The organism is Flavobacterium sp. RSSB_23, assembly GCF_051547145.1.
In the GTDB taxonomy this organism is placed as follows: domain Bacteria; phylum Bacteroidota; class Bacteroidia; order Flavobacteriales; family Flavobacteriaceae; genus Flavobacterium.
The window spans coordinates 1-57,671 of the sequence record NZ_JBPTTO010000009.1 but is presented as its reverse complement, the minus strand read 5'-3'; the positions used below and the strand labels follow the sequence as shown (position 1 = coordinate 57,671).

The window sequence follows — 57,671 nt, the reverse complement described above, 5'->3', positions numbered from 1 at the left end:
TTCTACTTTGGTTCCACCACCATTAGCATAATCACCTTCAGTTGCATTTCTTGACATTTCTAACCCAAGTCTTTTAAGCGTAAAGAAACGATCCATTTCAAAAGCTAACTCAAGTCTTCTTTCAAGCAATATTGCGTTTAACAATGCCTGACCTGTTTCATTTGGAGAAACGAAACCAGAATACCTTTGCGCCCTAACTGCATTCAATTCTGTTAAACCACCTCCGTTTAAACGATATTGCGCTTCAGCCATATTTAAATAAACTTCTTCAACACGTAAAACTTTAATATCAACGATATTAGGGTTACCCGTTAATCTACCATTGTATTTTATAATATGATTGTAAGTTTGCCCTGAATAAGCGCTAGTAACAAAATAAGCAGATTTTCTAATATCTGTAGTTTGGAATAAATCAAAAACATTTTTTTGTGCTACATATTCTGAACGAATTCCGGCAGTTGTAGTTTGTGAAAATGCTACTCCAGGAGTTGAACCATCAACTTGTTCGATTCTAAGTTTGAATAAAACACCTGCTGAATTAACATCATCCCACAATCCAACAAAACTTGATCTAGGACAAACAGTAGCTCCAGATACAGCTAAATTACCATATTGAATTACTTTTGCATAATCACCCATATACAAATAAACTCTTGACAACAAAGCATAAACAGCAGCACGTGAAGCTTTTCCAGATGCTAAAGTATTTGTTGTTCCAATTTTATTACTAGCAATCAATAAATCTTCAACAATCTTTTGATAAGATTCAGCAACTGTCAAACGAGTTGGCTTAGAAAATGGATCATATTTATCCAAATAAGGCATACCTAATGAAGCATTTGCATCTGTCGATTGCGTAGGGATCTTTGAATAAATTCTAACTAAATCAAATTGATTTAATGCACGTATAAAACGAGCTTGCCCTTCTACATTGTCTCTTTGTGCAGAAGGAGGAGCAACATCAATTTCATTAATTACTCTTGAAGCTAACAATGATGCTCTATTAGCACTATTAAAATAATCAAAGTGAGTACTACTAGGCACAGAAATCAATCTGAATCCATTGGCATTTGACTGTCTGCCTTGCTCTTTTAAAATAAGATTATCAGTCATAACCTCAGTGTCAATAATAAATTCTTGACCATAACCACCTGCACCACCATTCTTAATCATATAAGAATAGGCGCCTACAACCATATTTTCTAAATCAGTAAGATTTGTTAAGACAATTGACTCACTAACAGAATTATAGGGTCTAAAAGTAATATCGTCTTCTGAGCAAGAAAAAAATGCTACAGACATTGCTAATATATATATATACTTCTTCATAAGTTTTATTATAAATTAATTGTTGCACCAAAAAGGAACTGTTTAACATTTGGATAAGAATACAAAGCAAACTGACCAGGTACTAACAAAGTCGTTTGAGATTCCCCACTTCCAATACCAACTTCTGGATCACCATTAAATTTAGTCCAAGTTAAAAGATTCTGCATTTGTGTGTAAAATCTAATGCTCTCAACTGGGAATCCAGGGAAATTTTTTCTTGAGAAAGTATATCCAACATTAAGATTTCTAAGTCTTATATAACTTGCATTTTCTAAGAAACGGGTAGATGTCTGGTTTGAATTCACACCAGATTTCTGAAAAGGTGCTGGATATTTTGCATCTGTATTAGTTGGAGTCCAATAATCAAAAGCATCAACTGCTTGATTTCTTGCAGGCGCAGCACCATCAGCAACCATATTTTGCCACATGTAATTATAAGTATAATTACCATCTTTAAAAACAAAATCTGTTGATACGTCAAAACCTTTGTGAGAGAATTGGAAACCAAATCCACCTTCATACTTAGCGTATGGAGTTTTACCTGTTAAAACTCTATCATTTTCAGTATATGTACTTGTTATTGTGCCATCTAATTTTCTATATGTAGCAAGACCTGTAGCTGGATCTACCCCAGCATAAGGCACTAAGAAAAACTCATCCGGTTGGTATCCTACTTTGTTTACAGTTAAACCACGAATCAACTGATTGTTTGGATCTTGAGGTCTATTCAATGTATTGATTTCTCTATCAAAAGTAGCGGCATTTACATAAAATTGTAAACTTGTATTCTCATTTTTAATAACATATGCCTTTAATTCAATCTCAGCTCCTTTGGCTGTCCAATCACCAGCATTTATAAAAGTTGCAAATGATGAACCATCAGTAGTTTGGTCTTGATAAATAAAGTCTTCTCTTTTATCATTAAAATATGATGCTGATAACAATACCCAATTTTTAAATAAAGCACTTTCAATACCAACTTCGGTTTTAATAGCTTTCTCAAACCTAAGATTATCATTACCAATAGTAGAACCAGTAATGATTGTCCCTATATTTCCTCCATAGGGCGTAGTAGTAAATAATGATTGTGCTGAATAGCTACCAACACCATTTGTTGAATTTAGCTCACCATAAGAAGCTCTCAATTTAAGGTTATTTAACCAACTAATATCCGAAAGAAACTCTTCATTAGTAGCAACCCATCCTATAGAAGCACCTTTAGCAAACTCATATTTGTTATTGGAACCTAAAAGTGATGAACCATCACGTCTACCATATAAAGAAACTAAATACTTTCCTTTGTAATCATAATCTAAATTACCAAACATACTTAATGTAGCATTCTCAGTTCTACCCGTTGCAGGAAGACCAACAACAGCTGTACCAGCAGTAGGTAAATTACCATTCAAATAACCTTTTCTAGTAAGCGTGTAAGATCTAAAGTTCTGCTTAAAGTATTCATACAACACAGTTGCATCAAAATTATGATCTTCAGCAATTTTAAACTTATAGTTTAAACTATTTGTCCATTGGTATTGAAGATCATCATGACCGTTATCCGTTTTTTGACCTCTAGCAGCTGGATCACCTACAATTAAATCCAAAAATGAATTAGGCTTTGTAAATGACTCTCTTTGGTATCTTTCATAGTTAATACTCATTTGAGAATTTAAAGTAAGGTTTTTAATCAAACCAATTTCTACAAATGGACGGCCATAAACTCTAAAGAAACGCTGTTGTTCAGTATTATTTAAAATAGCTTCAGCAATTGGGAAACCAGCTGCTGGTGTATTAAAAATTGGCTTACCAAAAGAATCTAGAATAACTTGACCAGTAGCATCTCTTTGGTACAACGGCTCATATGGATTATAATCATACATAGCTCTAAAAGGGTTCTGAGCATTGTTTCTATCTCTAGGCTCGTTGAATTTTTCATAAGAACCACCAACATTAAAACCAAATTTTACTTTATCAGAAGCTTTGTATTCACTATTGTATCTTCCAGTAATTCTATTAAACCCTTTCAAATTATCAATAATACCAGTATTTTCAGTATATCCTAAAGACATATAATTGGTATACTTTTCATCACCACCTGAGTATGAAAACACATTATTTTGAACAAATCCATCCTTTAATAAAGTATCTTGCCAATCTTGATTGTATGACTTCAACAAATCAATTTCAGCTTGAGTCTTACCAAAACTTGGTCCTGCGCCAATTTCGCTTTCATAACGAATTTTTTCCTCAGCATTCATCATTCTCCATGTATCTTTAATCTTTTGAGTAAAACCAATAGAATTATCAAATGTGAATTTCGCTTTAGCATTCTTTCCTTTTTTTGTTGTTATAACAACAACCCCATTTGCTCCACGAACTCCATAAATTGCTGCAGATGCACCATCCTTTAGGATATTCACAGATTCTATATCTGAACTATTTAATGCAGAAGCTTCAGTACCACTAACAAATGCCCCGTCAACAACGTAAATAGCTGAAGCACTACCACCAGTAATACTTACTGCACCACGAACAGAAACAAATGCACCAGCACCTGGTTTACCATTATTATTGGTTACCTGAACACCCGCAGCCTGACCTTGCAATGCATTAACAATTGTAATTGCAGGTGATTGTCGAGTAATTTCTTCTGCTGAAACTGTAGAAACAGAAGAGGACATCTTTTTAGCGTCTTTTTTGAAATAACCTAAATTTTGAACTACCACTTCATTTAAGGCAACACCCATTTTCATTTTTACATCTACTGAATTGGAAGCCCCTACAGTCATTCTCATCGTGTCCATTCCTAAAAATGAAAACACAAGAACATCGCCTTGTTTTGCTTTAATGGAGTATTTCCCATCAAAACCAGTTTGTGTACCATTTTTAGTACCACTTACTACTACATTTACTCCTGGCAAAGCACCAGTTTCATCAGTAACAGTACCAGAAACTGTCTTCTCTTGTGCGAAGACAAATTGCATTGACAGCGCCAATAGCAAAGAAAAAATCCATTTGAATTTTGATCTCATATTATTATTGTTTGAATTAGTTATGCAACAAAAATCACAATAAATTCTTAATATACCAAACAAATAATAAAATAAATCCATTAACAAATGTTCAGAAAACAATAGCTAAATGTGAAAATTTTAAACATTTCTCAACAAAAAACTTCATAAACGAAAAATAACAATGAATAAAACAATATTTTTGCCAAAAAAAATTTAATGCTAAAACCTTTTTTTTTAACGGAAAATTTAGAATGTGGCTGTGATGAGGCCGGTAGAGGCTGTTTAGCGGGGCCAGTAACCGCTTCTTCTGTAATACTTCCCTTTCATTTCAACAATTCTTTACTTAATGATAGCAAACAATTAACAGAGAAAACGCGAGAAAAACTTAGAGTTGTAATAGAAAATGAGGCTATAACCTATAGTGTGACTCATATTGAGTCTCTTGAAATTGACGACATTAACATCTTAAATGCTTCTATAAAAGCAATGCAAGAATGCGTGATAAAATTGAACCCAAAACCATCAGCAGTGATAATCGATGGTAATGCCCCTTTTATACCCAAAAGAGGAATTATCAAAAAAGGGATTAAAATATTTACTGAGGAAGAAATTCGTTTTTTAAGCACACTACCCAATGCGAGTATTATAAAAGGAGATGGGAAATACCTAAGTATAGCTGCTGCATCTGTTTTGGCTAAAACATACCGAGACGAATATATGAACCGTATTCATGAAGAGTTTCCTATGTATAATTGGAAAAAAAATAAAGGCTACCCTACTCAAGAACATCGAGAAGCTATAAAAAAATATGGCGTAACCAAATACCACAGAATGAGCTTCAGATTATTGCCTGAACAACTCAGCTTGGATTTATAAACTTAGAATGATGCTTCTTTCTATTTGTTAGTGCTGTTCGGAAAACTCACATTCGAATAATGTAGCGAAGTGCTTTAGGATTTTTGCTTTCACTTCATTCTCATCTACAACTTCTACTCCAAGTTCTACATTCAAAGAGGTAACAGCCTTACCTCGAATACCACATGGAATGATGTTATCAAAATAACCTAAGTCAACATTGACATTTAAAGCAAAACCATGCATAGTCACCCAGCGGGAAGCACGAACACCCATAGCGCAAATTTTTCGTGCAAACGGCGTCCCAACTCCTAACCAAACCCCTGTTTCACCTTCGCTTCTACCACATTCTAAACCATACTCTTGTAACGTCAGAATAATAGCTTCTTCTAGAAAACGTAAATACTTATGTATATCCGAAAAAAAGTTTTCTAAATCTAAAATAGGATATCCCACAATTTGCCCAGGTCCATGATACGTAATATCTCCCCCACGATTGATTTTGTAAAAAGTAGCACCCTTTGCTTCTAACTGCTCTTGATTTAAAAGCAAATTAGTCATATCACCACTCTTCCCCAACGTATATACATGCGGATGCTCTACAAAAAGTAAATAGTTTGGAGTAGCAAGATGAGTATCTTCTCTCCTATTTTGAATTTTTAAATCGACAATTCCTTTAAACAATTCTTCTTGGTACTCCCAAGTTGCTTTATAGTCTTTACTGCCTAAATCTTGAAGCTGGATAGTTCTATTCATTCTGTCTTTTCTAAAATTCAACCTCTAAATTCAATTTTTCTGGATTCTCCATATATTCTGAAAAAGGATACTGGAGTGTAACTGTTTTTCTGTCCTCACTAAATAAGGCTGAAGTATTCGAAACTTTTTTTACTGGTTTAGCAAAATGATACTTTACAATATAATTGGATGAAGCAAAAATCATTTTATTCATTTCAGCAGCTTCCTCATTTAGCCTTTCCTTTTTGACTTTGTTCAAAACTGCAATTCTAGTAAATTTATTTCCTTTAAAAGAATAAGACAAAGTAGAATTGTTGTTTGCCAGCCCTTCTGAAGGAATAGCTGACCCAAATTCAGTTGCCTTATTAGCTTTATTTTGAAGTAAACTAATCGCATTGATTGCCGTCATAGCATCTTGTAATTCTGAGACGTTCTTGAAATTAGTTTGCAACGAAAATAAAAACTGCTTTTGCTCTTGATTCATTTGCATACGCATATTGAAATTTTCTAATTTTTTCAACAATTGCTGCTCGTCTATTGATAATTTGGCAATACTATCTTTATTATCCGCTAAAAGTTGCTTAAAAGTAAAAGTAGAATCAATGCTCTTCTCGTTTTTCAAAGAATCTTTAGGCATCATCGCCATCAAACTTGAACCATCCAAATCAACATTGAATTTTCCCGAGCCATCAGCTTCTATATAAATATTTTCTGTAACTGTACAACTCGTTAACAACAACGTCATACCTAAGATTAAAAACAATATCGATTTCATATGTACTATTTTTATGTGAAAATGGTAAAAAACATTCTACCTTAATATATAGTATGCATTTCCTACCAATCTTTTTATCTGTGCCAAAGATACTAAAACCCTAGCCATACTTTCATAGAAGAAAAAATCTTTATTAATCCATCCAATTATTCTTCAAAAACGATTACAACTGATGTGCTAATGGGGTCAAATAAACTTTCGAGCAAGCCAAAAGATATTTCAACAGACTTTTTATCAGCACTGATTTTGGCATTAGGGATTGAAACTGATTTTATTTTTTTTGTAAAATGATAACTAAGCGTTACTCTTTGATGTATTTTCTTGTCACCAAGTTGTTTCTTATAATTGTTGATTGTTGCTTGTTCTCTTTTCAAATGCTCTTCATCGATTATGGTTACCATTCTTTTGAACTCATTTGACGATAATTGAAAAGCAACTTTATAATAATGCTCTTCGGCACTTAACGCATAATTATGAACAATATCACTAACATATTCTTGTGTTTTATATAAATCGGCGATTTGATTTGCTTGAAGAAAATTTTGCGTAAAAGTGGTTCGGAATTCCTTTTCAAAAGAATTCTTCTTAGTGTGCACTTTCACGCCTTTGTATGCATTAAAAACCGCTTTATCTTCAGGCGTTAGCTTAGAAAAAGTTTCGGAATATTTCGAAATATAATCATCAAAAACATAAGTGGTATCTACAAAAACTTCCCCTTTATTGTATTCTTCACCAGCCAATTGCTGATAACTCTGCTCTATTCGAAGCATTTCTACAGTTATTATTCCACTACCGTTCTCATTAAAATGAATGGTTTCTGTCACTTGACAACTCAAAAAAAACAACCCGAAAATAAACAACAAAAAAAATCTTACTCGTTTCATATCTCAAATATAAAGAAAAACCTTATATAGGTAACGTAATCATTCATTCAAAATTATAGTTAATTAACAAGTCCAATAAGCATAAAATTCATTAATTAAAAAACTTTTTGATGGAGCAAATGATAAAAGAAAAAATAAATTTGTAAACCCTTAATCTTAAACCTAACCTATGAATCAAGTTCTAAAAAATGCAATGCATTGTTTTTTACTACTGGTTGTTTTGTCATTATTCACTAATTGCGAAACCGAAGTAAACTACAAAAACTACCAACCCAATTATTTATCAAGTATTGACGCTACCAATTTACCCGCTGGTAACAAACCTATGACTCTATTTGAAGACAATGAAGACCCAACCCTAATGTACAACAAAAAAGACCGTTGGTTTCGAGTTAACGAACCCCTTCAAGTCATACTAAAAGGAAAGGATTCTGTACAAGTTTCATTGTATTCGCCAGTTGCTTTGACAGACGTAAATATCTATGCTAAGCTCCCAAATTACGAAAAAAAATTCGTACTCTTTCACTTTAGCAAGATTCCTGCGTTTCATCGCTCAGTACATCAAATCCCTTTAGTAGTTAGCAAAAATGATTACTTATTAGAAAATGGAAAAACGGTAACTATCGATAAAATAGAAGGATTTTCATCCGGATCTATTGAATTTTCTGTCACTTCAACAGATCCTTTATTTGCCAAATTCAAAAAAATAAAATCCAATCATTTAGTACAATTTCACGATGGTTATCATGTCAATGAACCAGGAAAATTTCTTCCAATGAACCCAGTTTTAGCCAAAGAAGCCATAACAATGATCATAAATTATTCCTATGCTTTAAGTCACCCACTGTATTATCAAACCTTTTCCAATTTTGACAAATACAAACAAGACCAAGCCACATTAGCAGGAACTCCTATAAATGGCGCTTTAAATTGGCACGGCAACACTGATGATGTTAATGGAGTTTATGATTATTACACCAAGGAAGAAATAGAAAAAATTTACTGGAATTACTTAGATTCTAGAACCGTTTACCTAGCAATGGTAGGAGGCGGAAGTGCTTGGGGAGGAGGACCTTTGGCTTCTCAATGGGAATCTGGGTATATCACAGGTCATTGGTTAGGTGAAATGTCTGTTTGGTCTCACGAATATTCTCATCATATTGGATTTAGCCATAGTAGCAATTTAGCCAATAGTGGTGAAGGTGGAGGACAACAAGAAATGCTCACTCACTTTTATAAATATCTGATTTACCTAAATGATCTTCCCTTTATTGACCCTGAAATACTAAAAGGATGGACAAAAACAGACTACTTGAACAAAAAAGACTACAAAAAACCTGTTTTCAAAATCAGCCCTAACAACCCTTTCTTACTTAAATACAAAGGAGAAGGAAAATGGAATTAATACCACTTACCACTATGAAAAAAATTTTATTTATAGCTCTATTATTTGTTTTTACTTGTTGTAGTAAAGATTCTGATGCGGTTTACGAGCCTACCAATTATCAATATTATTACTTAAGTAACGAAACAACTATCAAAGCCAATCAAATTATTGGAGGAAAAGGCACTTTAGAAGCTAACGCCATCGCTATCGCAAACAATAAATTATACGTTTGCAACGGCGATGTTCTTGAAATATTTGACGCCACAACTTTATCTTATCTTTCAAGTCTCAAAAGCTATACAAAAGGAACTACCACAATTCCGTTCACAAAGTTATCCTCAATTTCTATTGACAATGACCGTATTTACCTCGGTAGCATTGACTCGAGGGTTTTTGTTTTGGACGAAAAAACATTATCTGGAATCAACACGATTGGAAATGGACAATGGTGGCAAACTTTTGTTCACGTATTTGGACTAAAAGCAAAAGATGGCTTCCTTTTTGTCAAAGAAAAAGAAAATTCAATTAAAGTATTCCAAACAGCACAAATTACCGAAACCAGCAATTGGAACTTAGCGCCAATCGCAAAATTAAATACGCTAAAAGGCTACACAGAAATATATTCGATGGATATCGCCAATGGAAATTTAATCGTTGCTGGACAAAACGCCAACGGTTTTTTACATTACAATCTAAAAGACATTGAGAAAAACGCAACCAACTCGTTGACTGTTCCTATTTTACCTAATACTAAAACACAAACTGATAACGTTCCATTATCTGTGGTCTTCAGCGATGAATGGGCTATAACAACTGAAAAAATAAAAAACACCAACTATATTCGCCTGTATCCAAAAAACGTTTTTTTTGATCAAAATTACACGCCGACCATCAACAATTCGGATATTATGGGAGAAAATGCATTTAACTCCATTACTAATTGTGTATTGCTAAAGGATCGTTTGTTTGTAGCTGATAACACCAATCAAGTGATAAGAGTTTTAAAAGTAAATAAAGCAACTATTGCGGAACAAAAATAAAATGTCTTGATTTTTTCAATATGTTTTATTTATAAAAACTCTTCGTTTTAAAATAACAGAAAGACAAATAGCTGTTCCAAAAAATCTAAAATCTAAAATCTGAAGTCTGCATTCTTTTCTTATCTTTGCGGACTTAAAATTCAGAACATAATGGCCTTATCAGAACAAGAAATAATCCGAAGAGAAAAACTACAAAGCCTACGTAATTTAGGAATTAACCCTTACCCTGCACAACTTTTTCCACTAAATCATACTTCAAAACAAATAAAAGAAAGCTTTGAAGAAGGCAAAAAGGTTATTGTGGCAGGACGTTTAATGAGCGTTAGAGACCAAGGAAAAGCTTGTTTTGCTGAATTACAAGATAGCGAAGGACGTATACAATTGTACGTAAATCGCGATGTTTTATGCCCAGAAGAAGACAAAACACTATACAATCAAGTTTTTAAAAAATTAACCGATTTAGGCGATTTTATTGGTATTGAAGGAGAATTGTTTACTACCAAAGTAGGTGCGCAATGTATTCGTGTAGATGAATTTACCTTTTTGAGCAAAACTTTACGCCCTTTACCATTACCAAAAATCGACGAAGACGGAAAAATTCACGATGCGTTCAACGATGCCGAGTTGCGTTATAGAATGCGTTATGTAGATTTGACCGTAAACCAACACGTTAAAGAAACCTTTATCAAAAGAACAAAATTGTTCACAGCAATGCGAACTTTCTTTAACGACGCTGGGTACTTAGAAGTAGAAACTCCTGTGTTGCAATCCATTCCTGGTGGTGCAGCGGCGAGACCATTTATAACGCACCACAACTCTTTGGATATTCCATTATATATGCGAATTGCCAATGAATTGTATTTGAAAAGACTAATCGTTGGTGGCTTTGATGGTGTGTACGAATTCTCAAAAAATTTCCGTAACGAAGGAATGGACAGAACCCATAATCCTGAATTTACCGCTATGGAAATTTATGTAGCCTACAAAGACTACAACTGGATGATGGAATTTACAGAGCAATTATTGGAATATTGTGCAACGGCTGTAAACGGAACTAGCGAAGTGACTTTTGGCGAACACACTATCAATTTCAAAGCGCCTTATGCTCGTGTGACAATGACCGATGCCATCAAGCATTTTACAGGTTTTGATATTTCTGGAAAAAGTGAAGCCGAATTGTTTGAAGCTGCTAAAGGTATGGGAATTGAAGTGGATGAAACTATGGGTAAAGGAAAATTGATTGACGAAATTTTTGGCGCAAAATGCGAAGGAAATTATATTCAGCCGACTTTCATCACTGATTATCCAAAAGAAATGTCGCCATTGTGTAAAGAACACCGCGACAATCCTGAATTAACAGAACGTTTCGAATTGATGGTTTGCGGAAAAGAAATCGCTAATGCCTACTCAGAATTGAACGACCCAATAGACCAAAGAGAGCGTTTTGAAGACCAAATGCGTTTGGCTGAAAAAGGAGATGATGAGGCGAACGGAACTATTGACGAAGATTTCTTGAGAGCATTAGAATACGGAATGCCACCAACCTCTGGATTAGGAATTGGAATGGACCGTTTGATGATGTTCTTGACTAATAATGCCTCTATTCAGGAAGTGCTTTTGTTCCCACAAATGCGACCAGAAAAGAAAAAAGCAACTATAGAATTAGAAGCTGACGAAAAAGTAATTGTTGCCATTTTACAAGCCAATGACAATCAAATGGAATTTAGTTTACTAAAAATTAAATCCGAATTGAGTGGTAAAAAATGGGACAAAGCGATGAAAAACCTTTCCGCACTTGGAATGACCGAAGTTGTGGTTGATGGTGATGTAAAAGCTTGTCGATTGAAAGAGTAATCTTTTCTTAATCATAAAAACAAACCCGATAATATGACCTATTATCGGGTTTTTAATTTCTATACAAATTACTTTTTTACTACTACTTCTTTAATATGCTTCGAGCGTAGCTTATTGTCTTTTGCATATTTTGCCAATTGTATGCCCGCCTCTTTACTTCTATCCGAGGATAAAACAGTAGCACCATTCGCAATTAATTGGTAATACAATCCATCGCCATTTGCAGCAGCGCTTTTATCAATATTGCCCATAGTTCCTAAAATACAAGCGATTGAACGACTATGCAAATAGGCATATACTTCTGGTTTAGGGTCCGAAGTTCCTACAAAAGCGACCATTTTTTCTGCTTTTACGCCCAAAGCTTCCATACGTTCTACGTCTTCTTTTCCTCTTGCTGAAACAGAAATCATCAAATCAGGAGCCAAACGAGCTACTTCTGCTGCTTGATTGGCATTGTAGGTTATAATTACAGAATACGCTTCTGCCTTATTGCGACGCACTGCATCGATTACTTTTTGCATAGGAACTCCTCGCTTTACATCCAAGGTATAAATTACTTTTCCCTTCCCCCATTGCAATACCTCATCCAAGGTTTCTATTTTGTAGGGAGTTGGGTTGCCTTGAGTATCTTCTAGATAAAATTCTTGCAATTCCTTGTACGTATAATTGCCAATCAATCCCGTTCCTGTCGTGGTTCTATCTAATTTATCATCGTGCATCATAACTAAAACCGAATCTTTGGATAATGCAATATCAGTTTCGATTATTGCTGGATTATACTGAATCGTATTAGCAAAAGTTGGAGTGCAATTTTCAGGAAAACCTACTGTTGGCCCTCCTCTATGCGCGCTTACCAAAGGATAGGATTTTTTAGAATACGTCAAAAACTTTTGCAATTCTTTTCCACTTTTAAATTCCATTCGGTATTCCTTAGTTTGAGCAAAAACTCCATTTAAGGATAGCAAAAACAAAAAAACTAGTATAACATTCTTCTTCATTGTATAGATTTTGAACCAACAAAAATACCTATTCTTATTCGTTGTCGCGGCTCTTTTTTTTAAACTTAATGAAAGAATAACAAAGTAACTTATCAACAATCGACCTCAAAAAACATCTAAAAATACAGCAAAACAAGGCTTCAGGACGGTTAATAAAAGAGCATAAAAAATCTTCAAATATGATAAATATCAGGTCGCTATTTTGCATTTAGACGTAAAATAGTACTACCAAATACAAATTCCACAACTCACATAAACCACTGATTTTAATTTATTTACAATAAAAATAAAATTGGTTTACTATCTCAGAATTAAACTTCTGAAATCTAACTGTTTATTAAAACACTTATTCATTTATAACAACAAACGCAAACTTAAACTTTCAAAAACTATGGAAAAATATGTAATCAAACGAAATGGAGAATACCGACCTTTTGAGGAATTCAAAATCAAAGATGCCATTGAAAAAAGTTTCAACAGTGTTCAATTGGCAATAGACGAGAAAGTAGTAAGCAGTGTTTTCGAACAACTTCATTTAAAAACTACTTGGGCCGTAGAAGAAATTCAGGATTGCATAGAAAAAACCCTTTTTGAAAAACAGTATTTTGATGTGATGCGTTCGTTTATGCTCTTTCGACATACCAGAAAGTTACAACGCGAACACATCAACGGACTCAACGAAGACACCACCTATGTAGACAGCACGCAAACTATTGAAGAATACATTGAACAAACCGATTGGAGAATCAATGCCAATGCCAACACCTCCTACTCCAATGCTGGCTTGGTAAACAACGTAGCTGGAAAAATAATTGCCAACTATTGGCTAGACAAAGTCTACAGCAAACAAGAAGGATATGCGCACCGAAATGGCGATATTCACATACACGATTTGGATTGCCTTACGGGATATTGCGCAGGTTGGAGTTTGAGAGTCCTACTCAACGAAGGATTCAATGGTGTTCGTGGGCGTGTAGAAAGCAGACCGCCCTCACATTTTAGAGAAGCTCTGGGACAAATGGCTAATTTTCTAGGGATACTTCAAAGCGAATGGGCTGGCGCACAAGCTTTCAGCTCCTTCGATACCTATTTGGCGCCTTATGTATTCAAAGACAATTTATCCTTTGATGATGTGCTGAAAGCCGTTCGCAGTTTTGTCTATAACTTAAATGTTCCAGCGCGTTGGGGACAATCGCCTTTTACCAATATTACCTTGGACTGGGTCGTTCCCGAAGATTTGAAAACTCAAATTCCAACCCGAAAAGACATTCATTTCTTTCAAAACATCAACAACGAAGACCTGTTACTTCGTGCTCAAGCGCGTGGAGTAAAAACGTTAACCGAGTTGCGCTATGAACATTTCCAACCCGAAATGAACCTCATCAATAAAGCCTATTATACCGTAATGACCGAAGGTGATGCCAATGGACAACCTTTCACTTTTCCAATTCCTACGGTAAACATCACCGAAGAATTTGACTGGAATGGAGAAAACACCGATTTGTTGTTCGAAAATACCGCCAAAATTGGGTCGTCGTACTTTCAAAATTTTATTGGAAGCCAATACGTTCTTGATGAAAATGGTAACAAAGAAGAAAACCCAAATGCCTACAAACCCAACGCCGTTCGTAGTATGTGCTGTCGCCTCCAACTCGATTTACGCGAATTACTAAAACGCGGTAATGGCCTTTTTGGAAGTGCCGAAATGACCGGAAGCATCGGAGTTGTTACTATCAATATGGCGCGATTGGGCTATTTGTATCAAGGGAATAAAACCGCTCTGCTAGAACAATTAGACCATCTTTTATACCTTTCAAAATCAACTTTAGAGAAAAAAAGAATCTTTATTCAAGAAATGTACGACCGCGGTTTGTACCCTTATACCAAACGTTATTTGTCGCATTTCAGAAATCATTTTTCTACCATTGGTGTCAACGGAATCAACGAAATGATTGTCAATTTCACTCAAAATCAAGACCAAATCACCTCTAGAACCGGAATCGAATTAGCCTCCGAAATTTTGGAACACATCCGAAACCGTATGAAAGAATTCCAAGAAAGCACCGGAAACCTTTATAATCTCGAAGCCACACCAGCCGAAGGAACCACGTATCGCTTTGCCAAAGAAGACAAAAAACGCTTCGCCGACATCTATCAAGCGGGCGAAGGAGACAATATTTATTACACGAATAGTTCTCAAATCCCAGCCGATTTCACCGAAGACCCATTCGAAGCACTTTGCCTACAAGACGAATTGCAATGCAAATACACCGGCGGCACCGTTTTACATCTTTACATGAGCGAAAAAATCAGCTCTTCCGAAGCCTGCAAACAATTTGTCAAAAAAGTAATTTCAAATTTCAAATTGCCCTATATCACCGTGACTCCCGTTTTCAGCGTTTGCCCCGTACACGGCTACCTAAACGGCGAACACGAATACTGCCCAAAATGCGATGAAGCACTAATTCTCGAAAAAGAAAAAGAAGCACAAGCTTCATAAATTTTAGGAGCAGCAACAAAAGGCTTTTTCAGGAAACACCGTCCCGCTCTCCGCTACACCCGAGCAATAGCGAACTGACGAAGTAATCTTTGCTGCCGAACCCCGGCAGCAAAGGATTTTCGCTGCAATCGGGGCTAAAGAGCCACAAAGTACCCTTTTGGAAACATCCAAAAACAACAAACAACAAACAATAAACAATAAATAATAAACAATCTAAAATCCTTAAAACAATGAAAACACATCCCATTCTAGAACAACATCCAGAACGCAGAACCAAATGTTTAGTTTACACCCGTGTAATGGGCTATCACCGTCCCGTAGAAAGCTTCAATATTGGCAAAAAAGGAGAACACAAACAACGCACCCATTTCAATGAATGTAAGTGCTAGCACACCCATTTACAGCATAACGCCGTTTACCTTACTAGATTACCCGCATCAGTCGGCCTGCATTCTTTGGTTTGCGGGCTGCAATATGCGGTGCTTGTATTGCTACAACCCCGAAATAGTTTTAGGAAAAGGAAAACTCACCTTCGAAAACGTCTTGGATTTTCTCCACACCCGAAAAAACCTCCTAGATGCGGTTGTTTTCAGCGGTGGCGAATGCTTATTGCATAAAAACTGCATTGAATTCATTACAACCGTCAAGAAAATGGGATTTCTAGTAAAAATAGACACCAACGGTTCAAAACCCAACGTACTTCAAACCCTAATCCATCAAAAAACAATCGACTATGTTGCCTTAGATTTTAAATCCCTACCCAACACTTTCGAAAAAATCACCCAATCCAATTTGTTCAATGCTTTCAAGCAATCCCTCGAATTGCTGCTCTCACATTCCATTGCTTTTGAAGTGCGCACCACCATCCACTCCGACTTAATTTCCAAAGAAGACCTCACATCAATGATTCACTTTTTGGAACAAAAAGGCTATCAAGGCCAATACTATATTCAGTATTTTGTAAATGAAGCTCCCACCCTAGAAAAAATGGGCTATTCCCACCGCGAATTAGATTCGGAATCCCTTTCCACAGCCAGCATTCAAATAGTGATTCGGAATTAAGTTAATGACTCCTTGCGGGAATGTTTCTTCAACATCAGATTGCTTCCATTTTACAAAACTCAGTTTCCAAAATAAATTATTATCTTTGAGTAGCACAAAAAAACCATTTAATTGCCACAAAAACAATTGTTTAGACAAAATCAATGTATAGATTTTCGCAACCCATTGCTTATTCCATTTTTCATTATAAAACTTGGATAACAAAGATGTAAACTGACAAAAAAAGAGAAGTTATTCGCCAAAGAAAAAATCTTTTAAACCTATAAATTGGTTTTCACATACTTCTCATTTATAGATAGAAAGAGTTTATCCAAAAACAAAACTTCTTTTATCACAACGCTATTTTTGAAACACTTCTAAACCTGACATTTATCATTGGCAGTCCAATAGGATTAAAATACTTTTACACGCCCTTTATAAAATGACATACTAAAAAAAGGTAAAATGGAAAATCTCAAAGCAAAGATACTAGCGCTGAAAAAAGAAAAAAATGCGGTCATTTTGGCGCATTATTATCAAGAACCAGACATACAAGATATTGCTGATTATGTTGGCGATAGCTTGGGTTTGTCACAAGAAGCAACCAAAGTTGATGCACCTATTATTCTTTTTGCGGGTGTTCATTTTATGGCCGAAACAGCCAAAATTCTCAATCCAAATAAGAAAGTAATTCTGCCAGACCTCAATGCAGGATGCTCCTTGGCCGACTCTTGTCCGCCAGACTTGTTTAGAGCATTCAAATCCCAAAATCCCAATCATATCGTGATTACTTATGTGAATTGTTCGGCCGAGATAAAAGCGTTGAGCGATATTGTATGTACTTCTGCTAATGCCTTAAAAATTGTTGAATCAGTTCCAAAAGAAACGCCGATTATCTTTGCTCCAGACAAAAACTTAGGCAAATATATCAGTCAAAAAACAGGACGAGAGCTATTGCTTTGGGACGGCTCCTGTGTGGTTCACGAAGCTTTTTCACTTGACAAGTTAGTTGAATTATACAAACAAAATCCAGATGCCGAAATTATTGCGCATCCAGAATCAGAAACGCATATCCTAAAAACAGCCCATTATATTGGCTCCACTGCTGGAATGATAACGTATGTAAAAAACAGTCCAAACAATAAGTTCATTGTTGCCACCGAAGCAGGTATTTTACACAAAATGCAGCAAGAAGTGCCGCATAAAATCTTGATTCCAGCTCCATCAGAAGAGGACAATACTTGTGCTTGCAGTGAATGTGGCTATATGAAAGTCAATACACTCCAAAAAGTGTACGATTGTTTGCTCAACGAAACCCCCGAAATTATCGTTCCTGAAGACATCAGAGAACGCGCTTTAGTACCTATAGAACGTATGCTTGAACTCTCCAACTAATGACACAAACCAACTATTTAATTATCGGTTCTGGTGTGGCAGGACTAACTTTTGCCCTAAAAATGGCCACTCGCTTTCCAGAAAAAAATATTACAATCGTTACCAAAGCCAATGCTGAAGAATCGAATACAAAATATGCCCAAGGAGGCATTGCTATTGTAACCAACAAAATAGAAGATTCGTACGAAAAACACATTCAGGACACCCTAATTTGCGGCGATGGCTTGTGCGACGAAGCCGTGGTTCGAAAAGTCATCACCGAAGGACCAAAACGCCTTCAAGAATTAATCAATTGGGGCGCACAATTTGATAAAAACGCACAAGGCAATTTCGACTTAGGAAAAGAAGGTGGCCATTCCCAAAGTCGAGTGGTACATCATAAAGACCAAACGGGTTTTGAAATTGAACGCGCTATCTTGCAACAAGTCTATTTAAAAGAAAACATCACGGTTCTTGACCATCATTTTGCTATCGATTTGATTGCAGAAGATAATTGTTGTTTGGGTGTTCAAGTTTTGAATCAAAAAGACAAAACTATTTTTCCTTGTTTTGCTGATTATACCCTGCTGGCCACTGGCGGCATTGGAAATGTATACGGACATACCACCAATCCCATTATTGCGACAGGTGACGGAATCGCAATGGCAAACCGTATTCACGCCACTATCACCGAAATGGAGTTCATTCAATTTCATCCCACCGCTTTATTTCATAATTCCAATGGAACTCAATTTTTGATTTCAGAGGCTGTACGCGGTTTTGGTGCCTATCTACGTACCAAAAGCGGACGCCGTTTTATGGAAGATTATGACGAAAGAAAAGAATTGGCTTCGAGAGATATTATTTCGCAAAGCATCGATTTTGAATTGAAAAAATCAGGAGATGCTTGTGTGTACCTAGATTGTACCCACTTGGATTTGGAAGCGTTTATCGCTCATTTCCCAATGATTTATAAACATTGCAAAAGCATTGGTATCGACATCACAAAAGATTGGATTCCTGTCGTGCCTGCTCAACATTATCTTTGTGGTGGAATTGTAGTCGATGCTAATGGTAAGACTTCCGTAGAGCGCCTTTTCGCTTGTGGTGAATGCTCTAGAACGGGTTTGCACGGAGCCAATAGACTAGCTTCTAACTCCCTACTAGAAGCCTTGGTTTATTCCAATGCGATTTACGATTATCTTTCGGAAAACCCTGACCTAGAAGTAACCAAAACACCCGTTTACTTCAAATCCTACAAAGACCGCTTACCTTTGATTACCAATTCTATTTTGAGTCAAATAAAAAGTGAATTACAACTTTTGATGCGAAGCCACGCAGGAATCGTGAGAAACAATCACGATTTGAAGAAAGCCAAAAAACAGTTAAAACATTGGCTAAAAGAACTTCAAGAACTCGAACAAAATTACCAAGGCAATACCGCTTTTTATGAATTGAAGAATCTGATTACTATAGGAATTCTAATTGTACAGCATTCAATGTTACGAGAGGAAAATCGCGGTGGCTTTTTCAAAATCAAGTACTTAAGACGCTAATTTTTTGTTAACATTAAACCTTTTTCTTTAAATAGCATCTTATCAGTATAAATCAAAAAAACGAAAGTAAGATGAAAAAAGTAATTGTGGCTGCCTTATTGGTAGTAAGCTTGAGCAGTGTCGCACAGCAAAGAAGAGAAAGACCCAATCGTGACGAAATGGAAAAATTGACTCCAGAACAACGTCAGGAGAAACATTTAAACAAATTGACTACGGATTTAAATCTAAATGCCAAACAACAAGAAGAAGTAAAAAAATTGTTGGCAGAGCAAAGCGCAAAAGCAGCTGATTTTAAAGCAAAAAAAGAAGCGAAAAAAGATGAACAATTGTTAGCCTCTGCCAAAGAAAGAAAAGAAATGGCTAAAAAAATGAAAGCCGAAAAAGAAGCAAATGATGCCAAAATGAAGTCGATTTTAACCCCAGAACAATACACAAAATGGGAAAACGACCGTGAAATCAAAAAAGAAAAAATGCTCGAGAAAAGAGAAGAAAGACGAAGACATAAAGGTGATTATTAATAAAAAAAGGGAGTTTCTACAGCAAGAAACTCCCTTTTTTGTTGTGCAACTATTTCTTAAAAAGTCTTCGATACTTTATCAATAGCTTGAATGGTCACATCTAAATCTTCATAAGTCAACGCATCGGTAATAAACCAAGTTTCATAAGCCGATGGAGCAATATAAATTCCTTCTTGCAACAAACCGTGGAAGAATTTTTTAAAGGTTGCATTATCTCCTTTAGCAGCCGATTGAAAATCGACTACAGGCTCTGCGTCAAAATGAACAGAAATCATAGAACCTACTCTATTGATGGTAAAAACCACACCATTTGCAGTAAGTACTTTACGAATTCCTGCTTCTAAATAAGAAGTTTTATCTTCCAATCGTTGAAATACTGTTCTGTCGTTGTTTAATGATTCTAACATTGCCAATCCAGCCGCCATCGCTAACGGATTTCCAGATAAGGTTCCAGCTTGATACACGGGGCCTAGTGGCGCTAGATAATTCATAATTTCTTCACGAGCAGCAAAAGCACCAACTGGCAATCCGCCACCAATTACTTTTCCAAAACAAACGATATCCGCTTGAATGCCATATAATTCTTGAACACCACCTGCTGCCAAACGGAAGCCTGTCATTACCTCATCAAAAATCAATAAAATTCCGTTAGCCGAACACAACTCGCGTAAGCCCTCTAGGAATCCGTTGAGTGGTGGTACGCAACCCATATTTCCCGCTACGGGCTCTACAATAATGGCTGCAATTTCATTTGGATTAGCAGCAATCAAAGCGCTAACATTTTCTAAATCATTGTAACGAGCCAGCAAAGTATCTTTTGCAGTTCCTTCGGTTACACCTGGACTATTCGGTACTCCAAAAGTACTTAAGCCACTACCTGCTGCAATCAAAAACGAATCGGAATGACCGTGATAGCAACCTGCAAACTTGATGATTTTATCTCTTTTGGTAAAGCCACGCGCCAAACGAATGGCACTCATACAAGCTTCTGTCCCCGAATTTACAAAACGAATTTTATCGATATTCGGTACCATCGAAACTGCCAAAGCAGCAATTTTAGTTTCTAACTCTGTAGGCATTCCAAAAGAAGTTCCTAATTTGGCACGCTCAGTTACAGCCTCCACAACGGGTTCGTAGGCGTGACCCAAAATCATTGGTCCCCAAGAATTAATGTAATCAATCAATCGGTTGCCATCTTCATCATATAAATACGCTCCTTGCGCTCTTTGTACAAAAATCGGAGTGCCACCTACTGCTTTAAAAGCTCGTACTGGTGAATTTACACCTCCTGGAATTACTTTTTCCGCTTCAGCAAAAAGCTGACTGCTTCTTTGGTATATCATATTTTTACTATTTATAAAGTATTTTTAATTCTAAAATATCAACGTTTATCTTACTTCACAATCAATTTTTGTCCAATCGAAATGGCGTTATCTGTTAAGTTGTTTTTGCGTTGTAAATCTTCGACTAAAACATTGAATTTTTTGGAAATGGAATATAACGTATCGCCTTTTTGGACTTCATACAATGTTCCATCAGCGTTTACCCCTTGGTTGTCTACTCGATTCGAAACGGGAGCATTCACCACACTTTTCCCCAAAACCTGACTATCGTACTGATGTAAATCATAGCGTTCAATATAGGCTATCAGTTTTTCAGGATACAGCGGGTCGGTGGCGTATCCAGCGGCTCGCAATCCCATAGCCCAAGCCACATAATCTCCTTTTGCCAATGAAAAAAGAGAGGCATATCGCTTTTTGGTTGTCAAAAATTTAGAGTGGTCTTTATAAGAACCCGCTGGGTCTTCGTACTTTCGGAAACATTCTTTTTCTGAATCATCATCTTGATGCACAAATTCTCCTTCCCAATCATTATGACATTTGATACCAAAATGATTGTTGGAATTGACTGCCAAACTGCTTTTCCCAGCACCTGATTCTAAGATTCCTTGTGCCAAAATTATACTCGCAGGAATACCGAAATTTTTCATATTGCTCATCGCAATTCCTTTGTATTGTTCTATGTATTGATTGACCACCTCTAATCTTTTAGTGGCAACACCATTAGCAGATGGCGTCTTAGTATAAACGATTGTTTTCTTAGTAGGAGTTGTGCTTTTTTTATAGGTTTGAGTAACCGGTTTAGTACTGTTACAGCTTACCAAAAACAGCAATACCATCAGGCAGAAAATTTGTTTTATCATAGTACTATAATCGGTTTGTTTTGGTTTCTTAATTTGGCATTCATCCCCGCAATTCCTTGGAGTCCACCCGTGTGAATCATCAGAATTTTAGAATTTGGTGGAAAATAGTTGCGCTGTATTAAATCCATAACGCCAAAAACCATTTTTCCAGTATAAATTGGGTCTAACGGAATACCCGTTTGCGCATAAAACCAATTCATCCATTCGATAAATTCGGTGGTTACTTTGCCATAACCTCCAAAATGATAGTCGGTTTGGAGCTCCCAATTTTTATTTTGGACAAAATTACGAATTTCATCTTGTAAAAAATCTCCTTTTAACGCTGGAAATCCCAAAACTTTTTGATGCGGCAAAGCACTGTTAATGAGTCCCGAAATGGTTCCTCCCGTTCCAACTGCGCTACAAACAAAATCAAAATCGGCATCGAGCTCCGTTAGAATTTCTTCACAGCCTTTGACGGCCAAATCGTTCGTGCCACCTTCGGGAACTAGATAAAAAGACCCGAATTGTGCTTTCAGTTGCTCAATAAAAGCAGTCTCTGTTTTATGACGATAGGCTTCACGGGTGACAAATTCAAAACGCATTCCGCATTCTTGGGCAAAAGACAAAGTAGGATTTTCCGAAATTTTATCGCGCAATTCATCCCCTCGAATCACACCGATAGTTTCAAAACCTTGCTCTTTTCCAGCATAGGCAACAGCAGCAATATGATTGGAAAAAGCGCCCCCAAAAGTGAGTAACACCGAATGATTTTCGGCTTTGGCTTGGAGTACATTGTATTTTAGTTTTCGGAATTTATTGCCTGAGACAAAAGGATGAAGTAAATCTTCCCTTTTTATTTCAAGAGTAATTCCATTGGGCAAGTCGTAGGTTATTTTTTGATTCAAAGTGTATAGATTTTATAAAATTAACCGCAAGGTTAGCAAAGATTTACGCAAAGTTCACTAAGCTTTGCGGTCATTGCGCTTTCTTTGCGAACCTTGCGGTTAAATAGGCTTTTAATTTCTTTTTGTGTGCAGATAGTTTAAAAAACTAAAATATTTTCTCGTTTCAAGATAACTCAAATTGGATTCGTTGGCATAAGCTTCACGTTCAAAACTAAGGTTGCGATACGCTACATTTTTATCTTGATAGTAACACCAACGGATTAAAAACTCTAGGCTGTACCAAAGAAAAAAAGGCACAATCAGCAATTCGAGTTGTTGTCGCAAATGTATTTTTTCGTGATTGAGAAAAATGAGATTCTCCTTGTATCCTGCTTTTTTAACTAGCACAAACGGAAAAGCAGCGAGACCGCTATATCCTTTTGGAATTAAATATTTAGCAACAATAAGAATCATTTCGCTTTAAAATTTATAGATTTGCAACTGTTGCAGCCTTTTATTTAAGGAAAACACCATTCGTTCTAGTTGTACGAACATCCCAAAAAACAAGTCGCTTATGTTAGAGCAAAGTAATGAAAATAAATTAATCGAGGGTGAAGATTTTTACTTTACTCCCGAAGGCTATAAATGTTTTACCGAAAAGCATCACCTAAAAAGAGGGTATTGCTGCAAAAGCGGTTGCCGCCATTGTCCGTATGGCTTTGATAAGAAAACGGGAGGGTTTAAGAAGACAAACAGAGGTTAGAGGTTAGAAAATTGAAGGCAGATTGAAGAAGGCAGAAGGTAGAAAGCAGAATTTAGATTGAAGAAACCAGAAATATAAAAGACAAAAGATTCGCGATTTAAATGCAGCTACTACTCCCCTCTTGAAATCGAAGATTCAACGACTCCAAAAAATAAAAAAGGGAGTTATAGGGGTCGGGGGTGTGTAACACTAGCGTAAAAATTACAAATCAAATGGCTGAAAGCAGATTGTAACAATAGCCTTGTTGAATTTATTACACTTAAAATACAAAAACTCATAGAAATGGATGTCCTTTCTTTACAATACAGAATTAAAATATACAAGTCCTACCACCGGTCGGATATTAGGTATCCTTAGTCGGTTTTGAACTAACTAAAGAGAGACGATAACTACCCAAGAGATTTTGAAAGCGAAAAGTCCTTGGTCTACGGGTCGCGAGAGGGATAGGAACTGGCTACCGAAGTAGCGTGGATAGCCCGACCGCAATACCACAAGTGGCCGTATCACGACAACACTGCATTGGCCACTTGGGGTATTGCGGTCTCGCCCAAATCTTACTAAAAAGTATCGCTATTATTTTATTTTCGATTGTAAAAACAAAAAAAAGATGACATTTAAAGAACAAATCCAACAAGGAATTCCAGATATTTTACCACAACCCAAGCCGTATGATGCTGCTATAAATCACGCGCCAAAACGTAAAGAGATTTTAACGGCAGAAGAGAAAAAATTGGCGTTGCGCAATGCGTTGCGTTATTTTGACCCGAAACATCATTCGGAATTAGTCCCTGAATTCTCGGAAGAATTAGAACAATACGGGCGCATTTATATGTACCGTTTTCGCCCTGATTACAAAATGTACGCACGTCCGATTGACGAATATCCGGGGAAAAGCGAGCAAGCGAAAGCCATTATGTTGATGATTCAAAACAATTTGGATTATGCCGTGGCGCAGCATCCGCACGAGTTGATTACGTATGGCGGAAATGGCGCGGTGTTTCAAAATTGGGCACAATACCTTTTGACGATGCAATACTTGTCGGAAATGACCGATGAGCAAACGTTGACGATGTATTCTGGCCACCCGATGGGATTGTTTCCGTCGCACAAAGAGGCGCCAAGAGTGGTGGTGACTAACGGGATGGTGATTCCGAATTATTCGGCACCAGACGATTGGGAAAAAATGAATGCCTTGGGCGTTTCGCAATACGGACAAATGACGGCTGGAAGTTATATGTACATTGGTCCACAAGGCATTGTGCACGGAACGACAATCACGGTTTTGAATGGTTTTAGAAAAATTAAAAAGAATCCAAAAGGTGGTTTATTTGTGACTTCTGGATTGGGTGGAATGAGTGGCGCGCAACCCAAAGCGGGAAATATTGCGGGTTGTATTACCGTTTGCGCCGAAGTAAATCCGAAAATTACCCATATTCGTCACAGCCAAGGTTGGATTAATGAAGTGATTGAAGATTTAGACGCTTTAGTGCAACGTGTTGCCTTGGCAAAAACCAATAACGAAACCGTTTCTATTGCGTATTTAGGTAATATCGTAGACGTTTGGGAACGTTTTGACCAAGAAAATATGCATATCGATTTGGGTTCTGACCAAACTTCTTTGCATAATCCGTGGGCTGGCGGGTATTATCCAGCAGGTATTTCGTTTGAAGAAGCCAATGAAATGATGGCCAACCAACCGGACCTTTTTAAAGAAAAAGTCCAAGAAACTTTGCGTCGTCACGCAGCGGCTATCAACAAACATACGGCAAAAGGCACCTATTTCTTTGATTACGGTAACGCCTTTTTGCTAGAAGCGTCAAGAGCGGGAGCCGATGTGATGGCTGAAAATCCAGCGCTTGGTAGAGAGTTCAAATATCCTTCGTACGTTCAAGATATTATGGGACCAATGTGTTTTGATTATGGATTTGGCCCTTTCCGTTGGGTATGTACTTCCGGAAAACCAGAAGACTTAGCCAAAACCGATGCTATTGCTTGTGCCGTTTTAGAAAAAATGATTAAAACCTCTCCTGAAGAAATTCAGCAACAAATGCAGGACAACATTCAGTGGATTAAAGGCGCGCAAGAAAATAAATTAGTGGTAGGTTCACAAGCGCGAATTTTATACGCTGATGCCGAAGGACGCACTAAAATTGCCGAAGCGTTTAACCAAGCGATTGCCAAAGGCGAAATTGGATATGTGGTTTTAGGTCGGGACCATCACGATGTTTCAGGAACCGATTCGCCTTATCGAGAAACGTCAAATATTTATGATGGTTCAAGATTTACCGCTGATATGGCCATTCATAATGTAATTGGTGATAGTTTCCGTGGCGCTACTTGGGTGTCTATCCACAACGGCGGCGGTGTGGGCTGGGGAGAAGTTATCAATGGTGGCTTTGGTATGGTTCTTGATGGTTCCAAAGAAGCTTCTAAACGTTTGGCATCAATGTTGTTTTGGGATGTCAACAACGGAATTTCTCGCAGAAGCTGGGCGCGTAACGAAGGAGCGATTTTTGCCATCAAACGCGCTATGGAAGTAGAACCTTTACTAAAAGTGACGCTTCCGAATGCTGTTGAAGACCATTTGCTATAACACAGGATTTCCTTTGAAATCTTAATAACAAATCCGTTTTTTGAAAGGTACTGGTGGTTTTAAACTAACATTTTGATAGTTATAATCTAATGTTAAAAAAACTATCTTGAACTCAAAATAGATTATTTTGCAGTAGAAAGCGAGAATCATAATTGATAATAACTTAAACAATATCCATATGAAACCTATATCATTATTTGCCTTAGTGCTAGTTGTTTTTTTTAGTTCTTGTAGTTCGGTTAGAGTGTATTCGGATTACGACAAAAATGTAGATTTTTCTCCTTACAAAACCTATGCGTATTATAAAGCGGGTATTGACAAAGTAGAGATTTCTGATTTGGACAAAAAACGTATTTTGAGAGCCATTGACCAACAAATGGCAGCCAAAGGATTTACCAAAAGCGAAACACCTGATTTGTTAATCAATATTTTTACCAAATCAAGAGAGCAAGTTAGCGTAAACCAATTCAACGCTGGTTGGGGTTACGGCTGGGGCTGGGGTTGGAATCCTTGGATGATGGGCGGTAACCAAACCACCGTTTCTACCTCTACCGAAGGCACCTTGTTTATCGACCTCATCGACGCCAAAAAGAAAGAAATGATTTGGCAAGGTGAAGGTGTTGGAACCTTAACTAAAAACGCGGACAAAAAAGACGAAGTAGTAGCTGAATTTGTTGGAAAAATTTTAGCACAATATCCGCCAGTGAAAAAATAAATCGTGGTGAATGCCTTATTTGTTTATATTTGCGGTATCCCATTTTTATATGAAAAACAATAACACAATTATTAGCAGCATTTCAATTATCATTCGATGAGAATGTGAGGCGCTGTATAGTATTAACAATAACAATATAGAACCTCCCAATTGGGAGGTTCTTTTTTTAGATATGACACAAAACACTAGTATTATTATTAACATCATTATTATTCGTCTTTGTTGACGAGTTAGGATGTTATGCATAACTATGAAACCTTTCTCGTCACTTGAGAAAGGTTTTTTTTTGAATAAAAATGAACCACAATTACAATGAAAGAAAAAATAACCCTTACGCTGTTTTGCGAAAAAGAAGCCACGCTAATCAGTAAAATTGCCTTGATATTCACTCGCAAAAAACTGCAAATCGACCATTTTTTGGTTGACTTTTGTGAAGACACTTCACTATACAAAATCAGCATTGGCTATTGGGATGACGAAACGAATAGCAAAACCATAGTGGCTATTTTGGAACGAATTATCGAGATTTTTTGTTGTTACACCCAAAATCAAAAGGAACTAGAAACTCATCAAATCTTACTTTTTAAAATCCCGATAATTCATAAAAAACAAATTACACGCTTTCCTATTTCTTACTTATTTCAAGAAAAGGAGCACTGGATTTGCTGTGGCAAAATAGCCAATGAGCACTTTTACACCTTACAAAACACCCTAACACAATCAACATTACAATTCAATTAAAATAAATAAAATGAACTTATTTCAATCCATACAACAAGCGCAACAAGAATTAGCCAATGTAGTTCCCGCTACTCCTTTAACAGAGAATTTCAATCTTTCAGAAGAATTTGGGGCTACTGTTTTACTTAAAAGAGAAGACCTTCAAGTTGTGCGTTCTTATAAAATCAGAGGCGCTTACAACAAAATGAAATCCTTAACCGAAAGCGAAAAAACAAACGGTATAGTGTGCGCCAGTGCTGGCAATCACGCACAAGGCGTGGTGTATTCTTGTCATCTTTTACAAATACAAGGCAAAATCTATATGCCCAAAACCACGCCCAATCAAAAAGTAAAGCAAGTACAACTCTTTGGCAAAAAATGGGTCGAAATTGTATTGACAGGAGATACTTTTGACGATGCCTATGCCAAAGCAATTGCCGACGCCAAGGACAACCAAAAAGCATTCATCCATCCTTTTGATGATGAAAAAGTCATTGCGGGTCAAGGTACCGTAGGACTCGAAATTGTCGAACAATACCAACAACCCATTGATTATGTATTCGTTCCAATTGGCGGTGGCGGATTAGCCTCTGGCCTATCCACGGTTTTTAAACACCTTAGCCCAAATACCAAAATTATTGGCGTTGAACCACAAGGTGCTCCTTCAATGAAAACATCGATTGCTAATCGAGCCAATACACCTTTAGACACTATAGACAAGTTTGTAGACGGCGCGGCAGTAAAACAAGTGGGCAACCAAACGTTTGCCATTTGCCAAAAAAACCTAGACGATATCATTCTAGTTCCTGAAGGTAAAGTTTGCACTACTATTCTGCGTTTGTACAACGAAGAAGCAATGGTGGTAGAACCCGCAGGTGCTTTGACCATCGCGGCCTTGGATTTTTACAAAGACCAAATCAAAGGAAAAACTGTGGTTTGTGTGGTAAGCGGCAGCAACAACGACATAGAGCGCACCGCCGAAATCAAGGAACGTTCCTTATTATATGAAGGATTGATGCATTATTTTATGATACAATTTCCGCAACGTCCCGGAGCACTCAAAGAATTTGTTAATGCCATTTTAGGACCAGACGATGACATCACCTACTTCCAATTTGCAAAAAAGAACAGTCGAGAAGTTGGCTCTGTGGTAGTAGGTTTAGAAGTGAAAAATCCAAACGACATTTTATCCATCAAAGACAATATGAAAAAAATGGGGTTTGTATACCAATACCTCAACGAAAAACAAGATTTATTCACACAATTAATTGGTTAAAAGAAACTAAAAAACAAAATCATTTTCCAGCAAAAAAGTACCTTTGAAACTAAATTTTAAAACTGTTATGACACCCACTCAAGACATACAAAACTTAGACGACATCAAAAAAATGGTCGATACGTTTTATACCAATGTGCGTCAAGACGAGGCAATCGGTCCCGTTTTCAACGAAAAAATAGGTGAACGTTGGCCAGAACATCTCGAAAAAATGTACCGCTTTTGGCAAACCATTTTGCTCGAAGTGCACACCTATTCCGGAAGTCCGTTTCCGCCGCACAAACAATTACCCGTAGACAAAACCCATTTCGACCGCTGGATGGCGATTTTCACCACCACTATCGACAGTTTGTTTGCTGGCCCACTCGCCGAAGAAGCTAAGCTAAGAGCCAAAAATATGGCCGAAATGTTCAACTATAAGATAGAGTATTTTAGGAAAGCCGAAAGAGAGCAATTGAAATAAAAGATAACTATCTGACAATGACAAACGGACAAAACGGATTCTAACAGCAAAAAATCCTTTTAAATCTGTGCCATCCGCGTGCAATTTTCAAAAGGAGTATAGCCAATACATAAAAATAGCTTTAAAATCAGGAGCGAAACAAAAGGCATTATCAGCCAGTATGGGTTCCCGCCATCCGCTCTAATCTTTGGTGCCGAACCCCGGCACCAAAGGATTTCCACTACTGTCGGGGCTAAAGGACTTTCAATGGGATAGTTTTTAAAAAGTAAACCATTGTTAAAATCCTATAAAAACACTTGGTTTACTAAAAATACCCAATAAAAACCTGTAAATAATCATTCGAAATTGTATTTTTACAAAAAACTATACCGATTTCGCTATGAATGCAAAAATAGAAAGTAATCCCCTAATCGAGCGATTACCGAAACATTTGAAACAGTTTATCAAACCGCAAGACTACGAAGACTACACGCCCATCAACCAAGCCGTTTGGCGCTATGTGATGCGCAAAAACGTAGACTACCTATCCAAAGTTGCTCACAGTTCGTACCTCGAAGGTTTACAAAAAACAGGTATCGAAATCGACTCCATTCCGAGTATGTACGGTATGAATCGCATATTGTCCGAAATTGGATGGGCTGCCGTTGCCGTAGACGGTTTTATTCCACCCAACGCTTTTATGGAATTCCAAGCCTATAATGTGCTGGTGATTGCCTCAGATATTCGTCAATTGGAACATATCGAATACACGCCTGCTCCAGATATCATTCACGAAGGTGCGGGACACGCTCCTATTATTGCCAATCCAGAATATGCGGAATACTTGCGACGTTTTGGCGAAATTGGTTGCAAAGCCATTTCTTCGCACAAAGATTACGAAATGTATGAAGCCATTCGTTTACTTTCGATTTTAAAAGAAGCCGAGGGAACGCCACAAAGCGAAATTGAAGCTGCTGAAAAAGCAGTAGAAAATTTGCAAAACAATATGGGTGAACTTTCTGAAATGGCTCAAATCCGAAACTTGCATTGGTGGACCGTGGAGTACGGTTTAATTGGCACATTAGAAAATCCAAAAATATACGGCGCTGGTTTGCTTTCCTCAATTGGAGAAAGTGCTTGGTGTATGACCGATAACGTCAAAAAAATACCGTACACGTTTAGTGCAGCGCAACAAAGTTTTGACATTACCAAAGTGCAACCTCAACTCTATGTAACTCCTGATTTTGCTTATTTGAGCTTAATCCTAGAAGAATTTGCCAATACGATGGCCTTGAGAACAGGTGGTTTATCTGGTATTAAAAAACTCATCGATTCCAAAGCTTTGGGAACTGTGGAATTGAGTACTGGTTTACAAATCTCAGGTGTTTTTACCAACGTGATTGAATATGAAGGCAAACCCATTTACCTACAAACGACTGGAAAAACAGCCTTGGCAAACCGAGAGAAAGAATTAGTAGGACACGGAACTGCTGCTCACCAAGAAGGTTTTGGTAGCCCCATCGGGAAACTCAAAGGCATCAACCTCGCAATTGAAGATATGAGTCCACGTGACTTAAAAGCATACGACATTTACGAAGGCGAAACCGCCACTTTGGAGTTTGAAGGTAACATCAAAGTAGAGGGCGAAATCATTACTGGCAAACGAAACCTACACGGTGAAATCATCTTGATTTCTTTCAAAAACTGTACGGTAACATACGGCGAAACGGTTCTTTTTCGACCAGAATGGGGTACTTACGATATGGCAGTGGGTAAAAAATTAGTTTCTGCTTTTTCTGGCCCTGCAGATGTAAATAGTTTTGATTTGATTGCTCACGTACCAAGTAGCAAAACCATCAAAGCTTCAACCTCAGAAGAAAGAGACGCCTTAGAAGTATTGTATCATACCGTTCGAAATATCCGTGAGACCAAAGATACGACAACATCATTGGCTCCCATTTTTGAAAAATTAAAAGAAGAACATTCAAATGATTGGTTACTTTGTGTTGAATTGGCAGAACTTTTAAAAGCAAGAAACGAAACGCAATTACTTTCGGACGTCCTTACACATTTAGAAAATCTTAAAAAGCAACGCCCTGAAGTAGCCAAATTAATTTCGAATGGTTTGGAATTGATTTTTGAAAAAGAGGAAACTGTTCACTAAAATTCACGAACACAGATTGATTGTGTAGATTAGCGTTTAACTGCTACTTATCAATCAAATAGCAAAAAAACAACCGCAAATTCGCAAATTTTAATATTAAATAAAAATTTGTGAATTTGCGGTTTAATTTTTAAACTACACCTTTCGATGTAAACTTTTTTTTGGAATTTGGAATTTATTTTTTGGAATTTATTTTTGTCTTACAACTTCAAATCCTGTTTTAGCTGGCTTTCGGTTTCGATGACTTCACCATTGTACTGTAGTTTCCAGCCTAAAGAATTGGTTAAGATGAGCATTTTGGAGATTTCGCTTACCAAACGATTTTTAGCATTGGTTTTCAAAGTCGATTTGTCTACTTTTTTAGCCAAATTAGCTCGTACGGTTTTGTTGATTTTGTTGTAATCAGCACCTGTAAATTCATTGAGTTTGCTTTGCTCCACATCATAATATTGAATGTCAGGATAAATCGAAATCTCTTCTTTTGGAATGGAAAGAATCGTTATGGTTTTGTTCTTTTCATCGATATCGTATTTCATTTGATGCAAATCATAAGCCACTGTTACTTTGGCATTCACAATCACAATCGCCTTCTTTTCAAAAGAAATCATATCCAAAAAGTACTTATTCGAATTCTTAAACGTGATGACTTCCGAAAAATGGCCTTCGGTCACCACCAATTTCCCAACATTTAGGATTTGTTGCTGAATGAGGTTCGTATTGTAATCGAACTCGTCTTCTTTTTCTTTTTTAAAATCGCAGTATTTAAACAATAACAAACCAATGACTACTACTCCAACTCCAATTAAAATGCGTTTCAACATAACTAAAATTTTATAAATGAATACTGTGCCTCTAATGTAGCTATTTTTTCTTTCAGGTTCGCCTCAAACTTCTGATGGCTTTCAGAATTAGGATTAAATGGTCGATGCGACAAGCCTTTTTGTATGGTTTGTACCAATTCCATTGTAGCTATTGCATTGGCATCAATCTGTGTCGCCGTAAATCGTTCCCAGATGTAATCAATCGCCATTGGACTAGGATGTATCATATCGTCTGCATAAAACCGATAGTCCCTAAGCTCGTCCATCATAATTTCGTAGCTGGGAAAATAGTTTAAGGTTTGTTGTTGAGTGTTTGTTGTTGCATAAATTGCAGCTATCAAATGCGCTTTACTTACTTGATTTTCGACAAAACCGTCTTTGAGATGGCGAACGGGTGAAACAGTAAAAATGAAATTACATTTTGGATTTAGGGTTGCAATCAAAGAGATTATATTTTGAATCGATTTTTGGATTTTATCAATCGACAATAACTCTTTGGTAAATTGCTTTTGTGGTACTTTATGACAATTCGCCACAATAGCATTGGTTTCGATATGGCGATATACCCACGAAGTACCATAGGTAAAAATAATATGGGGCGCTTGCTGTAATTGCTTTTGGGTGTCGGAAAGAATTTGGTTCAAGTTACGCAATACTACTTCGGAATCTGAATGGCTCAACTCAGAATGCACTTCATAACAATGCCATCTTTCATTGAAGAAAAAAATATCGTCCTTGGTAAAATGGCGTTGTAACACCACTCTTTCTATAAGCTTTTCAATAGAAAATGGGTTGAAAATAATCCCAAAAGGATTCACTTGCGTTTGAAATTTATAATAGCGCAATTTTTCTCCTATGTTTTCAGCAAAGCAAGAGCCGAGTAGCATTATTTGTGACGAATAAGCTATCGGAGTATTTGTTTCGGGGATAATTATTTTGGTTTGAAGTTGCAAAATGAATCGTTTTGCTGTCAAATTTAAACTAGTTTTGACAAATAAACTATTATTTTTAGCCTTCAATTCAACTCCCTGTTATGGTACAAAAAGAATACATCGACCCCAACGAAGGGTTTTCACAAACTGTAGTAGTTACAACTGGTAATTTCAATACCTTATATATCTCAGGCCAAATTGGCTCCGGAAAAGACTTAGAAAGTCAAACAATAGCTACTTTTAAAAATTTAGAAAAACAGTTATTCAAAGCCAATGCCGATTTCAATGATGTTGTCAAAATGACTACTTACATCGTAAACTTTAATCCTGATATTGATTTGCCCGTTTTTAGAAAAGTTAGGCAAAGCTTCTTAGGCAAAGAAAAATATCCTGCAAGCACCTTAGTGGGAGTATCTGCCCTAGGCAACAAAGAATGGTTGATTGAAATTGAAGCTATTGCAGTGATTCCTAAAAAAGATTTTTAAAACAAAAACCCTTTTAGCACTTAACTAAAAGGGTTCTAATTTCTATATTTTATTTGAAAACTATTTCACAAACTCAATAGCTTTTGCTAAAGCTTCAGAGACACCAGCTGCGTTCTTTCCACCAGCTGTAGCAAAGAACGGTTGTCCTCCTCCGCCACCTTGGATGTATTTTCCTAATTCGCGAACAACTTGTCCAGCATTTAGATTTTTATCAGCTACTAATTCTTTAGAAATATAGCAGGTCAACATTGGTTTATCTTCATTCACAGTAGCCAAAACAATGAAAATATTGTTACCTAAATTTCCTAATTCGTAAACTAAGTCTTTAGCACCTTCAGCATTTAAATCTACTTGTTGCGCTAAGAATTTTACACCGTTTACTTCTTGAAAAGCAGCTGCTAATTCGCCTTTCATATTCTTGGCTTTATCTTTTAGCAACGCTTCTATTTGTTTTTTCAAAGAAGCATTCTCATCTTGCAGTGTTTGAATCGCTTTTATAGGGTCAACAGCATTTTTCAACACTTCTTTCATCTCTCCAAAAGTAATCAATTGTGATTCAAAGAAATCCTTAGCAGCTTCACTTGTAATCGCTTCAATTCGACGAATTCCTGCTGCCACTGCTCCTTCTGAAACAATTTTGAAATGCCAAATTTCAGAAGTATTCGCCACGTGAGTTCCTCCACAAAGTTCAACAGAATCACCGAACTTAATCATACGCACCAAGTCGCCGTATTTTTCTCCAAACAAAGCGATAGCACCTTCCTCTAATGCTTGTTCTTTAGCAATTCCACGTTTTTCGATTAATGGTAAGCTTTGACGAATACGAGCGTTTACAAAGTTTTCTACTTCTTTCAATTCTTCGTCTGACACTTTAGAGAAGTGCGAAAAGTCAAAACGTAAAGAAGCCGAACGCACCATAGAACCTTTTTGTTCAATATGAGTCCCTAATACTTTTCTCAAACCTTGATGCAACAAGTGGGTTGCGGTATGATTAGAAGAGGTTCTTGCTCTTTGCTTAACATCTACAATGGCTTGGAAAGTATCGGTTAAATTATCAGGCAATGATTTTGCCAAGTGAATCGTTTGATTGTTCTCTTTTTTAGTATCAATGATGTAGGTAATATCTCCATTACTAGCTTCTAGATACCCTTTATCGCCTGTTTGTCCACCACTTTCCCCATAAAAAGGAGTCGCGTTAAAAACCAACTGAAAAATTTCTCCTTCTTTTACACTTTCTACTCTACGGTATTTTGTAATTTTTACTTGGTGTTGCAAACGGTCATAACCTACAAACTCTTGAATATCATCTTCTACAATTACATTCCAATCACCTGCAGTAACTTTTGAAGCCGCACGTGAACGTTCTTTTTGCAATTGTAATTGTTCTTCGAATACTTTTTCGTCTAATTGCAATCCTTTTTCAGATAAAATCAAAGCTGTTAAATCGATTGGGAAACCATACGTATCGTACAATTCAAAAGCTTTTTTCCCATCAATCACCTTGCTTTGATTGTTAGCAATTACTGCGTCCAACAAAACCAGACCTTGATCTAGTGTGCGCAAGAAAGAACTCTCTTCTTCGCGAATCACGTTAGAACAAAGAGCTTTTTGAGAACGGATTTCAGGGAAAGAAGCACTCATTTGTGCACTTAAAGTATCTACTAATTTATAGATAAAAGGCTCTTTGGTATTTAAGAAAGTAAAGCCGTAGCGAATAGCACGACGTAAAATTCTACGAATAACATATCCTGCACCTGTATTGGAAGGCAATTGTCCGTCGGCGATTGCAAAAGCAACAGCACGAACGTGATCTGCAATCACGCGAATCGCAATATTTATTTTTTCTTCTTCTTCATTGGACGCTTTGATGGTATATGTTGTACCAGTAATCGTCTCGATTTCTCTGATGATTGGGGTAAACACATCCGTATCATAATTAGATTGCACTCCTTGTAAAACCATACAAAGACGTTCAAATCCCATACCTGTATCTACGTGTTGTGCTGGTAATTTCTCTAGTGAGCCATCTGCTTTACGGTTGAATTCCATAAATACATTATTCCAAATCTCCACCACTTGAGGATGATCAGCATTTACTAATTCTTTACCATCAATTGCTGCTTTTTCTTCGGCAGAACGAATATCTACGTGAATTTCGGAACAAGGACCACAAGGACCTTGGTCTCCCATTTCCCAGAAATTGTCTTTTTTATTTCCTAACAAAATTCGGTCTTCAGCGATTAAAGTTTTCCAAATATCATAGGCTTCTTGGTCGAAAGGAACATTTTCTTCAACGCTTCCTTCAAAAACAGTTACATATAATATGTCTTTGTCTATTTTATAGACTTCTGTTAGCAATTCCCAAGCCCAATGAATGGCTTCTTTTTTGAAATAATCTCCAAAAGACCAGTTCCCCAACATCTCAAACATTGTGTGGTGGTAGGTATCAATACCTACTTCCTCTAAGTCATTATGCTTTCCTGAAACACGCAAACATTTTTGAGTATCGGCTATACGTTGGCTTTTTGGCGTTCCTAGACCCAAAAAATACTCTTTGAATTGCGCCATTCCTGAGTTATTAAACATCAGCGTTGGGTCATCTTTTAGCACTATGGGAGCCGATGGAACGATTAAATGTCCTTTGCTTTCAAAAAAATCTAAAAATTGCTTACGTACGTCTTGTGATTTCATTTCTATTTTTTAATCGGTTATTTGTTGATGGATTCTTGAATGTTTCGAAATGACGAAACGGGAAGTAACCGCTCAACTTTTGCCCCAGATAGTAGTGGAAAGCTTTGAGGATTAGAAGACTATTTTTTTCTTGCTGGGGCAGAGCGACCGGAGGAAGCTCCTGACGTAGCTAGAAAAAAAAGGCTTGTAACCGAGAACTTGCAACGAATAGCTGGATTAGGCCCTTATTTTATTTATGTAAAAAGAAAGAAGATTTGAAACATTTATTAAATTTGTTCGACTAACTCTTTACAGGTTGCAAAAATAGGGTATTTTAAACTATGGCGAAAGTAAAATATTATTACGATTCCGAAAAATTAGCGTACCGAAAAATTACGCCCAAGAAGAGAAAAAAGTTTGGTTTTGCTGCCTTATTTATTGTTGCTTCGGCTTTGTTTGGTTTTTTATCGTTTGTGATTTTATTGAATGTCCCTTATTTTAAGACTCCAAATGACCGAGTTCAGGAAAGAGAAATTGAAAATTTAAGACTAAATTACGCGATTTTAAATAAAAAACTGGAGCAGTTGCAGGGAGTTGTTGAGCAAATGGCAGAACGAGATAACAATTTGTACAGAACTTATTTTAATACAGCTCCTATCTCTGAAGAAGAGCGTAAGTCGGGCTACAAAAAAAATTATGTTGCCTTGCAAGGGTATAACAATTCTGAATTGGTGATTAGAACCACCAAAAAAGTGGATGTTTTGAGTAAAGAATTGGCGATTCAATCAAAATCGTTAGATGCTATTTTGAAATTGGCAGAAGCCAAACAGGACTTTTTGGCTAGTATTCCTGCCATTCAGCCAGTGCAAAATGAAAAATTAAGGCATGTTGCTTCTGGTTTTGGTTATCGTACCGACCCGTTTACTAAAGCACGTAAAATGCATGAGGGAATGGATTTTACGGCAAAAACTGGAACACCAATTTTTGCAAGTGGCGATGGAATCGTTGTTAGGGCAGACAACTCGGCTTCTGGCTTTGGGAATCATATTGTAATTCGGCATGGTTATGGTTATGAATCATTATACGCACATTTGAGTAAATACAAGTGTAGAGCGGGACAACGTGTTAAAAGAGGAGACATCATTGGCTATGTGGGAAGTACAGGACGTTCGGAGGCTCCACATTTACACTATGAAGTACACAAAAATGGTAAAGTAGTGAATCCGTTGAATTTTTATTACGGTTCAATTTCTGCAGTAGAATATGTTGCCATTTCTAATGCTGCCAACCAAGAAAATCAATCGCTGGATTAATGCTTTTAAAAAGTGTTTCGTTTAAAAGTAATCAGCAACTATAATTTATAAAAAGAGAGTAAAAAATGCATATAGAATTAGCACCAGATAAAAGATATTACAGCATTGGCGAAGTGGCCAAAGCCTTTGGCGTTAATGCCTCTTTGATTCGATTCTGGGATAGTGAATTTGATATTTTAAAACCTAAAAAAAATGCCAAGGGAAACCGAATGTTTACTCCCGAAGATGTCAAAAATTTACAATTAATCTATCATTTGGTCAAAGAAAGAGGGTTTACATTAGAAGGCGCTAAAACCCATTTAAAAGAAGGTCAAAAGAAAACCTTGGATAAATTTGAAATTATTCGAAAATTAGAAGCCATAAAAACACAATTAGTACAAATAAAAACAGAACTTTAAAAATTAAAATTAACAACTAAATTAAATAAACATGAAAAGATTTTTGCCTTGGATTATCGGAGCTGTCGTGATTTTCGGAATATACAGCTGGGTTAAAGGAATTAACAACACGGCTGTTGGTTACGAACAAACCATCAACGAAGCATGGGGTAATGTCAATACTTCTTACCAAAGAAGAAACGATTTAATTGGCAACTTAGTAAACACTGTAAAAGGCGCCGCCGACTTTGAAAAAAGTACACTAACAGCAGTTATTGAAGCCCGTGCAAAAGCTACCTCGGTTACTGTTGACCCAACCAACATTACCCCAGAACAATTAACCGCATTCAACTCGGCACAATCAGGTGTTTCCTCTTCATTATCGAAATTATTGGTTTCTGTAGAAAAATACCCTGATTTAAAAGCAAACGAAAATTTCTTGAAATTACAAGACGAACTGGCTAGTACTGAAAATCAAATTTTGACTGCTAGAACTCGTTTTAACGAAGCGGTTAAACCTTACAATACGCACATAAAAACCTTCCCTAACTCTATTTTTGCTGGAATGTTTGGCTTTAAAGAAAAAGCCTATTTCCAAGCTGTTGAAGGTGCAGAAAAACCTGTGGAAGTTAAATTCTAAACCTCCCCAACCCCTCCGAAGGAGGGGCTTTTTTTATACCAATAAAAAAATTAAACAAATGTCAAAAGTAGAAGACTTTTTAACTAAAGAAGAGGAAAGTGCCATAGTAGAAGCCATTCGTGTGGCAGAAAAAAATACTTCGGGCGAGATTAGAGTTCATATAGAAGCTACCACTTCTCTTGATGCTTATGACCGTGCTATGGAGGTTTTTCACGAACTCAATATGGATGCTACCGAATTACAAAATGGTGTACTCATTTATCTTGCAGTGAATGACAAAACCTTTGTGATTTGTGGTGACAAAGGCATAAACGATGTAGTAGCTCCTGATTTTTGGGACTGCACTCGCGATGCCATGGTGAGCCAATTCAAATTAGGAAATTACAAACAAGGTTTGATTGATGGCATTTTAAATGCTGGAGAACAACTCAAAAAATATTTCCCTTGGCAAGAAGGTGATACCAACGAATTGTCGAACGAAATTTCTAAAGGATAGCCTATGAAAAATTCCAAAATAAAAACATCAAATTCCAACGGGATTTTTCGATTACCTCTTTTGCTTATAGCATTCTTAACGTTTCAGTGCACCTTTGCACAATTTACTATTCCAAAAAAACCTAGTTTTCAAACTTCGGTCTACGATTATGCGAATTTATTTAGTGCTGAAGAAAAAGCGCAACTGGAAGAAAAATTAGTTCGCTATTCGGATTCGACTACCACTCAGATTGTAGTAATTTCTATTGAAAGTCTCAAGAATGAAAACGTCAATCAACTGGCAACCAATTGGGCACATACTTGGGGAATAGGACAAGAAAAAGAAGACAACGGCGTCATCATTTTGATTGCTAAAAATGATAGAAAAATAGCCATTAACCCTGGTTACGGACTCGAAGACAGATTAACTGCTGGAATTGGAGGAGAAATCATCCGAAACATTATTACTCCAGAATTCAAGGCAGGAAGTTATTATAAAGGAATCGACAAAGGAACTGATGCACTTTTTGATGTTTTCAAAGGCAAATACAAAGGAGAACGAAAAAAGTCTTCGGGAAAAAACTTTCCCATTTTACCTTTCATTTTCATTATTGTCGTCCTGATTATTATTTTCTCTAAAAACAAAGGCGGAGGCAATTCTGGAAACCGAGGCGGAGGCGGCCCTAGCCTACTCGATGTTATCATTTTAAGCAACCTTGGCCGTGGCGGCGGAGGCGGATTTGGTGGTTCATCTGGCGGAGGTTTTGGCGGTGGAGGATTCGGAGGTGGATTCGGCGGAGGCGGATTCTCTGGTGGAGGTTCAAGTGGAAGTTGGTAAGTAAAACTTCTAATTTGGTGTCAAAACATATTCACAAAAGCATAAAAAAACAGCGTAATGATGGTTCATTGCGCTGTTTTTATTTAAAAACCAAACCAAAACACCTTATTAATCAGCGATTTGTTTTTAGATAAAAAATATTTTAATAATTCTACTAATTTTATAGAATTAATAATATATATTTGCTCCCGAAATATTTTCAACCCAAAATAAGACTACAATGAAAACGAATCAAAAGAATGCTTATTCAAAGGAAAAGCTAAAAAAGAAACAAGTATCAATTATCAAAATCAGTGATTTTATGATGTGTATGTGCCTAGCCTAATAAAAATTTATAATTTAATTCGACTATTTACATATAATTTATATAATAATGAAAAATATCTATACAAAAACACTATCAACCCTACTTTTAATTTTACTATTTTCAACTTCCTATGGCCAAAGCCTTTTAGAGGGAGAAGTTAGAAACGATGAGAATGCACCTATAGAAGGTGTCAATATATTTATAAAAGGAACTACTAATAGTTCAACTTCAGATGTTAATGGTAAGTTTTCCATACAAGCCAAAGCTTTACCCTTTACTATCATTGTGCAATACGCTGGTTTTAACACCAAAGAAATTAAAATCACCGAACTACCTTCTAATGCAAAACCATTACAAATAAATATCTCTACTGGAGAAGAAAAAGTATTATCTGAGGTAGTGGTTACCTCAAGACGTAGAATAGAAAAAGCTCAAGATATCCCCATTGCCATTTCAGTTGTAACAGGTAAACAAGCGGAACAAGCTGGGGCATTCAACGTGAATCGTCTAAAAGAATTGGTTCCGTCTGTTCAATTGTATTCTTCCAATCCAAGAAATACTGGAATTAACATTCGCGGTTTGGGATCTCCTTTTGGACTGACTAATGACGGTATTGACCCAGGTGTTGGTTTTTATGTAGACGGTGTTTACTTCTCTAGACCTGCCGCTACAACCTTAGATTTTATAGATGTAGATCGAATCGAAGTATTGCGCGGTCCTCAAGGCTCTTTGTTTGGAAAAAACACAACTTCGGGTGCATTTAACATCACTTCTCGCAAACCTAGTTTCACTTCAGGTGCTGACTTTGAAGTGAGTTATGGTAATTACCAGTTCATTCAAGCCAAAGCCTCTGTTACAGGAGCTTTGAGTTCTAAAATTGCTGGTAGAATATCATTTTCTGGGACTCAACGTGATGGATTAATCGAGAATGTTGTAACTGGAAGAGCTACTAATACACTAAACAACCAAGGAATTAGAGGACAATTACTTTATACTCCTTCTGACAGAACAAATATATTATTCGCAGCAGATATCACATTGCAGCGTCCTGACGGATATGCACAAGTAGTGGCTGGTGTTGCTCCTACAAAAAGAGCGGCTTACCGTCAATTTAATGCTATTATTACCGACTTGAATTACCAACTTCCTAGCTTGAATGCTTTTGACCGTAAGATTGACCACGACACCCCTTGGCGCTCTGGACAAGATTTAGGTGGTGCCTCTTTAAATATTGATACAAAAATTGGTAGCGGAACACTTACCTCAACAACAGCTTGGAGATTCTGGAATTGGGACCCATCGAATGATAGAGACTTTACAGGTTTACAAGTATTGGCATTATCACAAAACCCTGCCCGACATACTCAATTTACGCAAGAAGTTCGCTATGCAGGACAATTAAGCACATCCTTAAGTGGTGTGGTAGGTTTGTTTTTCATTGACCAAGAAGTAAAAGTAAGAGGAAATGAAGAGTCTGGAAAGGCACAATGGCGATTTGCACAAAGCACCACTAGCGCATTATGGAGAACACCAGGTCTTTTTGAAGGATATGGTATAAGAACCAACTCGAATGTACGTTCAACAAGTGCCGCTGTATTTACTCAATTGGATTGGGCAATCTCTGAAAAATTACACCTACTCCCAGGTTTGCGATATAATTATGACAAAAAAGCTGCTGATTACGACCGTAAAACCTACGGAGGACTTCAAACAACAGACCCAGCTTTACTCGCACTTAAAAGATTGGTTTATACAGACCAATCGTTTACTTCAAGTACTGATGACACAGACTTTTCAGGAAATTTAACCGTGAACTACAAAGTATCTGATAAAATCAATGCCTATGCTACCTATGCAAAAAGCTATAAACCGGTTGGTGTGAATGTAGCAGGGCTTCCGACTATTGCTGGCCAACCAGCTCTTGACCTTGCAGTAATTAAACCTGAAAGCGTTAACCATTATGAATTCGGTATAAAAAGTTCACCTATTAAAAATTCGGTTTTGAACTTGACCTTCTTTAATACTGAGATTAAAGATTTCCAAACCAATGTGCAAGCGGCTGAATTGGGTGTAAATCGTGGCTACCTTGCCAATGCTGACAAAGTAAGAGTAAAAGGTATAGAATTAGATGCTAGTTTTATACTTAACAAACACTTTAGCTTTAACGCTGCCGGTACTTATAGCGATGGAAAATATGTTACATTCACAAACGCCCCATTGCCACTAGAAGAAACTGGAGCTGCGGTATCGTTTAAAGATGTTTCTGGAACAGACTTGCCAGGAGTTTCAAAATGGGCAGGAAGCCTTGGAGGTGAATACACTAAAAATGCTAAATTCTTCGGAAGCATCGGTAAATTCTTCATTGCCCTAGATAGTTTTGCTCGTTCTGAATTCTCTTCAAGCCCTTCTGCATCGAAATATTTGGTAGTACCTGGTTATGCTATATTTAATGGTCGTCTTGGTTTCCGTGTTGCAGATGGTTTGTCTGCACACATTTGGGGTCGTAACTTATTCAACAAAGATTACTATGAGCAATTATTACCCGCTGGTGGAAATTCCGGACATTATGCAGCAGTACTTGGTGACCAAAGAACGTATGGTGTCACCTTAAAATATTCGTTATAGTGTAAATGAACTTCATTTTTTTACTTGATTTTGAGCCATCTGAAATTTATGTTTTAGATGGCTCTTTATCATAAACATCTATCTTACTTTACTCTCTAAAACGAAATGATGAAGCATTTTTGGAAAAAATCTTTTCAAATAAATCCCTAAAACTTCTTTACCTCCAATATAAGCTTCAAATTTATTCGCTTCAATGGCCTTAATCATTTTAGAAGCAAAGACATCCACGGGCATTCCGTTTTGTGTCGCTTCATCATTTGATTTTTGAGCTTCTCCGTTTGCGGTTAAAGCATTTATAGCTACATTAGTTTGTACAAAGCCGGGACAAATAAGTGTGACTTTTATATTGTCTTTTTCATGTTCCATACGTAAAACATCGAAGAAACCATGTAATGCATGTTTTGCTCCGCAATAACCTGAACGATATGGACTTCCAAATTTTCCCATTAAACTGGTTACCGTTACAAAATGACCTTTCTTTTGTTGTATAAAATACGGTAAAAGCGCCTTTGTTAAAGCCACAGTTCCCAAATAATCAACGGCTATCAATTTTTTATCTACTTCAAAATCAGTTTCGGCAATTAAGGAGCGTTGACTGATTCCACCATTATTAATCAAAATATCAATGGAACCAAAAAATTGCAAGGCTTTAGAAACAGTACTTTTGGATAAATCAAAATGAGACAAATCGAAAGGAAGTACCACAACATCTGCGCTATTACACTTTTCCTTTACTTGCTCTAATGCTTCAAGATTTCGCCCAGACAAAATAAGCTTTGCCTGTTTTGAAGCTAAAGCATAGGCTAATGCCTCCCCTATTCCACTTGAAGCACCTGTAATCCAAATTACTTTTCCAGTTACATTCATAACATTTTGATTTTTTACTAAGATATAAAATAAAACATTTTTTTTGCACTATTCTATTCGTAGACTTACATTTACAAAAAAAATATTTTGAAAAAAAAGTTCCTTATTCTTCTCTTTTTATCCTACTTTTTTTCCTTTTCGCAATCAGAAAAAAACATCGACCACCAAAGCATTCTTTGGACTCGGTACTATAATCTACTAACTTTAAATGACAATTGGTCCATTCATACAGAGTTTGACAATCGTGTCTTCTTGAAGCCAATTGCCGAAAACCTATTTGTCTTTAGAATCCAAGGCAGATACAAATGGAATTCTAATATAGAAACTGGAGCTGGTTTCACTTATTTTTCTGTTTATACTCAAGACCCACAACAAGACTTTGATTTTGAAATTCCTGAATATAGAGGACAACAAGATGTAACATATAAGTTCAATCTAAAAAAAATAACCCTCAACCAAAGACTACAGGTTGAAGAACGGTTCATACACAACGCTACTAAAACAGGACTTATAGATGGCACTACCTTCAGTTGGCGTTTTCGTTACCGATTGCAGGCAGAATTTCCGTTTTGGGAAAAAGAAAAGCAATATCTCAAAGCAGTTGTATACGACGAGATTATGCTAAATACTGGAAAAAGTATCATCTACAACACCTTCGACCAAAATAGAATCTATGGTGCCTTACAATATGGCATCAACAAAAACATTGCTATAGAACTTGGGTATCTAAAGAGCTTTCAACAACGCCCTAGCGGGGTCGACTATTTCAATAGAGACATCATAAGACTGAGTATTTTTCATAAAATGCATTGGTAAACATTGTATTAAATTTTACTTTTTTTCATAAATAAAGTAGTACGAAAATATTTATTCCTTTATATTTGGGCTGATTTTAACTGCCCTATAATTATGAAAATGAACCTATTAAAGACAAGCTGTTTCATTGTATTACTACAAACCTCTTTGGCTTTTACCGCTCATGCCCAATTTGGCGGACTTAAAGACAAACTTTTAAGTGCGGGATCGGCTGTCGCGTCCAAAGCATTAGGAGTTGACAAAATCCTGAAACAACCTGCTGCCATAACCACTTCATTCGAAGATGTAGACAAAACTGGCTCTAAACTTCCTGATTTTAAAGCCAACGAAAAAGCCCAACCTTTATATTTACTTCCTAAAGCTCCTGATGGAGGCTATGTACTTTGTGAAGGATTTTATGAGATGACTACCAAAAGCTATTGTTTGATGGCAGGAACTTTTGCTCCTTCTAGTGGCGATGGTTATATGTATGCCCCGACTTTGGGTCCAAAGGAGGAAATTGTAACTACGATTTTAAAAAATGCTGAAAAACATCCCGAAGTACACCAACACGATATCCAAATGTTGTTATGGGCAATTATTGCTCGAACCAAATTTGCCGATTATAGTGGCCAAATAAAATTGACAGCTATCACTTTACTTTCTCCACAAGACTTATTGAAATTAGAAGGAGGCGCGCTTGGCATATTACCAGGTAACGTAATGGAAAAAGCAAAAAGTAAATTACCGGAAGGAATTCAAACTATTTTTGAAGCCGAAAATCAAATCCGAAAATTAGTTGCTTCAGGAAACTACAGCTATGCCGAGATGGAAAAATATGCCATCATTGCTGGTTTTGCACCACCAAGAGCCGATGTACCTAGTGGCATTTGGACCTTACATCCTGACGGATATTATGTCCGCTATTTTCCTTCAGGCTATTCGATTACCAAAGTACAAATCTATGTTCCCAAAGAATTACTCCTAAACTCAAACGGCAAAAGAATTATTTACGACGCTACCAATGATATTGCTTGTCCAGCGAATGTAGGATCGCAACGTTTAGCACAAACCAATGAACCTCTAAACCCTGATTACAAGCTTAAATTGAAACTGTTTTGTACAGGGATTGAGTAAATCTAATCCAAAAGAAAAGCCTCCAAAATTCAACTTTGGAAGCTTTTTTTATGTTCTCTTTTCTTTTATTTTTCTCTAATATAAATATCAATTGGAACACCAGAAAAATCCCATTGTTCTCTAATTTTATTTTCCAAATAGCGTTTGTAAGGTTCTTTTACATATTGTGGCAAATTCGCAAAAAATACAAATTGAGGTGTAGCCGTTGGTAATTGCATACAATATTTAATCTTCACATATTTACCTTTAGTAGCTGGCGGTGGGTATGCCTCGATAACCTTCAACATAAATTCATTAAACTTAGAAGTAGGTATTCTTTGTTGTCTATCCTCATATACTTTTACAGTCGCTTCTAATGCTTTCAACAAACGCTGTTTGGTCAAAGCCGAAACAAAAAGAATTGGCACATCTGTAAATGGCATCAATTCCTTTTTAATTTTCTCTTCGTAATCACGAGTAGACATCGTATCTTTTTCTACCAAATCCCATTTGTTTACCAAGATAACAACACCTTTTCTGTTTTTTTCAGCTAACCAAAAAATACTTTGATCTTGTCCTTCAAAACCACGAGTAGCATCAATCACCAAAATACAAACATCTGCGTGTTCAATAGCACGAACGGAACGCATTACAGAATAAAATTCTAAGTCTTCTTTTACTTTGGCCTTACGACGAATTCCAGCTGTATCTACTAAATTAAATTCAAATCCAAAACGATCGAATTTGGTATCAATAGCATCACGAGTAGTTCCCGCAATATCCGTCACCATAAAACGATCTTGACCAATCAAAGCATTGATAAAACTCGATTTTCCAGCATTAGGACGTCCTACTACAGCAAAACGAGGCAAAACTACTTCTTCTTTCACTGGTTCAGGTTTCACTGGGAAAGCTTCAATCAAAGCATCCAACAAATCACCTGTTCCACTTCCAGAAATACTTGCAAAAGTAAAATACTCTCCTAATCCTAAATTATAAAACTCTACAGCGTCTTTCTCACGCATCGCATTATCTACTTTGTTCACGGCCAATAAAACAGGCTTAGTCACTTTACGCAACAACTTTGCCACCGTTTCATCCATCGGTGTAATTCCCTCTTCTACATCTACCACAAAAACAATCACATCGGCTTCATCTATTGCCAATTCAACTTGTTTGCGGATTTCTCCCTCAAAAACATCATCAGATCCGCGGACATATCCACCCGTATCTATCACAGAAAACTCTTTTCCGTTCCACTCGCTTTTACCGTAATTTCTATCTCTGGTTACCCCAGAAACCGAATCTACAATAGCTTCTCTTCTTTGTATCAGCCTATTAAAAAGGGTTGATTTCCCTACATTAGGTCTTCCTACTATCGCAACAATATTATTCATTTTATTCGTATTCAAATAGTTATCCTTAGCGCACACTTTTGCGGTTAAGGCGTGCAAAGGTAGTGTTTAAAACTATGAGAATCAATTTTTTTGATATATTAGCACAACTAAACTACACCAAACCCAATATCCCAAAACCATGGACCCAGATAACGAAATTAGATTACGCCTACGATTTTACAAAGACATCACCGAAAACACTGACGCCGTTCGCGCAAAATTCGAAAAATTCATTCATGAAAAATCCCCTGATTATTATGCCAAAATCAGAGGCTATCACATTTGGCTCAACATCAAAGGTGATAAAAAAAGATATTGGTCACCCCATTTGCATCTCGAATTAGAAAAAAAATCCGAAAACGAAACCCATATCCGTGGCCTCTTCGGGCCAGACCCAACTTTGTGGACCTTATTTATGTTTCTGCATTTTATGATTGCAGGTACTTTCATCGTGTTTTGCGGCATTGCCTACACGCATTATGTTCTCAAAGAATCCACACAATGGGATTTAATCGTACTTTCTATGATGATTTTCGCTTGGTTTCTGCTCTATGTCATCGCCCGACAAATCCGATCCAACGGCGAAAAACAAATGAACGACTTAGAAAAAGTGTTTTTAAAAATAATTGAATAACCCTACCAATTAGGAGCTAATCCAGCTCTCCATTACAACTCCTCGTCCCAAAAAACTGCGGTTCTAATGCGCTTGCAGGAGCTTCCACTGGTCGCTCTGCAACCACAAGAACCACTAGTTTTTGGTACTCCGGGGTTTTCATTACGATCTGGGCTAAAAAAAAATTGTAGAGACAGATTGCAATCTGTCTCTACAATTTTTTCAAACATCCGTACTGACAGGTCGCGACCTGTCCCTACTGATTATATCCGAAACGCTTCAACATATTGGCATTACTTCTCCAATTTTTGTTCACTTTTACATACAATTCAATATGAATTTGTTTGCCAAAAAATGTTTCCAATTCTGCTCTCGATTCCATTCCTACTTTTTTCAAAGCAGCGCCTTTATGACCAATAATGATTCCTTTTTGCGTATCACGTTCTACCATAATCACTGATCGAATTCGAATGATAGCATCCGTTTCTACAAATTCTTCGGTAACAATCTCAACAGCATACGGAATCTCTTTGCTGTAATTCAATAAGATTTTCTCTCTAATAATCTCATTAACAAAAAAACGTTCAGGTTTATCGGTCAATTGATCTTTAGGATAATACGCTGGCGATTCAGGCAACAAAGCAATGATTCTCTGAAATACCTCAGGAACATTAAAATTCTGTAGTGCCGAAATTGGGTAAATTTCCGCATTGGGAACTTTGGCGGTCCAAAAAGCGACTTGTTCTTCCAATTGCTCTTGATTTGAATTGTCAATTTTATTCAATAACAACAAAACTGGAATTTTAGAATGGATAATTTTATTAAAAAAAGCATCATCTTTCAATTCTTGCTCCCCTATTTCAACCATATACACCAAGACATCCGCGTCTTCAAAAGCCGACTTTACAAAACCCATCATTGCTTCTTGCATTTCATAAGCGGGTTTAATAATTCCCGGAGTATCGGACAAAATCAATTGAAAATCGTCTCCATTTACAATTCCTAAAATTCTATGTCTGGTAGTTTGTGCTTTAGAAGTAATAATGGATAATCGCTCCCCAACAAAAGCATTCATTAGTGTTGATTTTCCAACGTTTGGGTTTCCAATTATATTAACAAAACCGGCTTTATGTGTCATTTTTTATTCATTTTATTTTACTTCGCAAAATTCGATGTAAAAGATATAGGCTGCAAAGGTAGCCATATCAACTCAATAGACGAAATAAAACATTTTTTTAAATTTTGGTTGTATTTCTAGAAAAACGTCGTACATTTGCACCCGAAACATCGCGGGATAGAGCAGTAGGCAGCTCGTCGGGCTCATAACCCGAAGGTCACAGGTTCGAGTCCTGTTCCCGCTACTAAGTTAATTTTACTGAGATTACAAAACGCACATCGCGGGATAGAGCAGTAGGCAGCTCGTCGGGCTCATAACCCGAAGGTCACAGGTTCGAGTCCTGTTCCCGCTACTGAGAAGAACCCATCAACTTTTGATGGGTTTTTTTATGCCTTTCAATTTCATCTCCTTTCATAAAATTCACAAAAAAACCTGCAACAAGCAGGTTTTTTATTAACTAAATTTAAAAGCGTATTATACAAATCATATAGTTTCAAGTAAAACTACTTTTCCTTTAGAAGTTAACATTGTCAAATTTAATGCATCCTTATCGACTAAGTTTTTAGAAACAGGTCCATTGAATTGATTATATGAAATGTTTAACTCTCTCAATTTTTTTAAAGACTCTAATTCTTTAGGAATTAATCCTTTCAATTCATTATCAAACAAACTTAATGTTTCAAGGTCTTTTAACTTAACAATATCCGAACGTAATTCACCATTTAATCGATTTCCACTCAACAACATCACTTTTAATGATTGCATAGTGTATAAGGAAACTGGAATTTTACCCTCAATTTCATTATTGTAAATAGATAAAACTTCAAGTTTACTTAACTTACCTAACTCAAATGGCAAGCTCCCTTTTAATTTATTCATAAACAACTCTATGTGCACCAAATTCAATAAATTTCCAATTGAAGACGGTATCACTCCTGAAAGTTGGTTATGTGACAAATTTAGCTGCGTAAGAGCCGTTAGATTTCCTATCATTTTTGGAATTCCACCCTCAATTCGATTATTGCAAAAGTTTATTTTCTTTAAAGATGATAAATTACCAATTGATTCTGGCAATGAACCTGACAAATTATTATCAGACAAATCGAGACCTACTACTTTATCCTCTAGAACAGTAACACCATACCAAGTAGCAACTGGAGCGGCTAAATTCCATTTGTTTTTCCAATGATAGCCATTTGTAGAATGATATAATTCTAACAAAACCTCGCGTTCTAGGGCTGGAACTGCAGCAAATGAACTTGCAGTTAAAGACAAAAACAGTAGACAAATTACCTTTTTCATAGCTGTTAAAATATTCTTAAATAAACTTTTTAAAAATAGAACACTTAAAGATAAAATGCAAATAAAATCGATAAAATACATCAATAAAAAAAAGAAGCTTTCTAATCCTACAAAAAAATAATAAATAAACTTTACTCTTTTTTGTATATTTGAATAATAACCTTAAAACCAGTCAATTATGGAAATGAATTTTATAGCACTGTTTGTTGCTGCTATTATTACACTTTTTGTGGGTTTCATTTGGTACCATCCAAAAGTATTTGGAACCATTTGGATGAAAGAAGCAGGATTAACCGAAGACCAGCTAAAAACAGGAAATATGTTAAAAATTTTCGGCTTCACTTACCTCTTTTCTTTATTTATTGCTTCTATCGAAATGACACTTACCATTCATCAAATGGGAGCACTTGGAATGGTCGGGGGACCTTCAAAAGTAAATGAAGTGCTTCCCTCATACACAGCATTCATGGCCGATTACGGCACCGCCTTCAGAACCTTTAAACATGGTGCACTGCATGGGTTTATTAGTGGTTTGTTTTTTGCTTTCCCAATGATTGGGATTAATGGACTATTCGAAAGAAAATCTTGGAAATACATCTTTATTCATTCTGGGTATTGGATAGTCACACTAACTATTATGGGCTCCATTATTTGTGGCTGGACATAAAATTAAAAATGCGTTTCAAATCTATAGAAACGCATTTTTTTATACTAATACCTTATTCTACGACCGCTTTTTAACTATTCAAAGCCTTAATTTGAGTTCTTTTTGCAATACCCAACTACATATGACTTTTTAGATTAAATTTGTCACTTATACCAACTTTAATCTAATTGAATACATCTCTCACCTTTACTATTTATCAATCAGCAAATGAACTTCCTGAAAATTGGAATACAATTGCTAACTCTACTATTTTTTTACAAAGAGAATACTTTGAAATACTTGAACAATCGTGTCCCGAGAATATGCGATGTTTTTTCATAGGTGTGTTTCAAAATAACCAATTAGTGGGTGTTGCCTTAAGTCAGTTTTTAGATTTAAACAAATTAGAATCGTTTGGAGAACGCGATAAATGTTTAAAAACAATTATTAGAAATTTTGCTTTTAAACGTTTTTCTTCCCATGTCTTATTCCTTGGTAACTGTATGCTAACGGGGGAAAATGCGTATACATTTTTAGACTTTATCCCTTTTGATGAACAAATAAAAGTGCTTTTTGAGGCCCGAAGTAGCATCGAAAGAATGTTAAAAAAGGATGGAATTCAAATTCATTTAAGAACAAGTAAAGATTTCTCTAAAGCCGAAAAGGAGAAAATCAATCAAACTCCATTTGGGTCTGTTTTTCAATTTACTACACAACCTAATATGATTTTCTCGATTCCTGAACATTGGAACAACGAACAAGATTATATAAACGCTTTATCCAAAAAATATAGAGACCAATACAAAAGAGCTAGAAAAAAAGCCGAAGGCATAATTAAACGAAAATTAGCTCTCGAAGAAATAGAGCAAAATGAAGCATTGATTTATGAACTCTATCATCACGTTGCCAAAAACGCTCCATTTAACTCTTTTTTTCTATCGAAGAATCATTTCAGTAGTCTAAAAAAAATATGGAAAGACCATTTCTTATTTTATGGTTATTTTATGAATGAAAAATTAATTGGATTCAATACGCTAATCAAAAATGGCGACACTATGGATACTTATTTTTTAGGTTATGACGATGCCATACAAAGAGAAAAAATGCTGTATTTGAACATGCTTTATGACATGATAGCTTATTCAATAAAAAAAGAATTCAAAACCATAATTTTTGCCAGAACAGCCTTAGAAATCAAAAGTTCTGTTGGAGCGAAACCAGAAACTATGTATGGATTAATGGAGCATAAAAACCCAATAATCAATTATTTTTTACCCCGTTTCTTTCATTATCTTGAACCAAAAACAATTTGGCAAGAACGAAATCCATTTAAATAACTCCACAAAAAAAGCTACTTAATTAAGTAGCTTTTAGTTTTGAAAAAATAATTAGAGTGCTGTTATAATAAATTCACTTCTTCGATTCATTTGATGTTGTTCTTCGGTGCAGTTAGAAGCATTTGTTGGCTCGCATCCGCAATCATTGATAAGCTGTGATTCTCCGTAACCACGACCAGTAAGTCTAGACGATTCGATGCCTTTTGAGACCAACCAAGCAATTGTTGCTTTTGCTCTTCTATCTGATAAAGCTAAATTGTATTTTGCAGTTTGTCTACAATCGGTATGGGAACGAATATCCAATTTCATTGTTGGATTTTGCATCAAAACATCTAATATTTTGGCTAAATCCAAAGCGGCTTCTTTACGAATATTGGATTTATCCAAGTCAAAATAAATCATTTTAATGCCAAAGCATTTACCCAAATCATCGCCCAAGGCAACTCTACAAATAGTACTTTCTAACTGAATATCGAGTTTTGTTTCACCTGTAACTTCAGCTATTTTAAGCTTCGTCTCTTTTGAAGTATAGTCTTTTTTGTTAGCTCTTACATGATAGGTTTTTCTACAATTTACATCAAAAGTATAATATCCTGAAGCATCAGTGGTGGTCTCTGCAATCACTTTGTATTGTTTATTCAAAAGAACCATTTGTACGCCTGCTAAAGCCTCGCCCGTAGCACTATCGGTTACTATTCCTTTTAAGATTTGTTTGCACTTGTCTTTACTTGTAAATCGATAAATATCATCGGAACCCAATCCTCCATCGCGATTCGAAGAAAAGAAGCCCTTATTGATTTCGCTATCTCTGTAGTATCCAAAATCATCTTTGGGAGAATTCACTTCAGCTCCATCATTTTCAACTTCGCTAAAACTGCCATCATTGTTGATTTTAGAAGTAAAAATATCCAATCCACCTAATCCTGGATGCCCATCTGAGGCAAAATACAGTTGATTGTCTTTAGTTACAAATGGAAATGTCTCTCTTCCTTCGGTATTGATTTCTGTTCCTAAATTGACAGGCTCTCCAAAAGTTCCGTTGCTATTGATAGCTACTTTATACAAATCAGATTGTCCAATAGTTCCAGGTCTATCTGAGGCAAAATAAAGCGTTTGTTCATCAGGGCTCAAGGCTGGATGCGCTGTACTGAAATTATTACTATTGAATGGCAACTCGGTTACATTGGTCCATCTATTGTTTACCAAAGTGGCTTTATAGATTTTAAGCAAGGTAACTTTGTTGGCATCTTTTCCTTTTTTACCATCCAAATAATTGTTTCGGGTAAAATACATAGTGTTACCATCTTTAGTAAACACCGGTGTAGCTTCATGAAATTTAGAATTGATATTGGCATCATAACGTATCGGATTACTCGGGATAAGTTCTCCGTTGACTCCAGCAGCATACAAATTGGTAAAATGTTCGCCTGTCCAAGCGTGTTTACGCTGTCCTACTCCTCCTGTATCTCTTGCTGAAGTAAAAATCAGTTTATTATCAACAATGGCACTTCCATAATCAGAATATTTAGAATTAATTCCTGCATTTTCAATGGTATAGATGCCAACATTAGCTTTAATATCTTCTAAATAATCGCTATTGTTTCTCAAACGTCTGCTTCGGCTATCCTCTGAGGATTTGCTTTCAAATTTAGCCAATATGGTTGCCGCTTCTTTTTCTTTTCCTGAAGCTTTTAATGATTGAGCATAGCGGTAATAATACTCTGGTGCTAATTCTGGTTGTAGTTGATATAGCTTTTCGTATGATTGGGCTGCCTTTTCAAAATCTGAATTAAAATAATAGGCATTACCCAATTTTTCAAACATTTCTACCGATTGATAGCCTTTATTCGCCAATCGTTCGTAGGTTTGTATCGCATCAATGTACGCATAACTATTGTATTTTTTATCAGCTGATGCTATCTTGGCTTTTTGAGCAAAACCAGAATTACTCAAAAAAGAGGCTATAGCAAGACAAAGAAGTAACTGTTTTTTCATGATCTAATTTTTAGAAAAATCTTGGAGTAGTAATTTTTTCGTTGTTTTTGAAGATTTCATAACGCAAGAAAACCTCATGCGATCCTGAATTATAGTTCTCTAAGTTGGTGGTTTCTAAATCGTATCCATACCCAATATACATCCCATCGGTAACTTGAAATCCAACCATCGCGCTCATTGCTGCGCTCCAACGGTAAGCCACTCCAACAACTACTTTCTCTATGAACATAAAGTTGGCCGAAACATCGACTTGTAACGGAGAACCTTCGACTAATTTGGTTAAAAATGCGGGTTTGAATTTGATATCATATGATAAATCAAACACATAACCTCCTATTAAATAGTAATTAATCTTCTCTTTAAAAATTGCCACTTGATTATCATTGTATCGATTAGTTTGAATAAAATTTGGCACCGATAGTCCTAGATAAGCTTTATCTGAATGGTAGTAGATTCCTGCTCCAACATTAGGAGTAAATACGTTTCTTAAATTTTGAAATTGTGGGTCTCCTTGAACTTCGGGATTAAGTTTATCGACATTCAAATTAAATAAATTTGCTGTCGCTTTCATTCCAAAAGAAAGTTTGAAATTCTCTGAAGTTGGTATGGTATAAGATAAGTCAGCAGAAATAGTGTTTTCATTTGTCGGACCAATTTTGTCATTTACAAATGAAACTCCTAACCCTAAATTACTGTTATTTATAGGAGTATTAATCGACGCTGCATTAGTGGTAGGCGCTCCATCCAAACCTACCCATTGCGTACGGTGCAAAGCAAAGATACTCATCGCGCCTCGGCTCCCTGCATAGGCCGGATTGATATTGATGGTGTTGTACATGTACTGAGTGAATTGTGCATCTTGTTGACCATAACTCACTATAGCAAGTAACATTGTAATGAAAGTAACTATTCTTGTTTTCATTGTATATTTTATTTTAGCCTGAGTTTTGTTTAACTCAGGCTATTTTTAGTAAGATAATTTATCTGGATAAGTATAAGAATCCTGCTTTTTGATTCATTACTCCACTAATTGGTTTTTTGTATTTAACCACATAGTAGTAGGTTCCGTTAGGTAGAGCATCGGCTTTGTTTACTGTTACACGGCCTTCAGACAATCCAACAAACACTTTTGAAGCATTATCATAACCCGATACTTCAAACACTAGTACTCCCCAACGGTTATAGATTTCAACGGTGTTATCTGGGTAGTTCTCAATTCTTTCTATTAAAAACACTTCGTTTCTTCCGTCATTATTCGGAGAAAAAGCATTGTGTACCAAAATATCACAAGAAGAAGCACTATCATCAAAATCACAAGGGTCTTTTACAACTATAGTAATAGTAGCCGTGGCACAATTGTTTGGATTAACAACATCACAAATTCTATAAGTTATTACATAGGTTCCAACTAGAGTCCCCGCTGGAATTGTTACTTTTCCTTGTGCATCTACCGTAACCCCTGCTATTCCATTAGCATCAACAATAGTAATCACTACTTGAGGGGCACTTACAGTTCCGTTATTCAGTCTATCATTGGCTAAAATATCCAATACAGTTCCTTTTGAAGAATCAATAGGTTGGTTGCTATAATCATCATTAGTAGCAACAATAACTGGTGCAACAACTGTAACAGTTACTGTGGCCGTTTTACAATTTGCTGGATTAGTTTTTTCACATATTTGATATACTAATACATAAGTTCCTGCTGGTGTATTGGCTAAAACGTCTACTGAACCATCTGCATTTAAACGCAAATTTGGGTTAGCGTTTACTACTGTCAAATTCACATCAGCCAATACTAATGGGTTCCCATTGAAAGTGTCGTTAGCTAGTACATTTACTACATTGGTTGTTGCTGTTGTAGCACTAACTATTGGACCAACCGAATCGTTATTAGCTACAATTGTAGCAAACAATTTACATTGGATTCCAAAATCTAATTTATCATCAACTGGATTTGCAACAGATAATTGAGTATTCTTAGTACTGTTATTCGTTACTCCACAAACAATAAAGCTTTGAGTGGCACTATTTTTATCAGTTATAAATCTATTTAAAGGTGCTGGCAAGACTTTTATCAATCCAGTTGCCGCTTTTGCTTGTGCTGCAGCTTCCAAATTAGATTCCATTACTAAGTTCACTTGATAATCACCCCAGTTTCCTTGTGGTGCTCTTGTTCTCCAGTAGCCTTGAATACTCATCGTGATTTGTCTAGAGAAACCATTAGGACCTGTGATATAAATATTAGGTACGTTAGTTGTACCGTTTCCAAGACCTGCTGCATTGATTTCACCTTCATTTATTTTACCTTGATAGCTTCCATCTCCATTATAATCAATCCATTCCCATTTACTGTAGTCAATATAGCCATTCGCATCCGGGATGTTTTGAGTTACTACTCCATCATTATTGGCATCATACCATTCATCTTGCAAGCCATTACTATTGATATCGTACCAAACAAAGTTCCCTAAAACTGGTAAATCTGTTTTATCATAATCAAAATTTCTAACTTCATAGATACAATTTTGAATATTCAAGAATTGTATACTTGGTCCTACATTATACAAGTTTTGTGCACTATTTAAATTAACATCTTGAACTTGTATTATATAATCCCCTGGTGTAAATCCAGTAAAGTTATAGGAACCATCAGCTTTGGTTAACATCAACAACACAGGACCTGTAGTTTGCTTATCAGGAATTAACGTCACAGGAACATTTGCCAATGGTTTATTATTCAACAGATCTCTTACAACTCCAGAAATTTTTGTTGTATTACAAATTACTGTTACTGTTACTGTGGCTTGATCACAAATTATAGTTGAATTTTTAATGCATATTGAATAAACAAAAGTATAAGTTCCTGCTGGCGTTCCTGGTTTTACATCAACCGATCCATCAGAATTTAGTATCAAACTGCCGGTAGCATCTGGAGTAATGATACTAATGTTTACATTATTTACCGTAGCTGGTGTTAAATCTATAAAATCATTAGACAAAATAGAAATGACATTTTTAGCGCCATTGCTTCCATCAATTGACCCCACAGTATCGTCAGCTGCAAAAACTACTGGTGGAGCTGGAGCTGGTAAATTCTGTATCTCGATAACAACGGTTGCTTGATCACATAAAACCGGAGTGCTCTTAGTACAAATTTCGTAAACTATTGTATAAGTACCAATTGGGGTTCCTGGTGCAACATCAATAGATCCATCTGAATTTAAGGTAAAGCCAGTTGGAACTGTTACCCCACTTAAACTAACCGTGTTGTATGTAGCTGGCGTCAATAAAACTCCATTAAAAGTATCATTCAATAAAACACTATTGATTGTCTTTCCAAATAAACTTATTACCTGTTGCAAGCCGTCGTCTACTGCGTCGATGGTGTTTACTACTACA

At 36.4% G+C, this 57,671-nt stretch carries 49 protein-coding genes and 2 tRNA genes (1 of these 51 running past the window's edge); 31 read left to right on the top strand and 20 right to left on the bottom strand.

The window, feature by feature from the left end; translation table 11 throughout:
• Together ACSVH9_RS13295 and ACSVH9_RS13290 are read right to left on the bottom strand one after the other, a co-directional pair.
• Positions 1–1,329 carry the 5' portion of a RagB/SusD family nutrient uptake outer membrane protein gene (locus ACSVH9_RS13295; protein WP_438064139.1) on the bottom strand. The gene continues 105 nt to the left of window position 1, outside the view, so only the first 1,329 of its 1,434 coding nucleotides appear in the window; it begins with the start codon at positions 1,327–1,329; its stop codon lies beyond the left edge, outside the window.
• An 8-nt stretch (positions 1,330–1,337) separates the two neighbouring features.
• Positions 1,338–4,361 carry a SusC/RagA family TonB-linked outer membrane protein gene (locus ACSVH9_RS13290; RefSeq protein WP_438064138.1) on the bottom strand — a complete coding sequence of 1,008 codons (3,024 nt, stop codon included), beginning with the start codon at positions 4,359–4,361 and terminating at the stop codon, positions 1,338–1,340.
• A gap of 198 nt (positions 4,362–4,559) precedes the next feature.
• Here ACSVH9_RS13290 and ACSVH9_RS13285 point away from each other — a divergent pair, with 198 nt between their 5' ends.
• Positions 4,560–5,219: a ribonuclease HII gene (locus ACSVH9_RS13285; RefSeq protein ID WP_438064137.1), complete on the top strand. Its 660-nt coding sequence runs from the start codon at positions 4,560–4,562 to the stop codon at positions 5,217–5,219.
• A 27-nt stretch (positions 5,220–5,246) separates the two neighbouring features.
• Here the strand turns inward: ACSVH9_RS13285 and lipB are convergent, their stop codons facing one another.
• From lipB to ACSVH9_RS13270, 3 genes are all read right to left on the bottom strand, one after another.
• Positions 5,247–5,954, bottom strand: coding sequence for a lipoyl(octanoyl) transferase LipB (lipB, locus tag ACSVH9_RS13280; protein WP_438064136.1), 708 nt, complete (start codon positions 5,952–5,954; stop codon positions 5,247–5,249).
• 10 nt (positions 5,955–5,964) lie between these two features.
• Positions 5,965–6,708, bottom strand: coding sequence for a hypothetical protein (locus tag ACSVH9_RS13275; protein WP_438064135.1), 744 nt, complete (start codon positions 6,706–6,708; stop codon positions 5,965–5,967).
• 146 nt (positions 6,709–6,854) lie between these two features.
• Complete coding sequence (locus ACSVH9_RS13270; protein WP_438064134.1) at positions 6,855–7,592, bottom strand: hypothetical protein; 738 nt, start codon at positions 7,590–7,592, stop codon at positions 6,855–6,857.
• 169 nt (positions 7,593–7,761) lie between these two features.
• Between ACSVH9_RS13270 and ACSVH9_RS13265 the strand changes: the two genes are divergently transcribed.
• The 3 genes from ACSVH9_RS13265 to lysS all read left to right on the top strand — a co-directional run bounded on the left by ACSVH9_RS13265 (position 7,762) and on the right by lysS (position 11,873).
• Positions 7,762–8,997 (top strand): hypothetical protein, encoded by a 1,236-nt coding sequence (locus ACSVH9_RS13265; RefSeq protein ID WP_438064133.1) that lies wholly within the window; start codon positions 7,762–7,764, stop codon positions 8,995–8,997.
• Positions 8,998–9,011: 14 nt separating this feature from the next.
• Positions 9,012–10,019, top strand: a complete 1,008-nt coding sequence (locus ACSVH9_RS13260; protein WP_438064132.1) for a hypothetical protein — start codon at positions 9,012–9,014, stop codon at positions 10,017–10,019.
• A 150-nt stretch (positions 10,020–10,169) separates the two neighbouring features.
• Positions 10,170–11,873, top strand: coding sequence for a lysine--tRNA ligase (lysS, locus tag ACSVH9_RS13255; RefSeq protein ID WP_438064131.1), 1,704 nt, complete (start codon positions 10,170–10,172; stop codon positions 11,871–11,873).
• A gap of 68 nt (positions 11,874–11,941) precedes the next feature.
• On the opposite strand, the gene ACSVH9_RS13250 is transcribed toward lysS, so the two are convergent.
• Positions 11,942–12,871 carry a glycerophosphodiester phosphodiesterase family protein gene (locus ACSVH9_RS13250; protein ID WP_438064130.1) on the bottom strand — a complete coding sequence of 310 codons (930 nt, stop codon included), beginning with the start codon at positions 12,869–12,871 and terminating at the stop codon, positions 11,942–11,944.
• A 391-nt stretch (positions 12,872–13,262) separates the two neighbouring features.
• Between ACSVH9_RS13250 and ACSVH9_RS13245 the strand changes: the two genes are divergently transcribed.
• From ACSVH9_RS13245 to ACSVH9_RS13220, 6 genes are all read left to right on the top strand, one after another.
• A complete protein-coding gene (locus ACSVH9_RS13245) occupies positions 13,263–15,371 on the top strand; it encodes a ribonucleoside triphosphate reductase (RefSeq protein ID WP_438064129.1) in 2,109 nt (702 codons plus the stop codon).
• Positions 15,372–15,601: 230 nt separating this feature from the next.
• Positions 15,602–15,760 (top strand): anaerobic ribonucleoside-triphosphate reductase, encoded by a 159-nt coding sequence (gene nrdD / locus ACSVH9_RS13240; protein WP_157490620.1) that lies wholly within the window; start codon positions 15,602–15,604, stop codon positions 15,758–15,760.
• Entirely contained in the window at positions 15,744–16,433 is a 690-nt protein-coding gene (locus tag ACSVH9_RS13235) for an anaerobic ribonucleoside-triphosphate reductase activating protein (RefSeq protein ID WP_438064128.1), read from the top strand. Before nrdD ends, ACSVH9_RS13235 begins: the two co-directional genes overlap by 17 nt.
• Before the next feature lie 444 nt (positions 16,434–16,877).
• The gene (gene nadA / locus ACSVH9_RS13230) at positions 16,878–17,807 is read left to right on the top strand and encodes a quinolinate synthase NadA (protein WP_438064127.1); all 930 of its coding nucleotides are present in this window, start codon (positions 16,878–16,880) and stop codon (positions 17,805–17,807) included.
• Complete coding sequence (nadB, locus tag ACSVH9_RS13225; RefSeq protein WP_438064126.1) at positions 17,807–19,342, top strand: L-aspartate oxidase; 1,536 nt, start codon at positions 17,807–17,809, stop codon at positions 19,340–19,342. Before nadA ends, nadB begins: the two co-directional genes overlap by 1 nt.
• A 71-nt stretch (positions 19,343–19,413) precedes the next feature.
• The gene (locus ACSVH9_RS13220; protein WP_438064125.1) at positions 19,414–19,860 is read left to right on the top strand and encodes a hypothetical protein; all 447 of its coding nucleotides are present in this window, start codon (positions 19,414–19,416) and stop codon (positions 19,858–19,860) included.
• 56 nt (positions 19,861–19,916) lie between these two features.
• Here ACSVH9_RS13220 and hemL read toward each other — a convergent pair whose 3' ends face one another.
• The 4 genes from hemL to ACSVH9_RS13200 all read right to left on the bottom strand — a co-directional run bounded on the left by hemL (position 19,917) and on the right by ACSVH9_RS13200 (position 23,403).
• Entirely contained in the window at positions 19,917–21,203 is a 1,287-nt protein-coding gene (gene hemL / locus ACSVH9_RS13215; RefSeq protein ID WP_438064124.1) for a glutamate-1-semialdehyde 2,1-aminomutase, read from the bottom strand.
• 50 nt (positions 21,204–21,253) lie between these two features.
• Complete coding sequence (locus tag ACSVH9_RS13210) at positions 21,254–22,063, bottom strand: glucosaminidase domain-containing protein (protein ID WP_438064123.1); 810 nt, start codon at positions 22,061–22,063, stop codon at positions 21,254–21,256.
• On the bottom strand, positions 22,060–22,950 hold the full coding sequence (locus ACSVH9_RS13205) for a 1-aminocyclopropane-1-carboxylate deaminase/D-cysteine desulfhydrase (RefSeq protein WP_438064122.1): 891 nt from the start codon (positions 22,948–22,950) through the stop codon (positions 22,060–22,062). The genes ACSVH9_RS13210 and ACSVH9_RS13205 overlap by 4 nt, the downstream gene beginning before the upstream one ends.
• Before the next feature lie 111 nt (positions 22,951–23,061).
• A complete protein-coding gene (locus ACSVH9_RS13200) occupies positions 23,062–23,403 on the bottom strand; it encodes a hypothetical protein (protein ID WP_438064121.1) in 342 nt (113 codons plus the stop codon).
• Between the two features lie 100 nt (positions 23,404–23,503).
• Here ACSVH9_RS13200 and ACSVH9_RS13195 point away from each other — a divergent pair, with 100 nt between their 5' ends.
• The 7 genes from ACSVH9_RS13195 to ACSVH9_RS13165 all read left to right on the top strand — a co-directional run bounded on the left by ACSVH9_RS13195 (position 23,504) and on the right by ACSVH9_RS13165 (position 31,602).
• On the top strand, positions 23,504–23,692 hold the full coding sequence (locus ACSVH9_RS13195) for a DUF5522 domain-containing protein (protein ID WP_438064120.1): 189 nt from the start codon (positions 23,504–23,506) through the stop codon (positions 23,690–23,692).
• A 607-nt stretch (positions 23,693–24,299) separates the two neighbouring features.
• Positions 24,300–26,285, top strand: a complete 1,986-nt coding sequence (locus ACSVH9_RS13190; protein WP_438064119.1) for a urocanate hydratase — start codon at positions 24,300–24,302, stop codon at positions 26,283–26,285.
• A gap of 178 nt (positions 26,286–26,463) precedes the next feature.
• Positions 26,464–27,000, top strand: coding sequence for a DUF4136 domain-containing protein (locus ACSVH9_RS13185; protein WP_438064118.1), 537 nt, complete (start codon positions 26,464–26,466; stop codon positions 26,998–27,000).
• A 312-nt stretch (positions 27,001–27,312) separates the two neighbouring features.
• Positions 27,313–27,741, top strand: coding sequence for a hypothetical protein (locus ACSVH9_RS13180; protein WP_438064117.1), 429 nt, complete (start codon positions 27,313–27,315; stop codon positions 27,739–27,741).
• Between the two features lie 10 nt (positions 27,742–27,751).
• Positions 27,752–28,996, top strand: a complete 1,245-nt coding sequence (ilvA, locus tag ACSVH9_RS13175; protein WP_438064116.1) for a threonine ammonia-lyase IlvA — start codon at positions 27,752–27,754, stop codon at positions 28,994–28,996.
• Positions 28,997–29,063: 67 nt separating this feature from the next.
• The gene (locus ACSVH9_RS13170) at positions 29,064–29,459 is read left to right on the top strand and encodes a group III truncated hemoglobin (protein WP_438064115.1); all 396 of its coding nucleotides are present in this window, start codon (positions 29,064–29,066) and stop codon (positions 29,457–29,459) included.
• 379 nt (positions 29,460–29,838) lie between these two features.
• Positions 29,839–31,602, top strand: coding sequence for an aromatic amino acid hydroxylase (locus tag ACSVH9_RS13165; protein WP_438064114.1), 1,764 nt, complete (start codon positions 29,839–29,841; stop codon positions 31,600–31,602).
• Between the two features lie 200 nt (positions 31,603–31,802).
• Here the strand turns inward: ACSVH9_RS13165 and ACSVH9_RS13160 are convergent, their stop codons facing one another.
• A complete protein-coding gene (locus ACSVH9_RS13160; RefSeq protein ID WP_315174115.1) occupies positions 31,803–32,423 on the bottom strand; it encodes a DUF4230 domain-containing protein in 621 nt (206 codons plus the stop codon).
• Between the two features lie 2 nt (positions 32,424–32,425).
• On the bottom strand, positions 32,426–33,397 hold the full coding sequence (locus ACSVH9_RS13155) for a GSCFA domain-containing protein (protein WP_438064113.1): 972 nt from the start codon (positions 33,395–33,397) through the stop codon (positions 32,426–32,428).
• A 59-nt stretch (positions 33,398–33,456) separates the two neighbouring features.
• On the opposite strand from ACSVH9_RS13155, the gene ACSVH9_RS13150 reads away from it, so the two are divergent.
• A complete protein-coding gene (locus ACSVH9_RS13150) occupies positions 33,457–33,840 on the top strand; it encodes a RidA family protein (RefSeq protein WP_438064112.1) in 384 nt (127 codons plus the stop codon).
• 60 nt (positions 33,841–33,900) lie between these two features.
• Here ACSVH9_RS13150 and alaS read toward each other — a convergent pair whose 3' ends face one another.
• Complete coding sequence (gene alaS, locus ACSVH9_RS13145; RefSeq protein WP_438064111.1) at positions 33,901–36,531, bottom strand: alanine--tRNA ligase; 2,631 nt, start codon at positions 36,529–36,531, stop codon at positions 33,901–33,903.
• 320 nt (positions 36,532–36,851) lie between these two features.
• Between alaS and ACSVH9_RS13140 the strand changes: the two genes are divergently transcribed.
• From ACSVH9_RS13140 to ACSVH9_RS13115, 6 genes are all read left to right on the top strand, one after another.
• Positions 36,852–37,823 carry a M23 family metallopeptidase gene (locus ACSVH9_RS13140; RefSeq protein ID WP_438064110.1) on the top strand — a complete coding sequence of 324 codons (972 nt, stop codon included), beginning with the start codon at positions 36,852–36,854 and terminating at the stop codon, positions 37,821–37,823.
• Between the two features lie 65 nt (positions 37,824–37,888).
• On the top strand, positions 37,889–38,221 hold the full coding sequence (locus ACSVH9_RS13135) for a MerR family transcriptional regulator (protein WP_300977778.1): 333 nt from the start codon (positions 37,889–37,891) through the stop codon (positions 38,219–38,221).
• A 31-nt stretch (positions 38,222–38,252) separates the two neighbouring features.
• On the top strand, positions 38,253–38,840 hold the full coding sequence (locus ACSVH9_RS13130; protein WP_438064109.1) for a LemA family protein: 588 nt from the start codon (positions 38,253–38,255) through the stop codon (positions 38,838–38,840).
• Positions 38,841–38,898: 58 nt separating this feature from the next.
• Positions 38,899–39,336: a TPM domain-containing protein gene (locus tag ACSVH9_RS13125; protein WP_159682214.1), complete on the top strand. Its 438-nt coding sequence runs from the start codon at positions 38,899–38,901 to the stop codon at positions 39,334–39,336.
• 3 nt (positions 39,337–39,339) lie between these two features.
• A complete protein-coding gene (locus ACSVH9_RS13120) occupies positions 39,340–40,152 on the top strand; it encodes a TPM domain-containing protein (protein WP_438064108.1) in 813 nt (270 codons plus the stop codon).
• 373 nt (positions 40,153–40,525) lie between these two features.
• Positions 40,526–43,084 (top strand): TonB-dependent receptor, encoded by a 2,559-nt coding sequence (locus ACSVH9_RS13115; protein WP_438064107.1) that lies wholly within the window; start codon positions 40,526–40,528, stop codon positions 43,082–43,084.
• Between the two features lie 78 nt (positions 43,085–43,162).
• On the opposite strand, the gene ACSVH9_RS13110 is transcribed toward ACSVH9_RS13115, so the two are convergent.
• Positions 43,163–43,951 (bottom strand): SDR family oxidoreductase, encoded by a 789-nt coding sequence (locus ACSVH9_RS13110; RefSeq protein ID WP_438064106.1) that lies wholly within the window; start codon positions 43,949–43,951, stop codon positions 43,163–43,165.
• An 87-nt stretch (positions 43,952–44,038) separates the two neighbouring features.
• Between ACSVH9_RS13110 and ACSVH9_RS13105 the strand changes: the two genes are divergently transcribed.
• On the top strand, positions 44,039–44,767 hold the full coding sequence (locus ACSVH9_RS13105; RefSeq protein ID WP_438064105.1) for a DUF2490 domain-containing protein: 729 nt from the start codon (positions 44,039–44,041) through the stop codon (positions 44,765–44,767).
• Positions 44,768–44,860: 93 nt separating this feature from the next.
• Complete coding sequence (locus ACSVH9_RS13100) at positions 44,861–45,883, top strand: hypothetical protein (RefSeq protein WP_438064104.1); 1,023 nt, start codon at positions 44,861–44,863, stop codon at positions 45,881–45,883.
• 65 nt (positions 45,884–45,948) lie between these two features.
• On the opposite strand, the gene der is transcribed toward ACSVH9_RS13100, so the two are convergent.
• Positions 45,949–47,259 carry a ribosome biogenesis GTPase Der gene (gene der, locus ACSVH9_RS13095; protein ID WP_024981997.1) on the bottom strand — a complete coding sequence of 437 codons (1,311 nt, stop codon included), beginning with the start codon at positions 47,257–47,259 and terminating at the stop codon, positions 45,949–45,951.
• 139 nt (positions 47,260–47,398) lie between these two features.
• Here der and ACSVH9_RS13090 point away from each other — a divergent pair, with 139 nt between their 5' ends.
• Positions 47,399–47,893 carry a hypothetical protein gene (locus ACSVH9_RS13090; RefSeq protein WP_438064103.1) on the top strand — a complete coding sequence of 165 codons (495 nt, stop codon included), beginning with the start codon at positions 47,399–47,401 and terminating at the stop codon, positions 47,891–47,893.
• 235 nt (positions 47,894–48,128) lie between these two features.
• Here the strand turns inward: ACSVH9_RS13090 and era are convergent, their stop codons facing one another.
• Positions 48,129–49,010: a GTPase Era gene (gene era / locus ACSVH9_RS13085; protein ID WP_298298337.1), complete on the bottom strand. Its 882-nt coding sequence runs from the start codon at positions 49,008–49,010 to the stop codon at positions 48,129–48,131.
• A 150-nt stretch (positions 49,011–49,160) separates the two neighbouring features.
• Here era and ACSVH9_RS13080 point away from each other — a divergent pair.
• Together ACSVH9_RS13080 and ACSVH9_RS13075 are read left to right on the top strand one after the other, a co-directional pair.
• Positions 49,161–49,233 (top strand) — tRNA-Met (locus ACSVH9_RS13080).
• A 35-nt stretch (positions 49,234–49,268) separates the two neighbouring features.
• Positions 49,269–49,341 (top strand) — tRNA-Met (locus ACSVH9_RS13075).
• Between the two features lie 131 nt (positions 49,342–49,472).
• Here the strand turns inward: ACSVH9_RS13075 and ACSVH9_RS13070 are convergent.
• On the bottom strand, positions 49,473–50,291 hold the full coding sequence (locus ACSVH9_RS13070; protein WP_438064102.1) for a leucine-rich repeat domain-containing protein: 819 nt from the start codon (positions 50,289–50,291) through the stop codon (positions 49,473–49,475).
• A 178-nt stretch (positions 50,292–50,469) separates the two neighbouring features.
• Between ACSVH9_RS13070 and ACSVH9_RS13065 the strand changes: the two genes are divergently transcribed.
• A complete protein-coding gene (locus ACSVH9_RS13065) occupies positions 50,470–50,958 on the top strand; it encodes a DUF1761 domain-containing protein (RefSeq protein ID WP_438064101.1) in 489 nt (162 codons plus the stop codon).
• A 167-nt stretch (positions 50,959–51,125) separates the two neighbouring features.
• Positions 51,126–52,274: an 8-amino-7-oxononanoate synthase gene (locus ACSVH9_RS13060; RefSeq protein ID WP_438064100.1), complete on the top strand. Its 1,149-nt coding sequence runs from the start codon at positions 51,126–51,128 to the stop codon at positions 52,272–52,274.
• A 51-nt stretch (positions 52,275–52,325) separates the two neighbouring features.
• Here ACSVH9_RS13060 and ACSVH9_RS13055 read toward each other — a convergent pair whose 3' ends face one another.
• The 3 genes from ACSVH9_RS13055 to ACSVH9_RS13045 all read right to left on the bottom strand — a co-directional run.
• Positions 52,326–54,269, bottom strand: a complete 1,944-nt coding sequence (locus tag ACSVH9_RS13055; RefSeq protein ID WP_438064099.1) for an OmpA family protein — start codon at positions 54,267–54,269, stop codon at positions 52,326–52,328.
• A 10-nt stretch (positions 54,270–54,279) separates the two neighbouring features.
• Positions 54,280–55,191, bottom strand: a complete 912-nt coding sequence (locus ACSVH9_RS13050) for a PorP/SprF family type IX secretion system membrane protein (RefSeq protein ID WP_438064098.1) — start codon at positions 55,189–55,191, stop codon at positions 54,280–54,282.
• 58 nt (positions 55,192–55,249) lie between these two features.
• Positions 55,250–57,671: gliding motility-associated C-terminal domain-containing protein (locus tag ACSVH9_RS13045; RefSeq protein ID WP_438064097.1), on the bottom strand; the 2,422-nt coding region annotated here is incomplete at its 5' end.

Excerpts from the sequence above, each read along its gene's own strand:
- ACSVH9_RS13290 (WP_438064138.1), bottom strand. The coding sequence starts at position 4,361 with ATGAGATCAAAATTCAAATGGATTTTTTCTTTGCTATTGGCGCTGTCA.
- ACSVH9_RS13285 (WP_438064137.1), top strand. The coding sequence starts at position 4,560 with ATGCTAAAACCTTTTTTTTTAACGGAAAATTTAGAATGTGGCTGTGAT.
- lipB (WP_438064136.1), bottom strand. The coding sequence starts at position 5,954 with ATGAATAGAACTATCCAGCTTCAAGATTTAGGCAGTAAAGACTATAAA.
- ACSVH9_RS13275 (WP_438064135.1), bottom strand. The coding sequence starts at position 6,708 with ATGAAATCGATATTGTTTTTAATCTTAGGTATGACGTTGTTGTTAACG.
- ACSVH9_RS13270 (WP_438064134.1), bottom strand. The coding sequence starts at position 7,592 with ATGAAACGAGTAAGATTTTTTTTGTTGTTTATTTTCGGGTTGTTTTTT.
- ACSVH9_RS13265 (WP_438064133.1), top strand. The coding sequence starts at position 7,762 with ATGAATCAAGTTCTAAAAAATGCAATGCATTGTTTTTTACTACTGGTT.
- ACSVH9_RS13260 (WP_438064132.1), top strand. The coding sequence starts at position 9,012 with ATGAAAAAAATTTTATTTATAGCTCTATTATTTGTTTTTACTTGTTGT.
- lysS (WP_438064131.1), top strand. The coding sequence starts at position 10,170 with ATGGCCTTATCAGAACAAGAAATAATCCGAAGAGAAAAACTACAAAGC.
- ACSVH9_RS13250 (WP_438064130.1), bottom strand. The coding sequence starts at position 12,871 with ATGAAGAAGAATGTTATACTAGTTTTTTTGTTTTTGCTATCCTTAAAT.
- ACSVH9_RS13245 (WP_438064129.1), top strand. The coding sequence starts at position 13,263 with ATGGAAAAATATGTAATCAAACGAAATGGAGAATACCGACCTTTTGAG.
- nrdD (WP_157490620.1), top strand. The coding sequence starts at position 15,602 with ATGAAAACACATCCCATTCTAGAACAACATCCAGAACGCAGAACCAAA.
- ACSVH9_RS13235 (WP_438064128.1), top strand. The coding sequence starts at position 15,744 with ATGAATGTAAGTGCTAGCACACCCATTTACAGCATAACGCCGTTTACC.
- nadA (WP_438064127.1), top strand. The coding sequence starts at position 16,878 with ATGGAAAATCTCAAAGCAAAGATACTAGCGCTGAAAAAAGAAAAAAAT.
- nadB (WP_438064126.1), top strand. The coding sequence starts at position 17,807 with ATGACACAAACCAACTATTTAATTATCGGTTCTGGTGTGGCAGGACTA.
- ACSVH9_RS13220 (WP_438064125.1), top strand. The coding sequence starts at position 19,414 with ATGAAAAAAGTAATTGTGGCTGCCTTATTGGTAGTAAGCTTGAGCAGT.
- hemL (WP_438064124.1), bottom strand. The coding sequence starts at position 21,203 with ATGATATACCAAAGAAGCAGTCAGCTTTTTGCTGAAGCGGAAAAAGTA.
- ACSVH9_RS13210 (WP_438064123.1), bottom strand. The coding sequence starts at position 22,063 with ATGATAAAACAAATTTTCTGCCTGATGGTATTGCTGTTTTTGGTAAGC.
- ACSVH9_RS13200 (WP_438064121.1), bottom strand. The coding sequence starts at position 23,403 with ATGATTCTTATTGTTGCTAAATATTTAATTCCAAAAGGATATAGCGGT.
- ACSVH9_RS13195 (WP_438064120.1), top strand. The coding sequence starts at position 23,504 with ATGTTAGAGCAAAGTAATGAAAATAAATTAATCGAGGGTGAAGATTTT.
- ACSVH9_RS13190 (WP_438064119.1), top strand. The coding sequence starts at position 24,300 with ATGACATTTAAAGAACAAATCCAACAAGGAATTCCAGATATTTTACCA.
- ACSVH9_RS13185 (WP_438064118.1), top strand. The coding sequence starts at position 26,464 with ATGAAACCTATATCATTATTTGCCTTAGTGCTAGTTGTTTTTTTTAGT.
- ACSVH9_RS13180 (WP_438064117.1), top strand. The coding sequence starts at position 27,313 with ATGAAAGAAAAAATAACCCTTACGCTGTTTTGCGAAAAAGAAGCCACG.
- ilvA (WP_438064116.1), top strand. The coding sequence starts at position 27,752 with ATGAACTTATTTCAATCCATACAACAAGCGCAACAAGAATTAGCCAAT.
- ACSVH9_RS13170 (WP_438064115.1), top strand. The coding sequence starts at position 29,064 with ATGACACCCACTCAAGACATACAAAACTTAGACGACATCAAAAAAATG.
- ACSVH9_RS13165 (WP_438064114.1), top strand. The coding sequence starts at position 29,839 with ATGAATGCAAAAATAGAAAGTAATCCCCTAATCGAGCGATTACCGAAA.
- ACSVH9_RS13160 (WP_315174115.1), bottom strand. The coding sequence starts at position 32,423 with ATGTTGAAACGCATTTTAATTGGAGTTGGAGTAGTAGTCATTGGTTTG.
- ACSVH9_RS13150 (WP_438064112.1), top strand. The coding sequence starts at position 33,457 with ATGGTACAAAAAGAATACATCGACCCCAACGAAGGGTTTTCACAAACT.
- alaS (WP_438064111.1), bottom strand. The coding sequence starts at position 36,531 with ATGAAATCACAAGACGTACGTAAGCAATTTTTAGATTTTTTTGAAAGC.
- ACSVH9_RS13140 (WP_438064110.1), top strand. The coding sequence starts at position 36,852 with ATGGCGAAAGTAAAATATTATTACGATTCCGAAAAATTAGCGTACCGA.
- ACSVH9_RS13135 (WP_300977778.1), top strand. The coding sequence starts at position 37,889 with ATGCATATAGAATTAGCACCAGATAAAAGATATTACAGCATTGGCGAA.
- ACSVH9_RS13130 (WP_438064109.1), top strand. The coding sequence starts at position 38,253 with ATGAAAAGATTTTTGCCTTGGATTATCGGAGCTGTCGTGATTTTCGGA.
- ACSVH9_RS13125 (WP_159682214.1), top strand. The coding sequence starts at position 38,899 with ATGTCAAAAGTAGAAGACTTTTTAACTAAAGAAGAGGAAAGTGCCATA.
- ACSVH9_RS13120 (WP_438064108.1), top strand. The coding sequence starts at position 39,340 with ATGAAAAATTCCAAAATAAAAACATCAAATTCCAACGGGATTTTTCGA.
- ACSVH9_RS13115 (WP_438064107.1), top strand. The coding sequence starts at position 40,526 with ATGAAAAATATCTATACAAAAACACTATCAACCCTACTTTTAATTTTA.
- ACSVH9_RS13110 (WP_438064106.1), bottom strand. The coding sequence starts at position 43,951 with ATGAATGTAACTGGAAAAGTAATTTGGATTACAGGTGCTTCAAGTGGA.
- ACSVH9_RS13100 (WP_438064104.1), top strand. The coding sequence starts at position 44,861 with ATGAAAATGAACCTATTAAAGACAAGCTGTTTCATTGTATTACTACAA.
- der (WP_024981997.1), bottom strand. The coding sequence starts at position 47,259 with ATGAATAATATTGTTGCGATAGTAGGAAGACCTAATGTAGGGAAATCA.
- ACSVH9_RS13090 (WP_438064103.1), top strand. The coding sequence starts at position 47,399 with ATGGACCCAGATAACGAAATTAGATTACGCCTACGATTTTACAAAGAC.
- era (WP_298298337.1), bottom strand. The coding sequence starts at position 49,010 with ATGACACATAAAGCCGGTTTTGTTAATATAATTGGAAACCCAAACGTT.
- ACSVH9_RS13070 (WP_438064102.1), bottom strand. The coding sequence starts at position 50,291 with ATGAAAAAGGTAATTTGTCTACTGTTTTTGTCTTTAACTGCAAGTTCA.
- ACSVH9_RS13065 (WP_438064101.1), top strand. The coding sequence starts at position 50,470 with ATGGAAATGAATTTTATAGCACTGTTTGTTGCTGCTATTATTACACTT.
- ACSVH9_RS13055 (WP_438064099.1), bottom strand. The coding sequence starts at position 54,269 with ATGAAAAAACAGTTACTTCTTTGTCTTGCTATAGCCTCTTTTTTGAGT.
- ACSVH9_RS13050 (WP_438064098.1), bottom strand. The coding sequence starts at position 55,191 with ATGAAAACAAGAATAGTTACTTTCATTACAATGTTACTTGCTATAGTG.